The 55961-nt window shown below is 65.2% G+C and carries 51 protein-coding genes and 1 riboswitch (1 of these 52 only partly in view); of the genes, 33 read left to right on the top strand and 18 right to left on the bottom strand.

Annotated features, from left to right (window positions below; all coding sequences use genetic code 11):
* The 20 genes from PHD22_RS00210 to PHD22_RS00305 all read left to right on the top strand — a co-directional run.
* On the top strand, positions 1–195 hold the end of the coding sequence (locus tag PHD22_RS00210; protein ID WP_299860511.1) for an NAD(P)-dependent alcohol dehydrogenase. Its footprint begins 855 nt before the window's first position; the window shows 195 of its 1050 coding nt (coding positions 856–1050); its start codon lies off the left edge, out of view; its stop codon occupies positions 193–195.
* Positions 196–226: 31 nt separating this feature from the next.
* The gene (locus tag PHD22_RS00215) at positions 227–1054 is read left to right on the top strand and encodes a cache domain-containing protein (protein WP_299860514.1); all 828 of its coding nucleotides are present in this window, start codon (positions 227–229) and stop codon (positions 1052–1054) included.
* The gene (locus PHD22_RS00220; RefSeq protein WP_299860517.1) at positions 1051–1911 is read left to right on the top strand and encodes a TIM barrel protein; all 861 of its coding nucleotides are present in this window, start codon (positions 1051–1053) and stop codon (positions 1909–1911) included. Before PHD22_RS00215 ends, PHD22_RS00220 begins: the two co-directional genes overlap by 4 nt.
* A 478-nt stretch (positions 1912–2389) precedes the next feature.
* Complete coding sequence (locus PHD22_RS00225; protein ID WP_299860519.1) at positions 2390–4015, top strand: DUF1302 family protein; 1626 nt, start codon at positions 2390–2392, stop codon at positions 4013–4015.
* A gap of 47 nt (positions 4016–4062) precedes the next feature.
* Positions 4063–5448: a DUF1329 domain-containing protein gene (locus PHD22_RS00230; protein ID WP_299860522.1), complete on the top strand. Its 1386-nt coding sequence runs from the start codon at positions 4063–4065 to the stop codon at positions 5446–5448.
* 65 nt (positions 5449–5513) lie between these two features.
* Positions 5514–6026 (top strand): nuclear transport factor 2 family protein, encoded by a 513-nt coding sequence (locus tag PHD22_RS00235; RefSeq protein ID WP_299860525.1) that lies wholly within the window; start codon positions 5514–5516, stop codon positions 6024–6026.
* A 139-nt stretch (positions 6027–6165) separates the two neighbouring features.
* Positions 6166–7587, top strand: a complete 1422-nt coding sequence (locus PHD22_RS00240; protein ID WP_299860527.1) for an aromatic ring-hydroxylating dioxygenase subunit alpha — start codon at positions 6166–6168, stop codon at positions 7585–7587.
* Positions 7584–8369, top strand: coding sequence for a glucose 1-dehydrogenase (locus PHD22_RS00245; RefSeq protein ID WP_299860531.1), 786 nt, complete (start codon positions 7584–7586; stop codon positions 8367–8369). The genes PHD22_RS00240 and PHD22_RS00245 overlap by 4 nt, the downstream gene beginning before the upstream one ends.
* A complete protein-coding gene (locus tag PHD22_RS00250; protein WP_299860534.1) occupies positions 8366–8899 on the top strand; it encodes a nuclear transport factor 2 family protein in 534 nt (177 codons plus the stop codon). The genes PHD22_RS00245 and PHD22_RS00250 overlap by 4 nt, the downstream gene beginning before the upstream one ends.
* Positions 8900–8916: 17 nt before the next feature.
* Positions 8917–9246: a Rieske 2Fe-2S domain-containing protein gene (locus PHD22_RS00255; RefSeq protein WP_299860537.1), complete on the top strand. Its 330-nt coding sequence runs from the start codon at positions 8917–8919 to the stop codon at positions 9244–9246.
* A 10-nt stretch (positions 9247–9256) separates the two neighbouring features.
* Entirely contained in the window at positions 9257–10690 is a 1434-nt protein-coding gene (locus PHD22_RS00260; RefSeq protein ID WP_299860540.1) for an aromatic ring-hydroxylating dioxygenase subunit alpha, read from the top strand.
* Positions 10687–12111 (top strand): aromatic ring-hydroxylating dioxygenase subunit alpha, encoded by a 1425-nt coding sequence (locus tag PHD22_RS00265; RefSeq protein ID WP_299860543.1) that lies wholly within the window; start codon positions 10687–10689, stop codon positions 12109–12111. Before PHD22_RS00260 ends, PHD22_RS00265 begins: the two co-directional genes overlap by 4 nt.
* 4 nt (positions 12112–12115) lie before the next feature.
* A complete protein-coding gene (locus tag PHD22_RS00270) occupies positions 12116–12802 on the top strand; it encodes an EthD domain-containing protein (protein ID WP_299860546.1) in 687 nt (228 codons plus the stop codon).
* Positions 12803–12835: 33 nt separating this feature from the next.
* Positions 12836–13606, top strand: coding sequence for a glucose 1-dehydrogenase (locus PHD22_RS00275; protein WP_299860549.1), 771 nt, complete (start codon positions 12836–12838; stop codon positions 13604–13606).
* Positions 13607–13660: 54 nt separating this feature from the next.
* Positions 13661–14188 (top strand): nuclear transport factor 2 family protein, encoded by a 528-nt coding sequence (locus PHD22_RS00280; RefSeq protein ID WP_299860552.1) that lies wholly within the window; start codon positions 13661–13663, stop codon positions 14186–14188.
* Positions 14188–14712 (top strand): nuclear transport factor 2 family protein, encoded by a 525-nt coding sequence (locus PHD22_RS00285; protein ID WP_299860555.1) that lies wholly within the window; start codon positions 14188–14190, stop codon positions 14710–14712. Before PHD22_RS00280 ends, PHD22_RS00285 begins: the two co-directional genes overlap by 1 nt.
* A 14-nt stretch (positions 14713–14726) precedes the next feature.
* Positions 14727–15179, top strand: coding sequence for a nuclear transport factor 2 family protein (locus PHD22_RS00290; protein ID WP_299860558.1), 453 nt, complete (start codon positions 14727–14729; stop codon positions 15177–15179).
* Between the two features lie 25 nt (positions 15180–15204).
* Entirely contained in the window at positions 15205–15984 is a 780-nt protein-coding gene (locus tag PHD22_RS00295; protein ID WP_299860561.1) for an SDR family oxidoreductase, read from the top strand.
* A gap of 11 nt (positions 15985–15995) precedes the next feature.
* Positions 15996–16433, top strand: a complete 438-nt coding sequence (locus tag PHD22_RS00300; protein WP_299860565.1) for a VOC family protein — start codon at positions 15996–15998, stop codon at positions 16431–16433.
* Between the two features lie 54 nt (positions 16434–16487).
* Positions 16488–17171: a TetR/AcrR family transcriptional regulator gene (locus tag PHD22_RS00305; protein ID WP_299860568.1), complete on the top strand. Its 684-nt coding sequence runs from the start codon at positions 16488–16490 to the stop codon at positions 17169–17171.
* 59 nt (positions 17172–17230) lie between these two features.
* Here PHD22_RS00305 and PHD22_RS00310 read toward each other — a convergent pair whose 3' ends face one another.
* The 11 genes from PHD22_RS00310 to PHD22_RS00360 form a co-directional block, all read right to left on the bottom strand.
* Positions 17231–17983, bottom strand: coding sequence for an SDR family oxidoreductase (locus PHD22_RS00310; RefSeq protein WP_299860571.1), 753 nt, complete (start codon positions 17981–17983; stop codon positions 17231–17233).
* Between the two features lie 100 nt (positions 17984–18083).
* Positions 18084–19460, bottom strand: a complete 1377-nt coding sequence (locus PHD22_RS00315; RefSeq protein WP_299860574.1) for a DUF1329 domain-containing protein — start codon at positions 19458–19460, stop codon at positions 18084–18086.
* A 26-nt stretch (positions 19461–19486) separates the two neighbouring features.
* A complete protein-coding gene (locus PHD22_RS00320) occupies positions 19487–21142 on the bottom strand; it encodes a DUF1302 family protein (protein ID WP_299860577.1) in 1656 nt (551 codons plus the stop codon).
* 146 nt (positions 21143–21288) lie between these two features.
* Positions 21289–22326 (bottom strand): NADP-dependent oxidoreductase, encoded by a 1038-nt coding sequence (locus PHD22_RS00325; protein WP_299860579.1) that lies wholly within the window; start codon positions 22324–22326, stop codon positions 21289–21291.
* A gap of 19 nt (positions 22327–22345) precedes the next feature.
* Positions 22346–23104 carry a glucose 1-dehydrogenase gene (locus tag PHD22_RS00330; RefSeq protein ID WP_299860582.1) on the bottom strand — a complete coding sequence of 253 codons (759 nt, stop codon included), beginning with the start codon at positions 23102–23104 and terminating at the stop codon, positions 22346–22348.
* A 67-nt stretch (positions 23105–23171) separates the two neighbouring features.
* Complete coding sequence (locus tag PHD22_RS00335) at positions 23172–24482, bottom strand: aromatic ring-hydroxylating dioxygenase subunit alpha (protein ID WP_299860585.1); 1311 nt, start codon at positions 24480–24482, stop codon at positions 23172–23174.
* Between the two features lie 160 nt (positions 24483–24642).
* Positions 24643–26616: an FAD-dependent oxidoreductase gene (locus PHD22_RS00340; protein ID WP_299860588.1), complete on the bottom strand. Its 1974-nt coding sequence runs from the start codon at positions 26614–26616 to the stop codon at positions 24643–24645.
* A 7-nt stretch (positions 26617–26623) separates the two neighbouring features.
* Positions 26624–27400, bottom strand: a complete 777-nt coding sequence (locus PHD22_RS00345) for a LuxR family transcriptional regulator (protein ID WP_299860591.1) — start codon at positions 27398–27400, stop codon at positions 26624–26626.
* A gap of 20 nt (positions 27401–27420) precedes the next feature.
* Entirely contained in the window at positions 27421–28878 is a 1458-nt protein-coding gene (locus tag PHD22_RS00350) for an FAD-binding protein (protein WP_299860594.1), read from the bottom strand.
* A gap of 33 nt (positions 28879–28911) precedes the next feature.
* Positions 28912–29310: a hypothetical protein gene (locus PHD22_RS00355; RefSeq protein WP_299860597.1), complete on the bottom strand. Its 399-nt coding sequence runs from the start codon at positions 29308–29310 to the stop codon at positions 28912–28914.
* Positions 29307–31043 (bottom strand): FAD-binding protein, encoded by a 1737-nt coding sequence (locus PHD22_RS00360; protein WP_299860600.1) that lies wholly within the window; start codon positions 31041–31043, stop codon positions 29307–29309. Before PHD22_RS00360 ends, PHD22_RS00355 begins: the two co-directional genes overlap by 4 nt.
* Positions 31044–31194: 151 nt before the next feature.
* Here PHD22_RS00360 and PHD22_RS00365 point away from each other — a divergent pair, with 151 nt between their 5' ends.
* On the top strand, positions 31195–31782 hold the full coding sequence (locus tag PHD22_RS00365; RefSeq protein WP_299860603.1) for a TetR/AcrR family transcriptional regulator: 588 nt from the start codon (positions 31195–31197) through the stop codon (positions 31780–31782).
* A gap of 27 nt (positions 31783–31809) precedes the next feature.
* Positions 31810–32253 (top strand): hemerythrin domain-containing protein, encoded by a 444-nt coding sequence (locus tag PHD22_RS00370; RefSeq protein WP_299860606.1) that lies wholly within the window; start codon positions 31810–31812, stop codon positions 32251–32253.
* Here PHD22_RS00370 and PHD22_RS00375 read toward each other — a convergent pair.
* The 6 genes from PHD22_RS00375 to PHD22_RS00400 all read right to left on the bottom strand — a co-directional run bounded on the left by PHD22_RS00375 (position 32250) and on the right by PHD22_RS00400 (position 40664).
* Entirely contained in the window at positions 32250–34367 is a 2118-nt protein-coding gene (locus PHD22_RS00375; RefSeq protein WP_299860609.1) for a TonB-dependent receptor, read from the bottom strand. The two genes, PHD22_RS00370 and PHD22_RS00375, sit on opposite strands and share 4 nt — an antisense overlap.
* Positions 34368–34422: 55 nt before the next feature.
* The gene (locus PHD22_RS00380; RefSeq protein WP_148579789.1) at positions 34423–34755 is read right to left on the bottom strand and encodes a hypothetical protein; all 333 of its coding nucleotides are present in this window, start codon (positions 34753–34755) and stop codon (positions 34423–34425) included.
* Positions 34752–35189 (bottom strand): MotA/TolQ/ExbB proton channel family protein, encoded by a 438-nt coding sequence (locus tag PHD22_RS00385; protein ID WP_299860625.1) that lies wholly within the window; start codon positions 35187–35189, stop codon positions 34752–34754. Before PHD22_RS00385 ends, PHD22_RS00380 begins: the two co-directional genes overlap by 4 nt.
* On the bottom strand, positions 35186–39571 hold the full coding sequence (locus PHD22_RS00390; protein WP_299860627.1) for a cobaltochelatase subunit CobN: 4386 nt from the start codon (positions 39569–39571) through the stop codon (positions 35186–35188). The genes PHD22_RS00385 and PHD22_RS00390 overlap by 4 nt, the downstream gene beginning before the upstream one ends.
* Before the next feature lie 147 nt (positions 39572–39718).
* A riboswitch (cobalamin riboswitch) is annotated at positions 39719–39943 on the bottom strand.
* Positions 39944–40131: 188 nt separating this feature from the next.
* Positions 40132–40419 (bottom strand): type II toxin-antitoxin system RelE/ParE family toxin, encoded by a 288-nt coding sequence (locus tag PHD22_RS00395; protein WP_299860629.1) that lies wholly within the window; start codon positions 40417–40419, stop codon positions 40132–40134.
* Positions 40416–40664, bottom strand: coding sequence for a hypothetical protein (locus PHD22_RS00400; protein ID WP_299860631.1), 249 nt, complete (start codon positions 40662–40664; stop codon positions 40416–40418). Before PHD22_RS00400 ends, PHD22_RS00395 begins: the two co-directional genes overlap by 4 nt.
* Positions 40665–41020: 356 nt before the next feature.
* Here PHD22_RS00400 and PHD22_RS00405 point away from each other — a divergent pair, with 356 nt between their 5' ends.
* The 9 genes from PHD22_RS00405 (at position 41021) to PHD22_RS00445 (ending at position 50743) form a co-directional block, all read left to right on the top strand.
* The gene (locus PHD22_RS00405) at positions 41021–42640 is read left to right on the top strand and encodes a GMC family oxidoreductase N-terminal domain-containing protein (protein WP_299860633.1); all 1620 of its coding nucleotides are present in this window, start codon (positions 41021–41023) and stop codon (positions 42638–42640) included.
* A gap of 3 nt (positions 42641–42643) precedes the next feature.
* Positions 42644–43642 carry an NADP-dependent oxidoreductase gene (locus PHD22_RS00410; RefSeq protein ID WP_299860636.1) on the top strand — a complete coding sequence of 333 codons (999 nt, stop codon included), beginning with the start codon at positions 42644–42646 and terminating at the stop codon, positions 43640–43642.
* Positions 43643–43664: 22 nt separating this feature from the next.
* Positions 43665–44813 (top strand): alkene reductase, encoded by a 1149-nt coding sequence (locus tag PHD22_RS00415; RefSeq protein WP_299860639.1) that lies wholly within the window; start codon positions 43665–43667, stop codon positions 44811–44813.
* A 10-nt stretch (positions 44814–44823) separates the two neighbouring features.
* Positions 44824–45387, top strand: coding sequence for a nuclear transport factor 2 family protein (locus PHD22_RS00420; protein ID WP_299860641.1), 564 nt, complete (start codon positions 44824–44826; stop codon positions 45385–45387).
* Between the two features lie 26 nt (positions 45388–45413).
* Positions 45414–46673, top strand: coding sequence for a cytochrome P450 (locus tag PHD22_RS00425; RefSeq protein ID WP_299860644.1), 1260 nt, complete (start codon positions 45414–45416; stop codon positions 46671–46673).
* Positions 46670–47137: a nuclear transport factor 2 family protein gene (locus PHD22_RS00430; RefSeq protein ID WP_299860647.1), complete on the top strand. Its 468-nt coding sequence runs from the start codon at positions 46670–46672 to the stop codon at positions 47135–47137. Before PHD22_RS00425 ends, PHD22_RS00430 begins: the two co-directional genes overlap by 4 nt.
* A 94-nt stretch (positions 47138–47231) precedes the next feature.
* Positions 47232–48665: an FAD-dependent oxidoreductase gene (locus tag PHD22_RS00435; RefSeq protein WP_299860650.1), complete on the top strand. Its 1434-nt coding sequence runs from the start codon at positions 47232–47234 to the stop codon at positions 48663–48665.
* Entirely contained in the window at positions 48662–49441 is a 780-nt protein-coding gene (locus PHD22_RS00440) for a glucose 1-dehydrogenase (RefSeq protein ID WP_299860653.1), read from the top strand. The genes PHD22_RS00435 and PHD22_RS00440 overlap by 4 nt, the downstream gene beginning before the upstream one ends.
* A 96-nt stretch (positions 49442–49537) precedes the next feature.
* Positions 49538–50743: an SRPBCC family protein gene (locus PHD22_RS00445; protein ID WP_299860656.1), complete on the top strand. Its 1206-nt coding sequence runs from the start codon at positions 49538–49540 to the stop codon at positions 50741–50743.
* A 109-nt stretch (positions 50744–50852) separates the two neighbouring features.
* On the opposite strand, the gene PHD22_RS00450 is transcribed toward PHD22_RS00445, so the two are convergent.
* Positions 50853–53759 (bottom strand): transporter substrate-binding domain-containing protein, encoded by a 2907-nt coding sequence (locus tag PHD22_RS00450; RefSeq protein WP_299860659.1) that lies wholly within the window; start codon positions 53757–53759, stop codon positions 50853–50855.
* A 233-nt stretch (positions 53760–53992) separates the two neighbouring features.
* Here PHD22_RS00450 and PHD22_RS00455 point away from each other — a divergent pair, with 233 nt between their 5' ends.
* Together PHD22_RS00455 and PHD22_RS00460 are read left to right on the top strand one after the other, a co-directional pair.
* The gene (locus tag PHD22_RS00455; protein WP_299860662.1) at positions 53993–55381 is read left to right on the top strand and encodes an aromatic ring-hydroxylating dioxygenase subunit alpha; all 1389 of its coding nucleotides are present in this window, start codon (positions 53993–53995) and stop codon (positions 55379–55381) included.
* Between the two features lie 186 nt (positions 55382–55567).
* Positions 55568–55961: thiamine pyrophosphate-dependent enzyme (locus tag PHD22_RS00460; RefSeq protein WP_299860665.1), on the top strand; the 394-nt coding region annotated here is incomplete at its 3' end.

The following is a 55961-nucleotide window of genomic DNA, read 5'->3' on the forward strand; positions in this document are numbered from 1 at the left end:
CCCTTCGGCTGTTCGGTGTGCACGCCCCTGTGGGGCTCCCGGGCCGAACTGATGGAGGTGATTGCCCTGGCCCAAAGCGGGCGGATCCATGTGGATGCCAGCTATTTCAGCATTGAGCAGGGCCCCCAGGTGCTGCAGGATCTGCGTGAAGGGAAGGTGGTCGGGCGGGGTGTGCTGGTCCCGGACCTGGTTTGAGACGTTTTACCGGACGAATAAAGGAATAATGATGTTGAGCAAACTTCTCATCCCCCTGCTGCTTTCTGCACTGCTGCTCTCGCCTGCGGCCCATGCCGGCCGCGATGACGACGCCAGGGCCCTGCTTGCCAAGGCCGTGACCCATTACAAGGACAAGAAGGATCTGGCCCTGGCCGCCTTCAGCCGCCAGGGGGAGTTCATCAAAGGCGAGCTGTATGTGTACGCCCTCGACAGCAAGGGGGTCGTGCTGGCCAGTGGCGGCTCCTCGTCCACCCTGATTGATCGTAACGTGATCGATTTCAAGGATGCCGATGGGAAAGCCTTCTTCCGGGAAATGCTCGAAACAGCCCAGGCGAAGGGGGCGGGCTCGGTGGAATACCGCTGGCTGAACCGCAAGGACGGCAAGATCGAGCGCAAGGTGGCCTTCTTCGAGAAGGTGGGGGACCGGGTGCTGGCGGTGGGGTACTACCTGCCCCATGGTTCGCCGGCCCAGGCGAGCGCCCTGGCCGACAAGGCTGCTGCCGCCGTGAAGGAAGATCCGTCCAAGGCCTTCGCCGCCTTCAACGACCTCAACGGCCGCTTCGTCGAGGATGATCTGTATGTATTTGCGATTGGCCTGGACGATGGCCGCTTCCGGGCCCACGGTGGCCTGCCGCGTCTGGTCGGCACCGGGGCTCTGACCCTCAAGGACGCGGACGGCAAGGAGTTCATCCGGGACATGCTGGCCCGGGTCAAGGACAAGGAACAGGGCGAGATCGAGTATGCCTGGCGCAATACGGTGACTGGCAAGGTGTTCAAGAAGCACACCTACCTGCGCCGGGTGGGCAATGTGGTGGTGGGTGTGGGTTATTACCAGTGAGTCTGGCGCTCCCGTTGCTGGGGTGTTACTGGACCCTCGCCGGCAATTATGTATTCGGCGAGGCTGACCACAGCCCCTGGGATTTCCGCCTGCGGGCCGAGGCGGCCGCCCGGGCGGGTTATACCGGGATCGGCATCAAGCAGGCGGACCTGCGCCGGACCCTGGCCAGCCATGGCATCCAGGGCCTGCGGGCGATCCTGGCGGGTAACGGCCTGTGCCACCTGGAGCTGGAGGCACTTTTCGATTGGTGTGCCGACGGGGAGGCCCGCCAGCGCTCTGACATGGACCGGCACCTGCTGCTGGCCACCGCCGCCGAGCTGGGTGCTCACCGGATCAAGGCGGCGGGGGATTTTGGCGGGGCGGACTGGTCTGTCGAGCGGATGCACGACGCCTTCCAGGTGCTTGCCCGGCAGGCGCGGGAGGTGGGGACCACGGTGACTCTGGAGCCGATTCCCTTTTCCAACATTCCCGATCTGGAAACCGCCCTGGCCATTCTGGGCACCAGTGCCGGCCAGGGGGGCGGCTTGATGCTCGACAGCTGGCATGTGACCCGGGGGCAGATGGACTTTGCCCGGATTGCCGCGCTGCCTCCCGGAACAATCGGTGGGGCGGAGTTGGATGACGGAACCCTCGAGACGGTCGGTTCGCCCATTGCAGACACCCTGGATCGCCGGCGGTTGTGTGGTGAGGGGGAGTTCGACCTGGCCGGCTTCATCGCGGCCGTGCGGGCCAGCGGTTACCAGGGGCCGTGGGGGGTGGAGATCATCTCCGTCGAACAGCGTGCCCGGCCCTTGCAGGAGGCTGCCGATGCGAGCTGGCGCGGTGCGGGGGCATGCCTGCGGAGCTGCTCCGGCTAGCGTGCGGCGAGGACTGGGAAAAGCGGCTCTCATCCCGCTGAAAAATATTGGCAAGCAAATTGTTCATTGGTAATATAAAAACGAACAAGGCTGTTTTATTTATTTTGCGGTGCAAGGCCAAGCAGGCGTCAGTGTCCCGCCCGGGGCAGATCCTCAACTTCAGTGGAGCCGGGGTAAAACCCCGGTCCCTTCCGGTCTGGGAGTACGTCGGATGTATCAGCAAGCCCTTTTCCTGTCCGTCCTGCGGTCTGCTGGCCGGATTTCCTCCTGATTCTTTCTGCGAGTCTGCGTTCTGCCATATGCGCCCTGCAGGGGTGGATCCGTGTGGCTGCAGCGCCAAAAACCCCCGCTGATCCGATGGGATCGATTTGCCCTGGAAGGGAGAAAGGATGACAAACCAACTTAAATAAAAATAGGTTTGATTGTTTTGTTTCGGGGCTTCAGAGAGTGCCGATCCACACATCAGGAGGAGAAAATAGTGAACAAGAACAAGGGCAAGCACCCCATCAACACACGCGGTACCTGGCGCCTGCTGGCGGGCGCAGCCTTGGTGCTGGCGGCCTTTCCAGCCAGTGCCTTCGAAATAGAGACTGGCAATCCGGACGTCAAGATCCGCTGGGACAACACCCTCAAGTACAACGCCGGCTGGCGTGCCGAGGGGCGCGACGACAAGCTCGGCGACGCCTGGATTGGCCAGGCCACCAACCATGGCTGGGATACCGGGGATCTGGTCACCAACCGTTTTGACCTGCTCTCCGAATTCGACTTCGTTTACAAGGAAAAACACGGCTTCCGCATCTCGGCAGCCGCCTGGAACGATTTCGCCTATACCGACCGGGTCACGCCCAATCCCAAGCTCGGGGGCACCACGGCCTATCCGAACAACCGCTTCACCAAGCACGTGGAGCGCTGGTACAAGGGTTCGGGCGAACTGCTGGACGCCTTCGTCTTCACTCGGCTGGACATCGGTGCGATGCCGGTGAACGTCCGGGTCGGGCGCCACAACGTGTACTGGGGCGAGTCCCTGTTCACCTTTGCCAATAGCATTGCCTACGGGCAGGGGCCCCTCGACTTGCGCAAGGCCACCTCCACCCCGGGGGTTGAGGCCAAGGAGCTGTTCCTGCCCCAGAACCAGGTTTCCCTGGGTGCCAAGCTCAACGATCAGATCAGCGTGGCGGCCAACTACTACATGGAGTGGGATCCCCACCGCTTTCCTGAAGGGGGTACCTACCTGGGCGGTTCAGACCTGAGCTACCTGGGCGGCACCAACGCCCAGGGCTACCCGGTGCTGGGTGACCTGTCCTCCGGCCCCTACCGCAAGCCGGGTAATACCGGCAGCTGGGGCGTGATGACCAAGATCCGTTCGGAGCTGGTCGGCGGGGATGTGGGTCTCTACTACCGCAATTTCGATGACCGTTACCCGACGATGATCAACGGGGGTAATTTCAGCTATCTGCAGAACGCCTATGCCAAAGACGTGAAGCTCTACGGCGTCAGTCTCTCCAAGCTGGTGGGATCGGTGTCCGTGGGTGCTGAGCTGTCCCGCCGGGAAGGTACCGCCCTGGCCACCAAGGGCTCGGCCGACCAGCTGGCCACCGGCAACACCTGGCACGCGCTGGTCAATGCGATCGCTTACATCGGCAAGACGCCCCTGTTCCATTCGGCACCCCTGTCGGTGGAGCTCAACTACGTGCGCCTGGATGGCGTGGACCGTCAGTCCAGACCCTACGTCAATCACGAGGACTATGGCTGCACCACCGGGAAGAAGACTGGCTGTGCCACCGACGATGCCTTCGGCCTGAACGTGGCCTTCACGCCGACCTGGTTCCAGGTCGTGCCGGGGATCGACGTGACCATGCCCATCAACTACGGTCGGGGCCTCAAGGGCAACACCGTGACCCCCATGGGGCCCGGTGAGAACGCCGGTTCCTGGAGCGTGGGTGTGGGTCTCGACGTATTCGCCAAGTACCTGGTCAACCTCTCCTACAACGATTACTTCGGCGGTTACGGGGTAACCAACGGTGTATGGAACGGGACCGCCAACGGCAGTGGCGTCTATCGCGACCGTGGCTGGGTGTCCCTGACCCTCAAGGCCACCTTCTGATTCCGGAGTCCGCTCCGAAACGATCCGACGAAGAAAAGGTTATCTCCATGAACATGCAAGTCAAAACCCTGACCCTGATGATTGCCGTGGGTCTGTCTGGCCTTGCCTCCGCGGCGGCCACCCCCGAAGAGATCAAGCAGCTCGGCACTACCCTGACCCCCTGGGGGGCGATCAAGGCAGGCAATGCCGATGGCAGCATCCCGGCCTACACCGGTGGCATCGAGCCCCCGGCCAGCTACGACCCCAAGAAGCCCCAGTTCCGCCCGGATCCCTTTGCCAGCGAGAAGCCCCTGTTCTCCATCACGGCCGCCAACATGGCCAAATACGAGGACAAGCTGAGTGCCGGCCAGAAGGAGATGCTCAAGAAGTACTCCACCTACCGGATTGACGTTTATCCCAGCCACCGGACGGCCAAGTATCCCAAGTACGTCATCGACAACACCCTGAAGAATGCGGCTTCCTGCCAGCTGGCCCCCAGCCTGCTGCAACTGGCCGGCACCTGCTTCGGGGGGGTGCCCTTCCCGATTCCCAAGAACGGTTCCGAGGTGATGTGGAACCGGACGATGAAGTACGACCAGTACGCCTACCAGTCCCCGGGGCAGACCTCCACCCTGGTGGACCGCAGCGGCCGGCGCATCGAGACCGGCGCGTTCGCCTACTGGCAGACCTTCCCGACCTATGAGCCGGGCCGGACCAAACCGATTGCCGCCGACGAGATGCTGGAGTACGGCCGGGTGGACTGGACCGGGCCGACCCGCAAGGCTGGCGAGAAGCTGGTCCTGCACGACTCCGTCGACATGCAGAACGTCGGCCGCCGTTCCTGGAGCTATCTGCCGGGTCAGCGCCGGGTCAAGCTGTCCCCGGACGTGGCCTATGACACCCCCAGCCCGGCCGGTGGCGGCATCGGCACCGTGGATGACACCCAGGTCTTCTACGGCGCCCAGGACCGCTACAACTACAAGCTGGTCGGCAAGAAGGAGATGTTCATTCCCTACAACACCTTCAAGCTCCACGACGAAAAGCAGTGCTCGGCCGACAAGGTGTTCACCCCCAACCACCTCAACCCGGACTGCGTCCGTTGGGAGCTGCACCGGGTGTGGGTGGTGGAAGCCACCCTCAAGGAAGGCAAGCGCCACATCTACCCGCGCCGCACCTTCTACTGGGATGAGGACATCCCTGCCGTGGGCATGGCCGACAACTATGACGATGCCGGCAAGGTGTATCGGGTCACCCAGGGGCATTACTACCCCTTCTATGAAACCACGGGCCACAACACCCATGAGTTCGTGGTCCATGACCTGAACAGCGGTGGCTATGTGCGCCAGGCCTACACGGTGGCTGGCGCCGGCATGATGACGGTGACCAAGCCGTCCGATGCCAAACCGGCGGGTTTCTATGATTCTGCCGCGCTGAGCCAGGAAGGCGTGCGCTAAGACGGTCAGGGGCCGGACGGCAAGCGCCGTTGCGGCCCCGATCTTTTCACGGAAAGGAATGTTCCATGACGAGTACTACCGTCGACCTGGCGCGCCTCCAGGCCGAGGTGGCTGATCTGGCCGCCCGGCGTGACATCCATGCGGCCCTCAACCACTACATGCGTGGCCAGGACCGCCTGCTGCCGGACACCCAGCGCCTGGCTTTTCATCCGGATGCCTGGGTGGATTGTGGCCTCTTTGCCGGGCCCGCCGCCGACTTCATCGATTTCGCCCAGGGCTTTCTGGCCGCCTGCGATGCCAGCCAGCACCTGATCGGGCAGGTCAGCCTCCACATCGAGGGTTCGCGGGCCACCGGGGAAGTCTATTTCCTGGCCCAGCACCGGATTACCGAGAACGGCGAAAAAAAGGACCTCTTCGTGGCAGGCCGCTACCAGGACGAGTACGAGGACCGGGGTGAGGGCTGGAAGATCGCGCGGCGCAAGGAGATCGTGGACTGGGCCCGCACCGACCCGGCCGCCGACAGTTTCCTGAAGGAGCAGACCGCCCTGCACCTGGCCGCCCGGGGCGAGCGGGGCTGAGCAGTCGGGTGCTGCATTGCAATATAAAAAATACAAACAAATCTGTTTGTAATGCGGTAGTCTTCACTTCGTACCGCGACAAGAGATGAATGGGCTGGCCTGGTCAGACCCGTCACATGAAGCACCAAGGAGGAAGGACATGAATCATCCCGCCGAGCACATCGCTCCCGGCGCAGCCCGCTGCCCCGGCCCGAGCACTGCGGAGATCATCCGTGCCGATGGCGATCAGCCACCGGCCCATCTGACGGTTCCCAGTTACGAATTCATCGGTGACCGGGACATTCCCTTTGCCCGCTACACCTCCCGCCAGTTTCATGAGCTGGAAAAAGAGCGGCTGTGGACCCGGGTCTGGCAATGGGCGTGCCGGGAAGACGACATTCCCGGGCCGGGCGATTACTTCGTTTACGAAATCACCGACAAGTCGGTGCTCATCGTCCGCACCGAGAGCGGTGCCATAAAGGCCTACCCCAACGCCTGCCTGCACCGGGGCACCCAGCTCAAGCCCGCCGGCTCGGCCGGTCGTTCGAAGAACCTGCGCTGTCCCTTCCACGGCTTCACCTGGAGCCTCGAGGGCGCCCTGGAGGACGTGCCCTGCCGCTGGGATTTCCCCCATGTTCAGGATGAAACCTTCCGTCTGCCCGAGCTGAAGGTGGACACCTGGGGTGGTTTCGTCTTCATCAACTTCGACCAGGATGCCCCGCCGCTCGCCGAACATCTGGGTGTGCTGCCCGAGCATTTTGCCAAATGGGACCTGGCGGCCAAGTTCACCGCCCGCCACGTGCGCAAGCTGCTGCCGGCCAACTGGAAGGCCTGCCTGGAAGCATTCCTGGAGTCCTACCACGTGCTTGAGACCCATCCTCAAGGTGTGCTCACCGTGGGGGATGCCAACAGCCAGTACGACATCTACGGGGATAACTTGTCCCGCTTCGTTCATCTGGTGGGCTATCCCAGCCCCCACCTCAAGGAGAGCTTCAGCCAGCAGCAGATCCTCGATGCCCTGCTGGGCGAGGGAGTGGTGGAAGGCGTCGCTGAAGGGGCCGACAAGCTGCGGGTGCCGGAGGGTCAGACTGCCCGGCAGGTGTTCGCCACACACCTCCAGGGGATGTTCGGCCAGGCCTACGGCAGGGATTTCTCCCATCTGAGCATCTCCGAGACCATCGACGCCATCGAATACTGCCTGTTTCCGAACACCTGCCTGTTCCCGTCCCTGTTGTTCCCCATGGTCTATCGCTTCCGTCCCAATGGGGATGATCCGGACTCCTGCATCTTCGACCTGCTGTTCCTGCAGCCGGTGCCGGACTCGGGCGTTCGTCCCGATCCGGCGGAGGTCATCGAGCTCGGTTTCGAGCAGTCCTTCCACGAGGTGCCGGGCTTCGATCCGGGCTTGGCCACCATCTACGACCAGGACACCGGCAACCTGATCGGCCAGCAGCGGGGCTTCAAGTCCAGCACCAAGCCGGGCCAGACCCTCGGCAATTACCAGGAAGTGCGGATCCGCCAGCTTCACCAGACCCTCGACAAATACCTGAATGCCCCCATCCGGCAGGGAGAACGTGCATGAGCAAACTGCAAGACAAGGTTGCGCTGGTGACCGGTGCCGCCTCGGGCATCGGCGCCGGCATCGCCCGCCGCTTCATCGCCGACGGTGCGAAGGTGCTGCTGACCGACATCAATGACACCGCCGGCGCTGCCCTGGCCGACGAACTCGGCCCGAACGCGGCCTACCTGAGCCTCGATGTCCGCGAGGAGGCTGCCTGGCAGCAGGCCGTCGCCCACGTGGAGCAGCGCTGGGGCCGGCTCGACATCCTGGTGAACAATGCCGGCATCTCCTTCCCGGCCCACATCGAGGCGGCGACTCTGGAGGACTGGCGCAATCACATGCGGGTCCATGGGGAAGGCACCTTCCTGGGCTGCAAGTACGGCGTTGGCAGCATGAAGACGACCGGCGGCGGCGCGATCATCAACATCTCCTCGGTGGAGAGCATCCGCCCAGGCCCCTTGTTCACCGCTTACGGTGCGGCCAAGGCAGCCCAGGACGCGGTCACCAAGACAGTGGCCCTGTATTGTGGCGAACAGCATTACAACATCCGCTGCAACTCGGTGCACCCGGCGGCCACCCGCACCCCCAACCTGCAGCAGTATCTCGATGCCTCCGACGATCCAGCCCGCCTGGAGGCGATCTACGCCGGCATGCAGCCCCTCGACCGGATCGCCGAGGTGAGCGAGATCGCCGCGGCGGTGGCCTTCCTGGCCAGTGACGAGGCCAGTTTCATGACCGGTCACCAGATGTACGTGGATGGCGGCGTGCTGGCGAAGCCCTATCCGGCGGGGGAAGGCGCATGAGCATGGACCTCGCCCAACTGGAACAGGCTTTCGCCGAGATGCAGGCCAAGCAGGACCTGCATGAGCTCAACGTGCGCTACGCCAACGGTGTGGACCGGCGTGACCGGGCCCTGCTGGAGACCCTGTGGTGGCCGGATTCGGTGATCGACTTCGGCCTCTTCGTGGGCAGCGGTGAACAGTTTGCCGAGATCATCAGTGCGCCTAACCCAGCCGTGGAGATCACCTACCACTTCGCCTCCAACGAGCTTTTCGAGGTGGACGGTGACCGGGCCACCGGCCGCAGCTACGTCCTCGGCATGAGCGTGGTGCTCGCCGAGGATGGCAGCAAGAGCGACCAACTGGTCGGTGGCCGTTACCTGGACAAGTACGAGCGGCGGGGCGGCGTCTGGAAATTCACCCATCGCCTCTTCGTGGTGGACTGGATGAACAGCCAGCCCGACAACGCCGTCTGGGATGCGGGCATCGGAGCGGCGGCCCAGCGCGGTCGTGCCGGCCTCGATGACGTGTCTTATACCTTCTTCAAATCCTGATGCGGCAGGAGCACACCATGAGCCATTCCTTCCATACCGTCTTTCCGGTGGCGGACCTGCCGCCCGGAGCCAGCAAGGCCGTCCAGATCGATGGCCACAACATTCTTGTCGGCAACTCCGCCGGGGAGTTCTTTGCGGTGCAGAACCGCTGCACCCACCAGGACTCCCCGCTCGAAGGCGGCCGGATCCGCAACGGCCTGATTGCCTGTCCCCTCCACGGGGTGATGTTCGACGTCAAGACCGGCTGCGGCCGGGGCCAGATGGGACGGGTGCCCCTGCGCACCTACGCGCTGCAGGTGTCGGACGGGCAGATCCAGGTGTCCGTGGACGCCCCGGTGGCCGCCTGAGGGTAAGCACATGAACGAGCGCATTCCGATGCCCCTGATCCCCGGCGACTATGCCGGGCTGCCCCCGGGGGCAGCCCGCTGTCCCGGGCCCAGTGTTCAGGACATCGTGGCCCGGGACGCGGTGCCTGCGCCGCAGATCCTCCGCGAGTCCCACTACGAGTTCCTTGGCGAGACAGACATCGATTACCGCCGCTACACCTCCCGGGAGCACTACGAGCAGGAGATGACCCATCTCTGGGCGAAGACCTGGCAATGGGCCTGCCGTGAGGAGCACATCCCCCAGGTGGGCGACTACTACGTGTATGAGATCGGCCATCATTCGGTGCTGGTGGTGCGCACCGGGGAGGGCATCAAGGCCTATTACAACTCCTGCCTGCACCGGGGCACCAAGCTGCGCCCGGAGGAGGGGATGGGTTCGGCCCAGGAGCTGCGCTGTCCCTTCCACGGCTGGACGTGGACCCTGGAGGGCGCCCTCAAGAGCGTGCCCTGCGCTTGGGATTTCCCTCACGTAAAGCCGGAGACCTATCGTCTGCCGGAGTTGCGGGTGGGCCTGTGGGGGGGCTTCGTGTTCATCAATCTGGACGAAAACGCGCCGTCCCTGGAAAGCTATCTGGAGGTGCTGCCCGAGCACTTCCGTGACTGGGACCTGGGCCAGCGCTACACCGAACTGCACATGGGCAAGATCCTGCCGTGCAACTGGAAGACCGGGCTGGAGGCCTTCATTGAGTCCTACCACGTCCTCGAGACCCATCCCCAGCTACTCCATGGTACCGGCGACGCCAACGTCCAGTACGACGTGTATGGCGACCACGTGACCCGCTTCTATGCCGTGGGTGGGGTTAACAGCCCCCATCTGGATGAGCCTCTCAGCGAGCAGGCGTTGGTGGACAGCATGCTGATCGGTGACCGCTCGGTAGTGAATGACGCGCTGGTGGTGGGCGAGGGGGAGACCGCCCGCACCGTGATGGCCCGCTTCCTCCGCAAGGTGCTGGGTGACAAGTACGGTAGCGACCTCTCCGGGGTGTCCGATGCGGAGATGATCGACACCATCGAATACCACCTGTTTCCCAACATGGTGCTGTTCCCGGGGGTGTCCCTGCCGATGGTCTACCGCTTCCGTCCCCTCAAGGACGACCCGGAGCGCTGCCTGTTCGAAATCCTGTTCCTGCGTCCGCTGCCGGAGCAGGGCCTGCCTCCCGATCCTCCCGAGATGGTGCTGGTGGGAGAAGAGGAATCCTACTCGGTGGTCAAGGCCCTGGACCCGGTGCTGGCCCGGGTCTACGACCAGGACACCGCCAACCTGCGGGCCCAGCAGCAGGGTTTCCGGGCCTCGAAGAAGCCTGGCCAGACCCTCGGCAACTACCAGGAAGTCCGCATCCGCCATTTTGAACGGGCTGTGGACCGCTATCTGGCCCGTGGCTTCAGCAAGGAAGAAAACCGATGAACGACCGTGTTCCCATGTCCCTGATTCCCGGCGATGAGGCCGGCCTCCCCCCGGGCGCTGCCCGCTGCCCCGGTCCCAGCGCCCGGGATATCGTCGCCCGGGACGTGAACCCGCCGCCCCAGGTGTTGCGGGAGACCCGCTACGAGTTCCTCGGCGACGAGGACATCGACTACCGCCGCTACACCTCCCGGGAGCACTACGAGCAGGAGATGACCCATCTCTGGGCGAAGACCTGGCAATGGGCCTGCCGCGAGGAGCACATCCCCCAGGTGGGCGACTACTACGTGTATGAGATCGGCCATCATTCGGTGCTGGTGGTGCGCACCGGAGAGGGCATCAAGGCCTATTACAACTCTTGCCTGCACCGGGGCACCAAGCTGCGCCCGGAGGAGGGGATGGGTTCGGCCCAGGAGCTGCGCTGTCCCTTCCACGGCTGGACGTGGACCCTGGAGGGCGCCCTCAAGAGCGTGCCCTGCGCCTGGGATTTCCCCCACGTGAAGCCGGAGGCCTACCGTCTGCCGGAGTTGCGGGTGGGCCTGTGGGGCGGCTTCGTGTTCATCAATCTGGACGAAAACGCGCCGTCCCTGGAAAGCTATCTGGAGGTGCTGCCCGAGCATTTCCGCAACTGGGATCTGGGCCAGCGCTATACCGAGGTGCATCTGGGCAAGATCCTGCCGTGCAACTGGAAGACCGGAATGGAGGCCTTCATCGAGGCTTACCATGTCTTCGAGACCCATCCCCAGCTGCTCCAGGGCACCGGCGATGCCAACGTCCAGTACGACGTGTACGGTGATCACGTAGCCCGTTTCTACGTGGCGCTCGGCGTCGCCAGCCCCCATCTGGACAAGCCTCTCAGCGAGCAGGCGTTGGTGGACGCCATGCTGATTGGTGACCGCTCGGTGGTGGGGGACGAACTGGTGGTGGGCGAGGGCGAGAGCGCCCGTACCGTGATGGCCCGTGTCCTCCGCAAGGTACTGGGCGAGAAGTACGGCAGGGATCTGTCGGGGGTGTCCGATACGGAAATCATCGACACCATCGAATACCACCTGTTTCCCAACATGGTGCTGTTCCCGGGGGTGTCCCTGCCGATGGTCTACCGCTTCCGTCCCCTCAAGGACGACCCGGAGCGCTGCCTGTTCGAAATCCTGTTCCTGCGTCCGCTGCCGGCCCAGGGCCTGCCCCCCGACCCCCCCGAGATGGTGCTGGTCAGCGAGGAAGAGTCCTATGCGGTGGTCAAGGGGCTGGACCCGCTGCTGGCGAAGGTCTACGACCAGGACACCGCCAACCTGCGGGCCCAGCAGCAGGGTTTCCGGGCCTCGAAGAAGCCTGGCCAGACCCTCGGCAACTACCAGGAAATCCTCGTCCGCCACTTCGAGCGTACCGCGGACCGCTATCTGGCCCGTGGTCAGGCGGACAGCTGAGACCATGGATGCGCTCAAGGTGGTGAGTTTTATCCGGCGGCGGGCGGACTTCGGTCTGGCCGAGTTCAGCCAGTACTGGCGGACCACCCACAAGGATCACGCGCTGGCCCTGGCGGAGGCCGGCTTCTTTCAGGGCTACATCCAGAACCACGCCGTGGAGCCCCAGCCCGATGGCCTGACGCGGATCGCCGACGGCGCGCCGGAGCTGTGGATCCGTGACCTGGCGGATCTCCAGCGTCTGGTGGACAGCCGGGAGTACCGGGAAGGCGCCGGCCCGGACGAGGCCCGTTTCATGACTCCACCCGCGGTTTCCTGCGTGGTCCGGGAACGGCTGGTTGCCGGACGCTCCCGGGGGCCGGCCCTGGCTGGGGCCGTCAAGCTGATGCTGGTGGTGGACCGGGATCCGGGACTGAGCCGGGAGGCCTTCCAGCGTTGCTGGCTGGCTGACGATGGTCCTCTGGGGCGGCCGGCAGTGAGTCCCCTGCGGCTGACCCGCCAGGCTGTCCAGGCGGGTCCCGAAGACACCCCCTTCGATGGGGTCGAGTGCAGCTGGTGGCCTGACACCGCTGCTGCCCGGCAGGCCTGGAGTTCCCGGGACAACCAGGCCGGCCAGGGGCTGGTGGACCGGCGCAGTCTGCGCGGTCTGCTGGTGCGGGAGGAGATCGTCCTGGCTCCCCCGGAGCCGGCCTGAGTTTCAAATCAATACGTTGACAAGGAATACCCAATGATCGGACAGATTCTGCAGGACAAGGTAGCCATCGTCACCGGTGGCGCCCAGGGCATGGGCGCCGCGACAGCGATCCTGTTTGCCGAGGCCGGCGCCCGCGTGGTGGTGGCCGACATGAATGAAGCCGAGGGCCGGGCCGTGGTGGCCTCGATCGAGAAAGCCGGTGGTGTGGCCATGTTCCACAAGGTGAATGTGGCCATTGCTGCCGAGGTGGAGGGGCTCGTCCGGGCCACCGTGGAATGCTTCGGCCGCCTCGATGCGGCTGTCAATAACGCGGCCGTGACCCCTGACACCCATGTGCTGTCGGAAATGGACGAGAGTCAGTTCGACCGGGTGATCGCGGTGGATCTGAAGGGCGTGGCCCTGTGCCTCAAGTATCAGCTGGCCCAGATGATCCGCCAGGGTCAGGGAGGCTCCATCGTCAATATCGGTTCAGTCAGCTCCTTCCGTCCGCAGCCCACCAATGGGGCCTATGTGGCCGCCAAGCATGGGGTGATCGGCCTGACCAAGGTTGCCGCCCTGGAAAACGGCGAGCACAACATCCGCGTCAATGCGGTGGCGCCGGGTGCCATCGATACCCCCATGCTGCGCAATGCCCTGGCGGCGATGAAGGTCACCGAGGCGGACTTCGCGCCGGCCTTGAGCCTGCTGGGCCGCTTTGGCGAGGCCCGGGAAGTGGCCCAGGCCAGCCTGTGGCTGGCATCGGATCTGGCCTCCTACGTGACCGGCACCACCATCAACGTGGATGCCGGTTACGCCAACCGTTGAACCATCCAAACCATCACAACAACACGTAGTACCACCACCCAGAAGGAGACAAGCATGAGCGATGTGAATGAACTGGCCCTGTTGCAGGAACTGGAAGACAAGGAAGCGCTGCGCACCCTGAATGCCCGCTTTGCCCGCGCCCTCGACCGGGCCGACCGGGATCTGCTGGCGGGCCTGTGGGCCGCCGGCGCTCAGGTCGAGGACGGCGCCTTTGCTGGCCCGGCGAGCGAATACGTGGCCGCTGCGGTGAATCCGGCCGGCCTGGAGCGGAGTTTCCACTCCATTTCCAACGAGTTCTTCCTGATCGAAGGAGACAAGGCCCGGGGCGAGGTGTACGTGATCAACGTGGCCACCTGGAACAAGGAGGGGGGCAAGACCGACACCCTGATCGGTGGCCGCTACGTGGATGAATATGCCCGTGTGGAGGGCGCCTGGAAGTTTGCCCGCCGTACCTTCATCCATGAGTGGAACATGAGCTTCCCGACCACCGCCGTGTGGGACGAGGGCCTGTTCGGCATGATCAAGCTGCGTGGCCTGCGCAGCAAGGATGACCCCATCTACACCGTCCTCGGAGAGCGCTGATGAGCACCGCTGCCCGCATCCGCGCCCTGGCGGACAAGCAGGCCATCTACGACCAGATGTGCCGCTACATCCAGGCCGTGGACCGTTGTGACCTCGACCTGCTGAAGTCCACCTTCCACCATGACGGTTCGGTGGTTTTCGGCATCTTCGACGGCAACGCCCACGATTTCTGCGAATACGACATTCCCTTCATCAAGGACAACCTGGTGTGGGCCTTTCACCGGATCGCCAACGTGGACATCCAGCTCGATGGCAATCGCGCGGTGGCCGAGTCCTACATGCTGGGCAATGCGGCCGCGGCCCTGCCCGACGGGGCCCTGATCAACTGCCCCGACAACATGCGCTACCGGGATGTCTGGGAAAAGCGTGATGGGGTCTGGCGCATGTGGAAGCGCGACCTGGTGATGGACTGGAACGCCTGCTGGCCCTATGCCGGGCGCACTGACGGCGAGTTTGCGGCGTTCCGGGTCCAGGGCACCCGGGGCCGCGAGGACCGGGTCTACCAGCTTGGGCTGGTGGCTTGAGGGTGGCGGGCGTAATGGACGAGGTCACACTCGATACCTTGCTCGATGAGGCGCGCATCGGGAAAGTCCTGATGGGCTATGCCGAAGCCCTGGACCGGCGGGACTGGCCAGCGCTGGAGCAGGTGTTTACCGCCGATGCCACCGCCCATTACACCTCCATCGGCCATTTCGAGGGCCGGGAGGCGATCATCGAGGTGGTTCGCCAGGCCCTGTCAGTCTGTGGCCCGACCCAGCACCTGATCGGCACCGTGCGCATCGCCGTGCATGGGGATGGCGCCACGGCCCGGTGTTACCTGCAGGCCATCCACGCCGGGCTGGGTGACTACCGCGACCGGACGCTGACCGTCTGGGGGGAGTACCGGGATCGTCTGGTACGCCGTCCGGAAGGCTGGCGCATTGCCCATCGGGAACTGGCCCTGATCCACATGAGCGGCGACATTGGCGCCACGGCCCTGAGTGCCGGGTGAAACCCGGATTGAACAAGGATATGACATGCGTTTTTCCAGCAAGACTGTATTGATCACGGGTGCCGGTTCCGGCCTGGGTCAGGCGACGACCCTGCGACTGGCCGCCGAAGGCGCCCGCCTGTCCCTGGTGGATGTGGGGGCGGGAGCCCTGGAGCAGACCCGGCGTCTGATCGCCGAGGCCCATCCCCAGACGGAACTGCTGCTGACCGTGGCGGACGTGACCGACGAGCAGGCGGTCCAGGCCTTCGTCCAGGCAACCGTGGACCGCTTCGGTGCCATCGATGGCTTCTTCAACAATGCGGGGGTCGAGGGCAAACAGAACCTCACCGAAGACTACGGCATCGACGAATTCCTGCGGGTGGTTAATGTGAACCTCAACGGAGTCTTCTATGGCCTCAAGCACGTGCTGGCGGTGATGCACCGCCAGGGTCACGGCGCCATCGTCAATATGGCCTCCGTGGGCGGTTTGCGCGGGGTGGGCAGCCAGTCTGGGTACTCGGCCAGCAAGCACGGCGTCGTCGGCCTGACCCGTAACTCCGGAGTCGAGTACGGTCAGTTCGGCGTCCGCGTCAATGCGGTGGCGCCGGGAGCCATCATGACCCCGATGGTCGAGGGATCCCTGAAGCAGATGGGGGGCGACAACTGGGAGGCGGTGGGACGGGAATTCGTCAGTGTCAATCCCATGAAACGCTTCGGCAGGCCGGCGGAAGTGGCGGGCACGGTTGCCTTCCTGCTCTCCGACGATGCCAGCTTCATCAACGCCACGGTCGTCCCGATCGATGGCGGTCAGTCCTACAAATATTGAGGGAAGTACCGATGATCAGTGGAATCCACCATGTGGCCATTTCAACGCCGGACCTGCCCCGGGCGCTGGCCTTCTACCGGGACCTGCTGGGTTTCCGGGAGGTGTCCCGCACGACCTGGGGCTCCGACCAGCCCAAGATTGACCAGGTGATGGCGCTCGAAGGAACCGCCGCCACCACCGTGATGCTCCAGTTGGGTGCCATCTGTGTGGAGCTGTTCCAGTTCGAGGCACCTCCTCAGCCCGAGGCTGCGGCCACGGGTGAGCGCAAGGTGCACAAGCATGGCATCACCCACCTGTGCTTCGACGTGGACGATGCGGAAGCGGAATACCAGCGTCTGCGGGCTGCCGGGGTCCGCTTCCACGTGCCGCCCCAGGATTTCGGGGTGGTACGGGCGACCTACGGCCGCGACCCCGACGGCAACGTGTTCGAACTCCAGCAGATCCTTTGATCTCCTCCGGGCCGCCTTGTCCAGGGTGGCCCGGGTCTTTTTCCGTCCCAGCCCATGACCGGTTCGAAGCCCATTGCCGAGGCGGGAGGGCGGCTGCGGCTCAGCCAGCCCCTCAAGAGCCTGCGCACTCGCCAGCAGATCCTTGATGCCACCCTCCACTGCCTGGTGGACTGGGGCTACGCCCATACCACCAATGAGGCGATTGCCATGCGCGCCGGTCTGTCCCGGGGTGCGGTAACCCACCATTTCCCGTCCCGGGAGGTACTCTTCCGGGCCTTTGCCGACTATCTGATGGATGTGCGGCTGGTGGAGTACCGGGCCATGGTCCGGGCCGTGGTGGCCAGTCTCGAGGGCAGCTCCGGCTTCGAGGCGATGCGCCTGACCCTGGATCTGATGGATGAGGACTACGTCACCAGTCCTGGATTTCACGCCCTTCAGGAGCTCCTGCAGGGCGCCCGGGGCGAGCGCTTTCTCGGCCGGCTGGTGGCCCGTCTGGCCCAGGAGATCGATGTCCGGGAAACCCAGGTACGGGCCGAGCTGCTGCCTGTCTGGCAGAATCTGCCGGAAATCAGTGAAATGCTGCGGGATCTGACCGTCTACGTGCTGGTCAGCCTGACCATCAGCCCGGAGGCCTGTAGCGATGCAGCCCGGCGCAGCCGCCTGCTGGACGTGGTTGCTGAAGCCGCCGCCCGGGAACTGGAGCAGGCCCTGATACGGCAGGCCAGCGCACAGCCCTGAAGCGCTGGCCGGTCCACGTCCGGCAGCCCGCCTCCACAAGGGGAGGCGGGTCCGGGCGATCAGCGGATCGTTTCACCCCCGTCGATGACGAATTCGGCGCCCGTCACGTGCCGGGATTCGTCGGAAGCCAGGAAGACCACCATGGCGGCAACCCCTTCCGGACTGCCCTGGCCGTGGTTGTTCAGCTGGTCCAGGGCTCCGCTGGTGGCATCTGACAGCGCCACTCCTGCGCTGGCGGTCATGGGGGTCTCGTGGGCGCCGGGCAGGATCACGTTGCAGCGGATCCCGTCCCGTTTGTTGTAGCAGTGGATGGCCACGCTCCGGGTCAGGGAGCGGATGGCCCCCTTGGCCGCCGTATATGAGGCGATTTCCCCGATTCCCATGATCGCGGCGATCGACGAGATGTTGATGATCGAGCCGCCCCGGCCGGTCTTGCGCATGGCCGGAATGGCATGCTTGCAACCCAGGAAGGTGCCCTCGGACATCACCGCATTGACGAAGCGGTATTGCTCCAGCGGGGTGTCCTCCACCGAAGTGAATTGCACCAGGCCTGCATTGTTGACCAGCACATCCAGTCCGCCAAAGTGCTCTACTGTGGCGGCGATGACCGATTGCCACTGGGCTTCGTCGCGGACGTCATGGCGCAGAAAGAGCGCGCCGGGGATGCTCGCCGCAGTCTGCCGTCCCAGTTCCTCATTGACGTCCGTCAGGACCACCCTGGCACCTTCCCGGGCCAGCATGCGGGCATCGGCAGCGCCCAGACCGGAAGCCGCGCCGGTGATCAGTGCAACTTTTCCTTCAACACGTCCCATGTTTTTCTACTCCAGTGATATCAGGTCAGGTGCTCCGGCACCAGGCCGGAGCGGGGTGAGGCGCGCCTCTCCCAAGGGGAGAGGCGCGGGCTGAGCAGGCTTACTTGACGCCGCTACCGGCCAGGGCTTCGGGGGTGTACCAGGCGGAAGGCATGGGCTTGGTCACCACCCAGCCGGTCTTGTTGAGAGAGTAGGCCTGGCGGACGTAGGAGCCGGTCTGCAGGTCATACACGGTGAACTCCTCGCTCTGACCACCCTCGGCCTCATAGAAAGAGGTCGGATGCATCTGGACGAAGCGATAGATCGCCCCGGATGCGTCATAGGATTCGGCAACGCCGGCCCCGCCGAGCAGATCCTCGTCGAAGTAGAAGGTCCGGCGCGGGTAGATGTGACGCTTGCCTTCCTTCAGGGTGGCCTCCACGACCCAGACCCGGTGCAGCTCCCAGCGTACGCAATCCGGGTTCAGGTGCTGCTTGGTGAGGACGACGTCACGTCCGCAGACGGTCTGGTCCTGGATCTTGTACATGTTGTAAGGAATGTAGAGCTCCTTCTTGCCGACCAGCTTGAAGTTGTAGCGGTCGAGCTGCCCAAAGAAGAGCGAGGAGTCATCCACGGTGCCGATGCCGGCACCGGTCGGCGAGGGCGTGTCATAGCCGACGTCGGGGGAGAGTTTGATCCGGCGCTGGCCGGCCAGGTAGGTCCAGGCTTTGCGACCCACGTTGTTCATGTCGAGGGAGTCATGAATGACCAGTTTCTCGCCGGCCTTGCGTACGGGAGAGTGGTAGTCCATGCGCCGCAGATCCCACATTTCGTCACTGCCCAGAGGCGTGCTGCGCTTGGGGTCGAAGGGCGTGTTCAGGGTCCGGGTGGACCAGCCTGAGGTGTCGATCTTGTTGCCGGAGACATCCACCACGGTGGATTGAGCGTCATCGATACCGAAAGAATAGGCCTGGAACTTGAGGATCCGGTTCCACATCATTTCGCTGCCGTTCTTGGGGATCGGGAAGGGGGTGCCGCCCCAGCAGTTCTCGAGCCCCAGCCCGTCAGCCGTCAGCTTGCAGCTCGTCGCGTTCTTGATGGAGTTGTCCAGGAAGGCCTTGGGGTACTTGAAGGTCCGGTGGCTCGGAAAGACATCCATCCGGAAGGTCGCGTACTTCTTGAACATCGCCTTCTGGCCTTCGCTCAGCTTGTCGGCGTGCTGGGTGTAGTTGGCGGGCGTGATGCTCAGGAGCGGCTTCTCGTTGGCGAAGGGGTCAGGACGGATACCGGGTTTGGCCGGGTCGTAACTGGGGGGGGGATTCTTCAGGCCACCGGTATACGCCGGGATGGTGCCATCCTTGTTGCCAGCGATTTCCGCTCCCCAGGGCGTCAGGGTAGTGCCCAGTTTTTTCGCTTCTTCGGCGGTCACGGCCGCGCTGGCCGTACCGGCAATGGTCAATCCGACGAGGACGGCCAAGGTTTTGAGGCGTGCATGCATGAATGATTTCCTTGTTCTGCGGGATGTCAGAAATTGGTCTTGAAGGTGATCGACAGCCAGCCGCGGTCATGGGTCAGGCCACTGCCGTTGGAACTCGCCATTCCACGGGGACCGATACCCGGTACGACACCGTAGTAGGAGTTGGGGCCGGCGGTGTAGTTGCCATAGGCATCGTTGTAGGCGATGTCCAGCTTGTATTTCTGCTGATAGTCGAAGCCGACGCCGATGCTGTAGGTGCCTGATCCTTCATTGCCGCCGAAGGGGACGGGGGAGTTGCCGAAGAGGCCGATGCCGGCGCTGATCGGCAGGGAGATGTCGACACTGGGAAAGACCTGATACCAGACCGGCGCAAAAGACATCTGGAAGCCCAGGGCATCATCGGTGGCGCAGCCGTTGCGCACGCCGCAGGTGGCTGTGGTGCGGTTGAAGAAGGCCTCGCTGCCGCTATTGATGCTCTGCAGCTTGCTGTACGTCAGCTCCATGGTCAGTGGCGCAGAGTCGAACAGAGCGGTCTTGCCGAAGTAGGTCACCGAGTTCAGGACCCCGTGCCAGGTGCTGCCGGTGGGCAGGCCGCCGCCGTTGGTGGCGAGGGCGGTGTCCTGGCGATGGACGAGTTCCATACCGACGGAGGTGGAGCCCACCAGGGTGGAAAAGCTGATGCCGGCGAGCTTCACGTCCTTGGCGTAGGCGTTCTGGAGGGCTCCAGCCTGGGCGTTGAACACGATGTTGGGCAGCTTGTCGTCGAACTTGCGGTAATACACGCCCAGGGTGCCCCCGAGGGTACTGCTCTTGATCCGCGTATTGATACCCCAGCTGCCGGTATTGCCCGGCTTCTTGTAGGGACCGCTGCTCATGTCACCCAGGAAGGCCGGACCCTGGGGGCCGGAAAGGGTGCCGCCCAGGAAGAAGGGGTCCACCGCAGACTGGAAGGTGCCGCCCTCTGAGATGCGGTAGGGGGCCCATTCCATCTGGTACTGGCCGGCAATGCTGATGTCGTTGGTCAGCTGGGCCTGCATGGACAGCTGGTTGAGGGGAAGGAACATCTCCTTGGCTTCAATGCCCGGCGTGGCTGCAGCCTTGCGGAAATCAGCCGCACTCTGGGAATAGGAGACGCCGTGGATGGGTGAGAACAGTGATTCGCCCCAATAGACCGTATGGCGACCCAGGCGCATGGAGATGGGCACTTCACCCACATCCACCTTGCCGAACACAAAGGCATCCAGCAGTTCGCCCGATTTTGTGTAATAGCGTTTGGCGGTACTTCCCATCCGGTAGTTGGGATAGGCATTGCCCTGGCCGAAGCCGGGGTTGGCCTGGGCATAGGCCTTATAAGCCGGATTCCCGTCCACGTCACCGTTGTAGGCAGCGTCGTACCAGGCCATCCCGGAAACGCGGGCGCCGAAGTTTTTCTTGTAGATCAGGTCGACTTCCGAAATCAGGTCGATCCGGTTGGTGACAACGTCACCCCGGTCGAACTGATGGTTGCCGCCCTGCAGCATCCAGGTGTCTCCAAGCGTCTGGTCCCGCTGATTCATGCGGAAGCCGAGGTTGTATTTGACCGTATTGTCCCAGCGCAACTCGAGGTCCGGATTGCCTGTGTCGATCTCCATGGCAGAGGCGTGGCCGGCCATGATTGCAAGAGCAGCGGCCACGGCGACATGCAGGGAGCTGACCGCAGTCATTCTGGGGTAATCGTTGTTCCTCAAAGCGTTTCCTCCTTATGGTTTTCATGGTTGTGGCAGCCGATCCCGCCACCACACTGTGCTGCATCCAGCTGTTAAAACAGCTTTATTTGTTTTTATTCGGGTTGTAAAACAGAGCCGGGGGATTACGCGCGGTCTTGTTGCAGCCTGACCAGCAGCTTGCCCCGGTTCTCACCGGTGAACAGCTTGGCAAAGCTGGGGATGGTGCTCTCCAGGCCGACCGAGATGTCCTCGCTGAACTTCAGCTGGCCACTCTTCAGCCAGCCTTCCATCTCGTCGATGGCGGCGGGGAACTGATCCTTGTAGTACAAGGTCAGGAAACCCCGCACGGTGGCGCAGCGGGCCAGGATCTGCCAGTAGTGGTAAGGCCCGGGGATCGGGCCGCTCCTGGTGTAGTCGCCGATGGCGCCGCAGAAGGCGACCCGCGCGAACATGGCCAGGTTGAGGAGAGCCGCGTCGAGGATCTCTCCGCCCACGTTGTCGAAGAAGATGTCCACGCCCCTGGGGCACAGTTCGGCGATGTCGCGGGAGAGCTGCTCGGTGTTCTTGCCCTTGTAATTGAAGGCGGCATCGAAGCCGAGCTCCTCCACCAGCATCCGGCATTTCTCGTCGCTGCCGGCAATGCCCACCACCCGGCAGCCCTTGATCCTGGCGATCTGCCCGGCAATGGAGCCTACCGCGCCGGCAGCAGCGCTGATCAGGGCGGTCTCGCCGGGCTTGGGCTGGCCGATGTCGAGCAAGCCGAAATAGGGGGTGAGCCCCATCGCACTGAAGATGCTCAGGTGGTAGTGAAGGGGAAAGCCCGGGCGTTTCTCGACTCGGTGGAGGCTTTCACCGGCCACCACCGAATAGTCTTCCCAGCCGCCGCAGGCGTAGGCCACGCCGTGGTCGCCAGGCTTGAAATCCGGGTGCCGGCTTGCCACCACCCGGCCGAGGGTGGTGCTGCGCACGGGCTCGCCCAGGGCAATGGGCGGAAAATAGCTGCAGTCCGGCTTCATCCAGCTACGGATGGCCGCGTCCAGGGACAGGTAGAGGTTTTCGATCAGGACCTGCCCTTCGGCAGGCTCCGGCATGGGGACTTCGCGCAGGGCGAAGTCGTCCGGACCGGGGATGCCGTCGGGGCGGCGGGCGAGGGTAATCCGGCGGTTGGAGCGCGGCGGCATGGCGATGTCCTGACAGGGCTTACATTGCGGTCCAGCCGCCGTCTACGGTGATCAGCGCACCGTGGACGAAGGAGGCCTTGTCGGAGGCCAGCCACAGCACGGTGTTGGCCACTTCTTCCGGCTGGCCGAGGCGACCGATGGGGTGCAGGGGGATCAGGCCCTTTTCCATCTCGGCCAGGTTCGGGTGGTTTTCCAGCAAGGGGGTGCGGATCACGCCGGGGCAGATGGCGTTGATGCGGATGTTTTTGGCACCGTACTCCACCGCGCAGGTCTTGGTCAGGCCGGCCACGGCGTGCTTGCTGGCGTTGTAGGGAGAGGCGCCGGGCAGCACGGTGATGCTGAGGGCCGAGGCGGTGTTGATGACCACCCCGCCGCCCTGCTTTTCCATCTGGGCGATGGCGTACTTCATGCACAGCCACACGCCCTTGAGGTTCACCCCGATCACCTTGTCGAAATCGGCTTCGGAGGTCTCGGTGATGGGCGCCATGTCGTTGTCGACGCCGGCGTTGTTGAGGGTGATGTCGAGGCGGCCCCAGGTCTCGACGATCTGGCGGATCAGGCTGGCCACCTCGGATGACTGGGTCACGTTGACCTGGAAGAAGCGCGCGGAGCCGCCGGCGGCCTCGATCAGGGCGACGGTCTCGCGGCCGCCGGCCTCGGTGATGTCGGCGACTGCCACATGGGCGCCCTCCCGGGCAAAGGCCAGGGCACTGGCTCGGCCGATGCCGGAGCCGGCTCCCGTGATGAGGACAACTTTGCCGGAAAATTCTTTTGTCATGACGTTCCTTTGGTTTTGGATGCAGCAAGGGCCAGCCCTGGTGGGCTGGCCCCCGGTTGGCCTGCGCTTAGCGACGGCCTGCGATGTAGTCGTTGATCACATCATGAAGGCGGCGGACCCGGTCTTCCTGGCCGGACAGGTAGGCGTCCTGGTAGCCCCGGGAGTGCAGCCCCTTCTGCTGGGCAATGGCCACGCTCAGGTCCTGGTCGGCCACGAAGCCGATGGAGGCCTCCCCGTGCATGAAGCTCTCGTGGGGAGCGGCCTCGAACTTGCGCCGGCCGACAGGGGTGTCCACCTCGTCACGTCCCGCGACCGGCGGCATCATGTACCAGTGGTCGAACAGGCACTTCTCAGGGTCGCTCGGATGGGGCATCGGACGCAGCACCTGGAAGAAGTCCGACGACATGGTCAGGGTGGTGTTGGGGAAGAGGGTCAGGTGGTGATAGTCGGTGAGCTGCTCGTCGGCGAGGCCGTCATAGTGGGTGTGACCGCGGGCCGGGCCGAGGGTGCGCTTTTGCTGCTGGATGGCAACCCGCGTGTCGCGGGGGCGCCCGTTGAAGGCCGCCGGGTCGAGATCCCATTCTTGCAGGATGGCATCCAGGGGCGCCTGGACGACGGTGGCACGGGCATTGGCTGACGGCTGGTGGCCCTTCATCTTCATCAGGTTGTGACCGTTTTCGTACAACTCGAACTCGGTGTTCTGGTGGGCGTCGTCGATGAAGGTGCCCAGTTCCCGGTGCAGGCTGAGGATGTGGTAAGCCTCATTGAAATTGTCGTGGATGATCTTCCAGTTGCAGTCCACCAGACCCGTCAGCCAGTTCACCCGGACCCAGTTGCCGGTCTGATAGCGGTCGAAGAGTTCGCCCGCCACCCCCAGGTAGTCCCGCAGGGAAGGGGCGTCCGGGTCCATGTTGAACCACACCAGGCCACCCAGGGTCTCGCAGCGGATCTCCTTGAGCTTCATCTTGCCAATGGGGTTGCCCTGGGGGTAATCGTCGGCATCGCGGACGTGGCGGACCACCCCGTCCATGCTGAAGGTCCAGCTGTGGTAAGCGCACACCAGGCGCTTGACCCCACTCTTCTGCTCGTCCGCCACCAGACGGTTACCCCGGTGCGGGCACGCGTTGTAGAAGGCACGGAGGGTACCGTCCTCGTCGCAGGTCATCAGGATGGATTCGGCACCGATCGCCTGGGTGATCACGTCACCGGGCTTGGCCAGCTGGGCCGCCATGCCGCCGATCTGCCACGTGCGGGTGAACACGTGGTCCCACTCCTTCTGGGCGAACTCCTTGGAATAGTATCGATCGCCGGTAATCGGGTCGCCGCGCAGGGCGTCCCGGGTGATCTTCGCGTTTTCGATACGTTGTTCTAGGCTCATGGTTTCTATCTCCTGGTATGGTTTTGCGTGCTCCACTGGGGGGCAGGGTCCCGACCGTCTTGTTGCGGTCATGGGTTCAAGGCATGGCTCAGCTTAGCTGAGATTTTAAAAAAACAAAATAATCGGTTTTATTTGGCGTCAATGGGGTTTTTCCTTCCGTTCATACCTCCATGCCGGCCAGACGTCCTTCCCGGATGGCTGCCGGGAGGAAGCGCGGGGTGCTGGCGTCGCCGATCAGGCGCAGGGGGAGGCCGCTGCCGGCCAGTTCGTCCGCCAGGCTGCGGTTGGGCGCGTTGTGGGAAACCAGCACGACCCGTTCCGCTGGCACCTGGAACAGATGCGGATCGGTGGCGGGCAGGAAGGTCGGCACCAGGGTCACGCTGTCGGGACCGATGGACAGGGCGCGGGTGCGCAGGTGCAGGTGAAAGCGGCCGCGGGCCAGGCGCTGAAGGGCGGGTTCACTACTCAGGGCCGCCTCCATCTGGTGGGCGAAGGCCGTATGGCGGGTCACGAAATGCACCTCGGCGCCCAGGGTGATCAGGTGTTCGGCAGCGGCGATCCCCTCGTAGTGACCCACATCGTCGACGACGACTGCATGGCTTACCCGCCGGGGCGGGCGTTCCAGCAGCAGGTCCCAGCTGGAGAGCACATGGGGGCGGTCGATCCCCGCGATGGGTTCGCCCGGGTGGGAGAGCTGGATGCCGTCCATGCGGGGCAGGGCGCCGGTGGCCAGGATCACGGCGTCCGGCGCCTCGGCCCGGATGTCGTCGGCGCTCAGGTAGCTGGACAGGCGGACCTCGACACCCAGCCGGTAAATCTCCTGCTCCAGCCACACTGCGATGTCGGCGATGCCGTGGCGTTGGGGGGCTCGGGCGGCAATCCGCAGGGCGCCGCCCAGGTCGTCGGCGGCCTCGGCCAGCACGACCCGGTGGCCGCGCAAGGCCGCTACCCGGGCGGCCTCCATGCCGGCGGGGCCGCCCCCTACGACCAGTATCTTCCGCGGGCTTGGGGCGGGCGTCAGGGCCCGGTCTTCCAGGCTGTCTTCGGCACCGACCGCCGGATTGACCGTACAGCCCATGCGCGCGGCGGGCCCCAGCAGACCGCCGACGCAGCCCTGGTTGCAGGCGATGCAGGGACGGACCTGTTCCGGATGGCCGGCGAGGGTTTTCCGCACCAGGTCCGGGTCGGCGATGTGGGCGCGAGTCAGGGCCACCAGGTCGGCGTCGCCAGCCCGGATCACCTGGTCCGCCTCTTCCAGGGTGCGGAAGCGCCCGGTGACGATGGCTGGTGTCCGGGCGGCCCGGGCCACCGGTGCGCTGGTCGGCATCTCGTAGCCCAGGGGCTCGTGCATCGCGCCGATGAGCTTGGGAAAGGCGTGGTAGTCCCCGAGGGAGACATCCACGAAGTCGATCAGGCGGGCCTCTTCCAGAATCGCCACGGCCCGCATCACCTCTTCGACTCCCACGCCGTTGGCGGACAGGTCCGGGGCCATCCGGACGCCTACGGCAAAGCCGGGGGACACGGCGGCCCGCACCGCTTCCACCACCTCGCGCATGAAGCGCATCCGCCCGTCGAAGCTGCCTCCGTAGGCGTCCGTACGCCGGTTGGCGTTGGGGGAGAGGAACTGGGCGGGGAGATAACCGTGAGCGCAGTGAATCTCCACCCCGTCCAGGCCCCATTCCTCGCAGCGGCGGGCAGTGTCCGCGTAGGCGGCGACGATTTCGTCGATCATCGCCTGGGTCATCGGAACCGGGGTCACGCCGATGGTCGGGCTGGGAACGTCGGAGGCGGACCAGGGGGGGGAGCCGTCCAGGGGGAGGGCGTTGTGGCCGCCGTGCCACAACTGCTGGAAGAGCTTCATGCCGTGGGGCCGGACGGCATCCACCAGCTTGCGGTAACCCTCCTCGATGCCGGGCATGAACACGTTGAGGGTGGCCGGGGTGGTGGGATGCACCGACAGGATCTCGACGATGGACAGGCCGGCGCCACCCTCGGCCCGGGCCCGGTGGTAGCCGATCAGCGCATCATTCATGGTGCCGCCCCCCAGGTTGGTGGCGTGGGCGGTGCGCACCACCCGGTTCTTCACCTCGACGGGGCCCAGGCGGATGGGGGTGTGGATGTGGGTCAGGGACATGGCGGGATCAGAACAGGTGGATCAAGCCGAGGCTGCAGGCGATGGCCACAGCGTGGGTACGGTTGCTGGCGGACAGCTTCTTCATGGCCTTGCCCAGGTGAAAATGCACGGTCTCGCGGGAACGGCCGAGGATCAGGCCGATGTCCTCGTCGGTCTTGCCGCGGGCCACCCAGGACAGGCACTCCAGCTCCCGGGCCGTCAGGGTGTCTGCTGCGGCCCGGGCACTCTTGCGGCGCAGTGCGCTCTCGAGGCCATCCGCGTGAGCGATGAAGGCATGGGAGATCAGCTGGATCTCCCGCCAGGTCGCCTGATGGCGGGTACGCAGGCGGGCTTCCCCGTGGCTGAACCAGGAGACGAAGCCGGTCTTGCCCCCCGGACGATGGACCGGCACCGTGACGGCGCCGTCAGCGCAGGCCTTGTAACTGGCGAGGGTGCTGCGCTGGTCCTGGCCCAGCTTTTCTCCCTCCCAGGTGGTGCTGTCCGGATCGCTGTCCCACAGGAAGGCGTCCATGCTGCGACCGCAGCGCCGGGTGACCGGGCAGGTCAGGGCGAGGCGGTCGTCCTGCCAGTGGCGCAGGGTAGCCACCGGCCAGCCCATGGCGATGGCGACGAACTCGCCGCTTTCGGCCACCGGCAGGCGGGTCTGGCCCAGGTCCGCGTGGAAGGCCGCCCGTTCCCAGCCCAGGCTGTCGGCACACTCCGCCAGCAGGCGACTGGAGGCCGCCAGGGTGGAGGCCCCGGCGAGGCGTTCCCGAAAGCGGGTGTCGGCATTGCTGATGAACATGGCACTTTCCTCGTGGTTGATCAGGCCGTGGCGGCCAGTCGGCCGGCAACCCGGCCGAAGAAGGAGCCGGGGCCCAGGGACAGGCCGGAGGCATAGTCCCGGCCGTCCCGGGATACGCTGGAGGCACAGGCGCCGGCGGCATACAGGCCGGGAATCAAGGCGCCGTCGATGCCGACCACTTCGGTCCGGGCATTGGTCTTGAGACCGCCGAGGGTGATGTAGAGATACACCGACTTGTTGAAGGAAACGTCAAAGGCGGCGTAGGGGCCGGCAGTGAGCGGCTTGAGCCATTCCGGGTGCTTGTGGAGGAGGGGGTCTTCGCCCTTCTCCGCATGGCGGTTGTACTCGGCCAGGGTACGCTGGAGGGCGCCGGGGGGCAGTTGCAGGCCGGCTTCCATCTCCTCGACGGTCTCCCATCCGTCCACCAGGGTGTGGTGGGAGAAGTCGGTGAGTTCCGGATAGGCGAAGATCTCCGAATCAAGGATCAGGTAGGCCTTGTGGCCGGGCTGCTCGATGATGAAGCTGGCGGTGCGGCCGTGGTAGGAGTCCTCGGCGACGAAGCGCTCGCCCCGGGTGTTCACCAGGATGCCCTTGATCAACTGGCTGGGCGGGTAAAAGGAGGCGGTGGCAATCACGCCGCTCATGGACTGGGTGTCTGCCCCGGCCGACTGGCCGAGGAGGATGCCTGCGCCGTCGTTGTAGGGCATGCCCAGGGGCTCTGCGTTGCCCAGCATGTGGGGCATGTGCTCGGCCAGCATCTCCCGGTTCATGTTGTAGCCGCCGGTGGCCAGGATCACCCCCTTGCGGGCACGCGCGTGGTGCTCCTCGCCGCTCCGGCGGTAGCGTACCCCGGTGACCCGGCCCGTGTCGTCAATGACCAGTGCCGTCACCTGACTGTCGTAGCGGGTCTGCAGGCCGGCTTCCTCGCAACGGGCCAGCAGCGCCCCCATGGCCAGGGAGCCGGCGTTCTCGCCTTCCCGGGCCACCTTGTGGCCGCGGGGCGCGGGCTTGGCCACGTCCCGGTAGGGCCATACCTTTTCGTTGCCGGTGCTCATCAGGCAGGTGGTGGTGGTCAGGAAGACCGCCTTGCCCGGAAAGTAGCTGCGTTCGAAGGGCACACCCTGGGCTTCCAGCCAGTCGAAGTGCTCCACACAGCCGTCGCAGAAGGCCCGGATGATTTCGGCATCCGGAGCGACGCCGTTGGCCATCAGGAAGTCGTACATGGCGCCGGGGGTGTCCTCGTAGCCGGCGGCCTGCTGCACGGCCGTGCCGCCCCCCAGGTAGAAGATTCCGGAGGACAGGGCGCTGGCGCCGCCACCGCCGCTGGCCCGTTCGATCACCAGTACCTCTGCACCGGCCCGACGGGCTTCCAGCGCGGCGCAGGCACCGGCAATGCCCATGCCGACCACGATCACGTCGGTTTCGTCGGTCCACCGGGAAATGTCTTTGGAATGAATGATCTCGGGAATCTGGGCCATGGGGTGTCTCCGGGTGTTTTTGTTGTGGATGAATCAGTTGTTGGGGGCGCCGGCGGAAATCCAGCGGCGGATCAGGTTGCGGGTGCCTTCGTCGAGGGGATCGGCGCCGAAGGGCATCTGGTCGCCCATCCCGCCCGCATCCAGGTGGGTGCCATCGAGCTTGTGCATCAGGTAACTCCGCTCGGGCGCACCGGGTTCGATGCGCTTGAGGGGGCTCTCCACCGAGGCCACCTTGACCAGGGAGGCGTAGGCGGCCCCCGGATGCAGTTTCAGGTTGCCCGCTTCCTGGCCGGTGAGGTGACAGGTCGCGCAGTTGGCACGGAGCACCGGGACGATGTCCTTGGTAAAGCTGACCTTGCCGGCGGCCCCGGCGCCCAGGGGCGCCAGGAGCAGCAGGCCGGCCAGCCCGATCAGGCTGGCCACGGGTTTCACACCCGGGCTCCGGTGGCGTGGAGGGCGGCGATGTAGCCGAAGGTCAGGGCGATGCCGATGGTCCCGCCGGCGCCGTAGTAGGCACCCCGGGCGGGGCTGGCCACGCAGTTGCCGGCGCCGTAGAGACCCGGGATGGGCTTGCCGGCGCCATCCAGGACCTGGGCCTTTTCGTTGATGGCCGGGCCGCCGTTGGTGTCCAGCGCACCCGGGGCGAGGATGAAGGCGTAGAAGGGGCCGTTCTCGTCGAGGGGGTGCATGGTCACGTTGGGCATCGGGTTGGCCGGCTGGGTGCTGCCCTTGCGCACCGGCGAGAACAGGGCCTGCCAGTCCTTGTCGTAGTCATGCACGCCCCGGTCGAATTCCGGATCCTTGCCCGCGCGGGCGTAACCGTTGAAACGGCTCACCGTTTCCGCCAGACGCTCGGCGAAGTTCGGGGTGAGGGTGAAGCCGGCGGTCTTGTCCTTGAGCTTTTCCAGGCGGGTGGCGATGTTGGCGGACAACTCGGCCAGGGTGGCACCCTCGATCATGAAGCGCGAGGCGCGCTTGTCTGCGGGAATCGGGAAGGCCCCGCCGAAAGCATCCAGGCTGCGCCCATCGAAGATCATGAACTGGAACTGGTTGGGGTATTCCTTGCGCTGGGTGTCGAAGACGAAGTGCGTGTTGGTGCGGTCGTTGTAGTTGATTTTTTCGTTGCAGATGCGCTGGCCGTACTTGTTCACCACGATCATCGAATCGCCGGGCAGCACGAAGGCACCCAGGCCGACGGCCCGGTTTTCCAGGGCTTCTTCCAGTACCACCTGGGTCCGCCAGGCGGTGCCCAGGGCACCCATCCGGGCGCCCGCGGTCGCGGCGATGGGGATGAAGTCGCCGGTGGAGCCGGGCATGGCACAGGCGCCGTAGATGCCCGGCTGATGCTGGCCGATCAGCTCGGTGTTGTGAGCATAGCCACCGGTGCCGAAGACCACACCCTTGCGGGCCTTGATGCGCACCCGCTTGCCGTTGTGATCGGCTTCGATGCCGACCACCCGTTCACCCTCCTTGATGACCCGGGTGACCCGGTGTTCCAGCAGGATCGGTGTGCCGCGGGCCGTCAGCCATTGTTCCATCTGGCTGGCGAGGCTCTTGCCACCACCGGCGGAGCTGGCGCCGACCGAGGGCTCCAGGGCGCGGCCGCGGGGGACCTTGTTCTCGGGCAGGTGGTCGGCGTAGTCCGGGGCGTAGGTGTCCACAAACCACATCTTGAATTCGCGGAAATTGAGGGCCCCCAGCTTGGCCATGTGCTCGACCATCACCGAGCCGTTGTCGTAGAAGGCCTCGATGAGCTTGTAATCACCCGGAGTCAGGCCCAGGGTCGGGCTGTTCGGCGTGTATTCCCGCGGGAAGGCATAGCGGGCCAGGTAGCGCAGGCAGTCCGCCTTTTCATCCTGGATGCCCCGGGCCTTCAGGAACGGGTTGTTGGGAATCCAGGTGACCCCGCCGGACTTGCCGGTGGTGCCGCCCGGAAGGGGCATCTTTTCCACCAGGATGACCTTGGCGCCCTGGCCCACGGCGGTGACGGCCGCCGCACAGGCCGCAGCGCCGGAGCCGACACAGACCAGATCGGTTTCGTGGTCCCACTTGATTGGGGCAGCCTGGACCGTGGTGGACAGACCGAGGGTGGCGAGGCCACCGGCAGCGGCGGCACCACGTTTGAGCAGGTCGCGACGGGCCTGCAGCTTGGGGCTGGAAGTCATTGATTCTCCTTTGGTACTGCCAAGGGGCCAGGGGCCCGAGTCTCCGGTTGGCGCGCTGTCCAGTGTTACCGGATCGGTGTGCTGCGCGTTCCCTTTTTTTATTTACAACACGTGTTGTAAACTAGATCAAACCTTGTTCAAGAGTCAACCCATGCCTGCCCTTGTGGATCACGAAAGTCGTCGTCAGCAGATTGCCCGAATTGCCACCACGATCATCTGCCGGGTGGGGCTGGATGCGGTGACCATGCGGCAGATTGCTGCTGAGGCTGGTTTCAGCACGACCATCGTCACCCACTACTTCGCCAACAAGAAGGAACTGCTGCTCTACACTTACCGTTCATCGGCGCTGGATGCCCAGGCCCGGATGGGTGAGGTGCTGGCGCTGGACCCCTGTGACCTGCAGGGCAGCGTGGAGGCCCTGCTGCCCCTGGATCCGGTGCGCCAGGGGGAGTGGAAGGTGTATTTCGCCTTCTGGCAGATGGCGCTGGTGGACCCGGATTTCGCCGCCGAGCAGCGGGCCCAGGCGGAGAATGCCCGGGCCATCCTGCGCCGGGTGCTGGAGGCCAGGGTACGGGCCGGCTGCTCGCCGATTGCCCTGGAGGCGGTGGACACGGTGGCCCGACGTCTGCTGGTACAGATCCTCGGTATCGCCATTCACTCCCTGTTCGACAGTCGCGACTGGGCGGAAAACGGACAAAAGGCCTACCTGGCCGAAGAACTCGCAGCCCTCGGCTGCTGAACAACACCACACGTATGGAGACAGATCATGACTGACAAGACCGGGATGCCCTGGACCGACAACTACCTGCTGGGCTACACCGCCATGGACGATACCCATCGGGAGTTCGTCGAGGTGGTGGACCGCATGCTGACCTGCCCCGATGCCGACCTGGCTGGCGCTCTGCGGGCGTTCATCGTTCATGCAGAGAAGCACTTTGCCGACGAGAAGGCCTGGATGGAGGCCAGCGAATTCCCGTCCACCGACTGCCACGTGGATGACCACACCGCTGTGCTGTCCTCCGCCTGGGAGGTGGAGCCCCTGGTGCAGGCCGGCAATTGCGCCATCGGCCGCGAATTTGCCATGGAGCTGGCCCGCTGGTTCCCCGGTCACGCGGATTACCTGGATTCGGCCCTGGCCCACTGGCTGGTCAAGAAGAAGGCCGGCGGCAAACCGGTGGTGCTGCGCCGGAACGTGACCCTGGCGGATTAAAAACTGGCCCGCACGCTCAGGCGCAGGGTCCGTGGTTCCAGCGGGTGGACCAGCCGGCCGTCGATACCGCCGCCACAGCTGCCCGACAGGGTTTCGCTGCGGGTACAGGCGCCGCCCCAATACTCGATGTCGTTGGCCTTGCGGTCGAACAGATTGAGCACGTCCAGCGTCAGCTGAAGCCTGGGATCGATGCGATAGCCCAGTTTCAGGTTGGTCAGCAGGAAGGCCGAGGATTTTTCCTGGCCGGTTTCCTCCAGCGGATAGGCGCCCAGGTAGCGCAGGCGCACTCCGCCAAACCACTTGCCGCCGGGGTCGAGCGTGCCGCCAAGAGAGGCGCTCAGGGGAATGGCGTTGGGCACACGGGTGCCGCCCGTGTTGGCGCTGGCCTGCTTGAAGCGGGCGTAGGAAAGGGCGACATCCGCGTCGATGATCAGGCTCTGGGCGGCGGTGATGTAGTTGGACCATTCGAGGCCGTGGCGACGTGAGGCGCCTTTGGGCTCGGTGACCCCCTCGTCGCCGATGAAGACCAGCTCCGAGGCGAGGTCCATCTGCCACAGCGACAGGCCACTGCTCCAGCCCGGCAGCGGCATGGTGCGCATGCCGATTTCCGATCCCCGGGCCTTGACCAGCAGCGGAACCCGGCTGATCGCGCCGCCATCGACCGGGTTGACGGTGCTGGTCGCCCCGCGCGCATCGTTGCTGTGAAAGCCGTGCCCCCAGTTGGCGTAAAACTCGGTAGCGCCGAGCAGCGGAAAGGGGCCGAGCACAATGCCGAGCTTGGGGCTGGTCTGGCCGGCGCGTGTCTTGCCGCCGTTGCCCAGGTTGAATTCGCCGCCGGTAGCCGTGACCCTGGCGTCCACTTCGTCGTGCCGCAAGCCGACCGTGCTGCGCAGCCACGGTTGCCATTCGGTGCGGGCTTCGAGGAGAAGGCTGGCCGCTGTCTCGGTGATCTTGTCCTGCCGCACCGTGTCTGTGCGCAGCCTGTCCTCGGTGCGGTAAAGGCCGACCGAACGGATGCGGTCCTGGCGCAACTGAATGCCGGCGGTCAGCTCCGAATCCCTGAAAACCGGCCCGAGAAACCAGCTGCGACTGGCCTGGCCGCCCCAGACGGTGCGCGCATCCGCCTGTTCGTGCTGATCACCCTGTAGGCCGTTGATGAAGCCCGAGGGGGCCGAAAACAGGTTCAGGCCGTAGTTGATGACGTAAAAGCCGGCCCTGCTTGCGCCGTCCTGGTCCGGGCGTGCCCATTCACCCGACAGGCTGTAACGATGGGTCTTGCCGCCGTCCCTGGGCGAGAGGGCGCCGTAGCGGCCGATTTCTCCGCTGTTGATGGCTCGCTGCGGCACATGCTCGGTGGCCGTCCAACTGGCCTCGTAGGCCATGGCGGTGAGGGAGAAACCCTTGGCTGCGGTGCCGTCGGAGAGGCGCAGCACGGCGTTGTGCTTTTTCAGGTTTTCCGGCTGCTGCCACGGGCCGTCGTTGCCGGCAAGCTCGAGCGCGCCGAGAAGTTGCAGGCCGCCACCGACTTCCCCGCTGCCTGCCGCCAGCGCACGGCGGTAGCCGTTCTGGCCGAGGCTGATGTCGACAAAGGGGCTGGCCAGCTGGCGTTGATAATCGATACGCGCGGCGCCGGTGGTGGCGAAATCCCCGTCCTCGGCGGCATAGACGCCCTTGCGGTATCTGAGGCTGCCAAGCAGTTCGGGGATCAGGAAATTCAGATCCATGTAGCCCTGCCCGTGAGCGTGGCTGACCATGTTCACGGGCATTCCCATGACCTGGGTGGAAAAGTCGCTGCCATGGTCGAGGTTGAAACCGCGCAGGAAATACTGGTTGGCCTTGCCGTCGCCCGAATGCTGGGTGACCACCATGCCGGGGATGGTTTCCATGACTTCAGCCGGCCGCAGCAGCGGGCGATTGGCCAGCTGTCTGGCGGTGACGGTGCCTTCGGTGGCCGAATCGGCAACGCCGATCAGATCCTGGCTGCGGGTGCTGACCGTGACCTCCTGCAGCGTCGGAACGCCCGCAGCTTGGGCGATGCCCGAGAGCGCACTGGCCACCAGGGCGGCAATGGCGGATGCGTTGCCGCGGGAAAGAGTAAGGACGGTGGCGGGCAAGGCGATTCTCCGTAGATGCAGTGCTTTGGCGTTGATCGTGCAGTGGCGGTTGGCTTTACGGTTTGTGCGCCTTGCCGGGTTCAACCAGGATCAGCTGGCCGGTCTTCGGGTCGCGAAAGACTTCGCCGACCCGATCGAAGCCGGCGCCGGCCTGGCCCATGCCGTCGGCGGGGCGTTCGATGGACTGGCCCTTATCTACGGGTTTCGGCGGGGCCAGCGCGCCCTGGGTGCTGGCCGCAAGCGCGGCGAGCAGGCCGCAGGCGAACACCAGCATCACGTCCACCAGATTGACCAGGCTGGCGCGGGGGTCTTCATCCCGGTCGTCGAAGCGGGCGTCGAGGCGCGAATACAGGCGCAGGCGCTTGCGCGGTGGCTGGGCGGATTTCATTCGTCACCCTCCAGGGCTTCAAGCATTTCTTCGTACCAGCGCCGCCGCAGCTTGCCGACCACGAGGCCACCGATGCCGGCGACGAGGCCCAGTACGGTGGCGTCGAAGGCGACCGTCACGGCGCTGGCAAGCTCGGACGGATTGCCCTGTCCCAGGGCGGCAAGGCCCGGTCCGAGGGGAATGATGGTGGCCATCAGGCCAAGCATCGGCGGGATGCGGGCGAGCAGGTCGGCACGTTCAAGACGGTGGCGCGCAACACGCTGGATGAGCTGCAGATCGCCCGTTGCGGCGAGCCGCCTGAGGCCCCAGAAGCGCTCGCCGAAGGCCAGGCCGGCTTCGGCCAGGGCAATGGCGCAGGCCACGATGAGTGCGAAAAGAGCAGGGGTGAGCAGCCAGGTAACGGCCTGGTGCAGCCAGGAGAGAGCATCGTTCATCGGGGTTTTACCGGGTTGTTGCGGGTGGAGGAAAAGCGCCGGCCACTCCAGGCGAGGCCGAGCAGGAAAATCAGCGGGGCCAGCGACACTGCGGCCGGCGGGATGCCTGTCGCGGCGGGCGCCAGGCGGGGCTTGAGTTCGTAGTAGCGGTCGGGCGCGGGCGGCGGGGTGTCCGCGGGCGCTTCAGCGGGCGTGTCGACTTTTGCGCCGCCCTGCGCCGGGGCGGGGGCCGCCGGCGTGCGGCCCGATGCCGGCGTTATCAAAGGGGAGGCGGCCACCGGGGCCGCCGGTGCCAGGTTCGCTCCTTGGGCGCGGGCGAGGGTGACGCCCAGGGCTTCGGCATCGGCTGCATCGATCTGCGGTTTGAGCCAGTTCCACATGGGGTGATTGGGCGCTGCGTGACCACTGCCGGGCAGGCCGTTCCTGGCCACCAGCCGGGCCAGCTCGCCCCCCATCTGGCGGATGGTGGCTTCGTCGGCCTTCCAGAAACCCTTTTCGGCGGCGACCATGAAGATGGCCAGCATGTGGGCCTTCACGTGGGCGTTCTGGCCTTGCTCGAGAAAGCGCGGCAGACCGAGCTTCTGCTTGTCGTCGAAGTAGGTTTCCTTGACCTCGTCCCAGGCCCATTGCTTGATCAGGTCGGGTCGGGTGACCTGCCAGCCCCACAGGTTTTCGAGAAACTCCTGGCCCATCGTGCGAGCGCCGGCGTAGCCGTGCTTCATCAGCGGCTTGAGCCAGGCCGGGTTGAGGTAGCGGCCGCGGAGCTCGGACAGCAGCGCGGTGGCCAGCGGTTCAACCTCCGGGTGCGCCGCATCGGCGTGCTGCAGGATCAGGGCTTCCGGCAGCCGGCCGGTGAGGGTTTCGATGCCGACCGACATGCCACCGAGGTAGTCGAAGGCGTCGTTGTTGTCGAGCAGGCCATAGAGGTTGCTGGCCCGCCCGTGATAGCTGCGGGTGACGCCGGCCAGGGCCGTCTCGAAGGCCTGATGCGCTGCGTCGCCGCTGGCGTCGAGTCCATAGGCGTGGCCCATGCGCTTGAGGTAGATGCGGCCGAGTTCGTCGCGCTCTTTCCAGGCGCCGGATCTTTCGGCAAGGCGATTGACACCGGTGCTGTAGGCGCCCGGCGGGTCACCAAAAATACGTGTGGCCGCCGCACGTCCGGCTTCGGGCAGGCTGAGGCCGGCCTTGGCAAGGAGGTCGATGCGCTTCAGCCAGGCCGCGGCAACAAGGTTGTCAGCGAGGGGCTGACGGCCGTGCTCGATGCCCTTGCCAGCCGGGGCGAGGGCGGCGGCGAGCGCGTCCGTGAGGTCCGGGCGGATGTCGAGCAGGAGGTCGGCGGAGGCGGCAAGGGCCAGTAGGCCGGCGCGGTCCACTTGGCGGAGCAGGTTGGGGTAAAGGTCGCGGAACAGGCCCGAGGTGGTGACGATCACGTCGCGCCGGGGCTTGCCGTCCAGCACGCGCACGTCGGTGACGATGCCGCGGGCGTTCCATACCGGCTCGGTGCCCAGCAGCGAGAGGCAGAAGGCGACCATCGCGCCTTCGTCGCGCACCGCGTCGGAGGCCCACAGGATCACCGCGTCGCTGTCGACGCCGGCGTCTTTCCTGCGCGGGCGGGCCGTGGCCTTGTCGGCCAGTGTGGCCCCCAGGGCATAGCCGAGGCGGGTGGGCAGCAGGTCGCCATCCACCGCATGAAAGTTGCGCCCGGTGGGCAGGGCGTCGGGTGAACGCAGTGGGTCGTTGCCCTTGCCCGGTGCCACGAAGCGTCCGGCAAGGCCAGCCAGCAGGCCTTCCATTTCGAGGCGCGGCGAGATCGCCAGCTTTTCGGCGATGGCCGCATCAAAGCCGTCGGCCACCTGGCTCATGGAGTCGGCCATCAGCTTGAGGGATTCGGCACTCCAGTCCTGCCCGAAAACATGCAGGCCATGGGGCATGAATTTTTCCTGGAGCTTGGTGAGGTAGTGCCCGATCTCGTGGGCGAGGAGATCGTCGTCGGCGTCCTCGAAACCGATGCCGCGCACTTCGAGGACGTCGGCCATCGAGGCTTCCAGCTCGGCCTTCAGGTTGAGCGCGATGACCTGCGTCCGCATGGTTGCGGCGGCCTGGGCCTTGAGGCTTTCGCTGTTGGCGGCTTCAAAACTTTCCACCACCTGACGCAGCTCCAGCAGCTTGTCGTAGAGGGGCGTGGCCGACAGCGGCGGGGTGAGGTGATCGACGATCACGGCGAGCCCCCGGCGCTTGGCCTGAATGCCTTCGCCCACGCCGTCCACGATGTAGGGGTAGACCCCGGGCAGGTCGGCGGCAATCAGGCTGGGGTAGTCGTCGGCAGTGAGTCCGACGGCTTTACCGGGCAGGAACTCGTAGGTGGAATGGCGGCCCAGATGGACCACGGCATCGGCACGAAAGCGGTCGCGAATCCAGTGATAGAAGGCCAGGTATTGATGCGGTGGCGCCACGCTGGTGTTGGCGTGCAGCAGCTCTTCATCCACCTCCCAGCCCCGTGGCGGCTGCGGGCCGACGAAGATCTTGCCAAACACGAGGCCCGGCACCAGCAGCTTGCCGTCGGCCACCATCACCTTGCCCGGGGTGTGTCCCCAGCCCCGCAGGCCTTCAACGCCATGGCCGGCGAGGCGCCAGGCCAGGGACGACAGGCTGGAGCAGCGACGCCGGGGCTGATCCGCCAGACAGTCCCGGTAGCCGGCTTCCAGCTCCTTCAGACCCGTGATGGTCTCCTGGCGCTTCGGGTGGTCGGCGCCTTCGGCGAGGTGGTGGAGCTCCTTCATGACCGATTCGACCCGCTTGCGGCCGACGCTGCGCTCCGCAACCTGCTCGGCTTCCAGCACTTCGGCGTGCAGCCGGCCCAGCGGGCCGGACACCATCTCGCCCTGCACCCGCTCGGGCAGGGCGGCAAACCAGTGGCGGTAGTCGGCGGCGCTCACGCTGTTCACGTCCCGCGCCAGCTCGTGCAGGGCGGTCTTGTCTTCCGGCAGGTTCACGCCCCGGGCCATGATCCGGTCGAGCAGGGCTTCCGGCGAGGCCGGCAGCTCGCCGGTGTCGTAGCCCTCTGCCTTGAGACGCTGCAGTACGGCGAACAGGGATGCAGGCACGTCCAGGTTGTCGGCGCCGATGTTCTGCCGGCCCGGCGGGTGGTTGTAGTAGATGATCGCCAACCGCTTGTTGGCATTGGCTTTGGCGCGCAAGGCCTGCCAGCGGGCGGCGCGGGCCACGAGGCGCTGGATTTCGACCCCGATGGCTTCGGTGCGGCGCAGCTCGAGGCCGGTCAGGGGGTCGATGCGACTGGCGCCGACGGCCGACACGACGATGGGCTGGCCGATGCCCTGGAGTTCCGGCAGGGCCACCCGGTATTGCACCGAATCCACCGGGAGCCCTTCCGGCGACAGGCGCCATTGGGTTGCGCTGCGGTCGGTCAGGCGGATGGCCTTGAGAATGGGGATGTCCAGCTTCTTGAACGCTTCGGTAACGGCCTCCCGGTTTTCGGCCGCACCGACGACGAAATCCTGCACCACCACCAGCGCGGCCGGTTTGGCCGGGGCCAGCAGTTCGGGCAGGCGCTCGATGGCCTCCCGCGAGACGCTGCCCCAGCGGGTCAGCACTTCGGCGCAGGGCAAACCCTGGCGGCGGGATTCGCCACAGATCGCGGCGGCGGTGGCGGATTCGGTGTTGGACAGGTCGAGCACCGCCAGGGCCGGGCCGGCGGGCAGCAGGCGGGCATTCCAGGCGGCCTCGTCGCGACGTTCGGCACCCTCGACCCGCAGACGCAGCACGCTCTCCCGCTGCGCCGGGGGCAGCGGCTTGCCGTCGAGCAGGTGGCCGAACAGACGCGCCACGTTGTCGGCGCCGTCCGCCTGCCACACCCGACGTGCGGCGAGCCACGCGGCTGCGGCCGGGTGCTGTGCGGCGGCTTCGAGGGCGTCGGCCGGGGGCTGCTCGGCCGTCAGTTGGCGCAGGGTTTCGGCGGGAAAGCCCTCGAGCCGGCCCAGCCGGCTGCGGCTTTGCAGGTTGAGGCGCTGTTCGCCGTTCAAGGCCAGCACCGTGGCAGCGCGACTGGCGGGCAGGGCGTTGATCAGCCGGCGTGCCGGGTCGCCGAAGGCCGAGGCGATGAATACCGAATCTGCATCCAGCCACTGGCGCAGCTGTGCATCGCTGGCCACCATGATCTGGTTGGGCGTGCGCAGGACGATGCGGTCGCGCGGATGGCTGGCCAGATGCTGACGTGCCGCTTCGACGGCGGCTGGAGCGGCACGATCGGTGACGACACCGAAGAGTGTTGCCGCATGGGCCGGCAGACTGCCCAGCAGTGCAAACGCCAGCAGCAGCCCCGCGCAAAGGACTGCCTTACGAGCCGTTGATTCTTGTCCTGCCATTCTGCCTCCACGTGCGGGAACATCGGCCGTGGCGCCAGGGCAGGGGGACAAGACGGAACGAAAGGACATGCCGGAATCATGAGAACCGGCAATACGGCGGACAGAAGTCGGACGTTTTCGCTCGCCACGCCCACACCCCGGGGCACAGCCAAACTCATGTCCTCGGGCCGGTCTTCTGGCTCGCCGTCGTTCTTCCCTATCCGCCTTCCCGGGCAAAAATGGCCCAGTGGCATGTATGGATGGAGTCGTCAGGCTTACAGCAGCGGGGGCTGCGCCGGAATGGTCGGAGAGAAACAACTCGCCAACGTCACCGGACTTCCCGTTTAGCCCTTCCGCGAAAGCGGATCGGGCACCCGGAGGATCAAGGGCGCGAGGTTACGGGGAAACGGGTGATGACGGCAAGTCGTCGTGAGATCGGGCTGCCCGCTTGCGCCGTCTGGCCCGTGATCACGGAGGCCTGCCAGAAAGCTTGGTGGCTTGTGAGCAGCTCGAGCACTCGACCTGCCGATTGAGGCAAGCGCTTGGTAAGACACTGGTATAGGGCTTCCAGTCAGTTGCCGTTAAAGAGTGCTGGGCCAGTTGCGCGCCGTATGAACCACGGCAAGAACCGTCACGGTCCCTTCTTGCTGTTGATAGACAACCAAGTACGGTAGCCGGCTTATTACCAGTTCACGGGTGTCTTCGATGATGCCCTTGCGGCCAGCCTCCGCATGTTGTGCAAGAAGTTTGACCTGCTCCCGAATGGCCTTCACCACGCGGCTTGCTGCGGCAGGGCTGTCCTGGCTGATGTGTGCTCGAATCTCTTTCAGGTGCTCAACGGCCGGAAGCGCCCAGAGAATCCGGCTCAAGGCGTCAAGCCTTCCTCACGGTCTAGCCGGTCGAACAGTGCGTCAAGCTCGTCGTCGGTCACGACCTGGCCTTGCCTTGCTGCCTCAAGCCCGGCTTTCACCCGCCGCAGGTACTCGGCTTGCCAATGGACGTAACTGCTCAAAGCGGCCGCGGCGAGGTCTTCGTCAGTGCGGCGCGTTTCGGTGGCGATACTGTGCAGCAGGGCTTTGTCCTGCTCGCTGAGGGTGACTGTCAGGTGTGCCATGGTTGCTCCCGGCGTGGCGTTCCCTGAATGATAACGCGTCGGGCGCCTGGCTCCATTTTTGGCAGCTTTCCGGCTCGGGCTGGGGCGGATGGCGCCCTGGTGGGAGGACTTCAAGCCTTCTAAAAATCAGAAAGGCGTCCAGCAGTGAAGCGGGTTTTCAAAGGGGTCGGCGGAAGCGTTTGTAGAAGGATTTTCGCCTAAGCGCCTGTTTTGGTGGAAAGAGCGCCAGATTGAGGCAACACACCCCGGCGAGGGGAGTGCTTGGCTTTTTTACGCGAGCGGAGTAGGCTTCAAACAAACAATCAAATTTGTTTGTAAAACAAACTACCTGGCAGCGCTGGAGGAGAAACGTATTCATGGATAGCTACGACTACATCGTCGTTGGTGCCGGCTCGGCCGGCTGTGTGCTGGCCAACCGCTTGTCGGAGGATGGCCGGAGCCGGGTCCTGCTGCTGGAGGCGGGAGGCGACAACCGCAGCCCACTCGTTTCCATGCCCAAGGGGTTTGCCAAGCTGGTGGCCATGCCGGCCCATGCCTGGCATTTTCCGGTCCAGCAGCCACGCCTGCCGGGCCAGCCAGCGGGCGAGATGTGGGTGCGCGGCAAGGGGCTGGGCGGCTCGAGCGCGATCAACGGCATGATCTATGTCCGTGGCCAGCCCGAGGACTACGAGGACTGGGCGGCTGCGGCGGGTTCTGACTGGAGCTGGGCCAGCATGAAGCAGGTGTTCCGCACCCTCGAAGATCACGAGTTGGGGGCGGATGAGCTGCGCGGTGTAGGTGGGCCGGTCAAGGTCAGCCCTGGCAAGTTCCGCTACCCGGTGAGCGAAGCCCTGGTCAAGGCGGGTGAAGAGATGGGCCTGCCCCGCAAGGAGGATTTCAACCGGGAGGATCAGGAAGGGGTGGGTTATTACGCCCACACCATCCACAAGGGACGTCGCTGGAGTTCGGCCAAGGCCTTCCTCGAGCCGGCCATGGGCCGGCCCAACCTGACCGTGCTGACCGGTGTTCAGGTGGATCGGGTTCTTTTCGAGGCAGGCCAGGCAGTCGGCGTTGCAGCCCGCCGCTCGGGTGAGTCCGTTCGTTTCCGCTGTCATGGAGAGGTGATCCTGTCCGGCGGTGCGATGTTGTCCCCCAAGATCCTGCAGCTGTCGGGCATCGGCCCTGGTGCGGTCCTGCAGCAGGCGGGCATTCCAGTACTTGCCCATTCCCCCGACGTGGGCCGGCGGATGCGCGAGCATCTGGGCTTCCTGCTGCCCTTCCGGCTCCGCAACGACAAGGGACTCAACCATCGTTTCCGGGGCCTCGGCCTGGTCAGGAGCGTGCTGGAGTATTACCTGACGGGCGGTGGCCCGATGGCCAGCGGACCTTTTGAGGTGGGGGCCTTCGTGAAGACCTCTCCCGGGGTGGATCGCCCCGATGCCCAGCTGTACCTGTCCGCGTTCACCTATCCCCGCAGCGATGACAATTTCCCCGTGCCCGATGGCGTCGAGGACCAGCCCGGCATCACGGCCTACGGCCAGCTCCTGCGCCTGACCAGCGAAGGGGAGATGAAGGTGACCGGTGCCGATCCGGAGCGCCCCATGGATGTCGCCCCCAACTGGCTGTCCACTGAAGAAGACTGCCGCGCAGCCATCGACATGTTCCGCTACATGCGCGAGTACATGCGCCGTCCGGCGCTGTCCCGTTACGTGGGTGAGGAGCTGGGGCCGGGGGTGAAGTGCGAGAGCGACGAGGACATCCTCCACCTGTTCCGCCAGGCGTCCTTGTGCGGTACCCATGCGGTGGCCTCCTGCCGGATGGGCCGGGATGCGGACGCGGTTGTGGACGAGCGCCTGCGGGTGCGTGGAGTTCGGGGTTTGCGGGTGGCCGACTGCTCGGTGATGCCCGCCCCCATCTCCGGTAACACCAACGGTCCGGCCATGGCCCTGGGCTGGCAGGCGTCCAGCCTGATCCTTGCCGATCGTGGGCAGGGCTGAATCATGACTGAACGTAACTTGAAGGTCGTACTGGGCAGCCGTCCTGAAGGAAAGCCCACGGTGGACAACTTCCGCGTGGAGGAGGGGCCCTTGCCGGTCGCTGCCGAGGGTCAGGTGCTGGTGCGCAACCAGTGGCTGTCCATCGATCCCTACATGCGTGGCCGGATGATGGACATCCGCACCTATGCCGAGCCGGTGGCCCTGGGGGATGTGATGGTGGGGGATACGGCCGGTGTGGTTGTCGCGTCCCGCCATCCGGACTTTGCGCCGGGTGATCCGGTGGCGGCCTACCTGGGCTGGCAGCGCTTCGGGGTGGCCGAGGGGGGCGCCCTGCGCCGGGTGGATCCCCGCATTCCCTTGTCGGTGAGCCTGGGCGCCGCGGGCATGCCCGGCGTGACCGCCTGGGTCGGTCTGCTTGACCTGTGCCAGCCGAAGGCCGGTGAGACGGTGGTGGTCAGCGCTGCGTCGGGGGGCGTTGGCAGCGTGGCAGGACAGCTGGCCCGCATCGCTGGCTGCCGGGTCGTCGGTATTGCCGGCGGCGCGGACAAGTGTCGTCATGTCACGGAAGCGCTGGGCTTCGATGCCTGTCTGGACTACCGGGCCGAGGATTTCCGCCAGCAGCTCAAGGCGGCGGTGCCCAAGGGTATCGACTGCATCTTCGACAACGTGGGCGGCCCGGTGCTGGAAGCCCTGATCGGACGCATCAATCCCTTTGCCCGGGTGACCCTGTGCGGAGCCATCTCCGAGGTGGACAACCCCAGCCCGACGGGCCTGCGCCGCCTGCTGCCGCTGATTGTCAATCGGGTCAAGCTGCAGGGCTTCATCGTCGGTGATCACCTGGAGCGCTGGCCGGTGGCCATCGCCGACCTCTCCGGTCACGTCGCCGCCGGTCGTATCCGATATCACGAAACCCTTGCCGAGGGGCTGGAAGCCGCGCCCCAGGCCCTGCTGGATCTGCTGGCCGGGCGCAGCCTGGGCAAGCAGCTGGTCCGCATCCCCTGAACCTTCACCGGGAAAACTCTCCATGACCACTCCGTTCGACGTCCTGTTCAAGCCCCTCCCCATCGGCAATGTCACCTTGAAGAACCGTCTGGTCATGGCTCCCATGACCCGTAACCGCTCCGGCCTGGATGGGGTGCCGACCGACCTCAACGTGCTGCATTACCAGCAGCGCGCCAGCGCCGGACTGATCGTCAGCGAGGGCGTCTATCCCAGCGAGCTCGGCAAGGGCTACCTGTTCTCGCCAGGCCTGTGCACTGCCGCTCACGTGGCCGGCTGGCGCAAGGTCACCGATGCAGTGCATGGGGCCGGCGGAGCGATTTTTGCCCAGATCATGCACGTGGGCCGCCTGTCCGATCCGCTGCTGCTGAACGGCGCCCAGCCGGTGGCACCGTCGGCCGTGCAGCCCGACCCGACGGCCCGCCACTATACGGTCACCTGCCCGCGCCCCAAGCGCGCCTACCCGCTGCCCCGTGCGCTGGCCACTGACGAGGTCTACGGGGTGATCGAGGACTACCGGCGCAGTGCCGCGCTGGCAAGGGAGGCCGGTTTCGACGGAGTCGAAATCCATGCCGCCAGCGGCTATCTGCCGATGCAGTTCCTGTCCACCAACACCAATCTGCGCAGCGACGAGTTCGGCGGCAGTCTGGAAAACCGTGCCCGCTTCCTGCTGGCCATCGTGGATGCGATTGCCGCCGATCAGGGCGCCGGTTTCGTGGCGGTGAAGCTGTCGCCGGGGTGGACTTTCCACAACGTCTTCGATGACGACGCGCCGGCCACCTATTCGCATGTGACCCGGGAGCTCTCGAAGCGCCACATCGCCTACCTTCAGGTAGGCAACTACGGCATGGACTGGGATGTGTACGGCACCCTGCGCCCGCTCTTCGACGGCCCCTTCATGACCGTCGCCAGCTTCACCCGCCAGAGCGCCGCCGACCTGATCGCCCGCGGGGGCGCCGACCTGGTGGGCTTCGGCCAGGCTTTCATCGCCAATCCGGATCTGGTGGAGCGCTTCCGCAACGGCTGGCCCATCAACCGCCCCGACATTGCCACCTATTACAGCCAGGGGGCAGAGGGTTACACCGACTACCCCTTCCACGGCCACAGCACCCGCGACGACCTGCTGCCGACCGACGCGCCGCTGGTGCCGGTGTCTGCCGACGTGACCGGTTGAGGAGGCAGCCATGAGCGTGCGCGCCCCGACTCACGAGGAACTGGCCGCCAAGTGGGCCATCACCGAAGTCATCCACCGCTACTGCCGCGGCCTCGACCGGATGGACAAGGCCCTGGCCCTGTCGTGCTGGCACCCCGGGGGCACCGACGACCACGCGCCCCTCTATGCCGGCAGCGCCGAGGGCTTCATCGACTGGCTGTGGCCGGTGCATGCCGCCATGAACGTCACCCGCCACGTGGTCAGCAATACCCTGATCGACCTGCGCGGCCAGGAGGCAGGGGCCGAGACCTACTGGTCCCTGGTGCTGCAGGTGGCGCGGGGCGGTGAGACCCACGACATCGTCGCCGGCGGCCGCTATCTGGACCGCTTCGAGTGCATTGACGGGGTGTGGGCGATCCGCCACCGCCAGTCGGTGGTGGACTGGAACCGGGTTGAGCCGGTACGCAGCACCCTGGCCGACTTTGCCGCCACGCCACTGCTCGACGTGAATAACCCGGAAGTGCCGGCCACGCTGCCGCGGCGCGATGCGGACGATTTCTCGTATTCCGTGCTCGGGCATATCGAACGGCACTGAGCTCCACTGCACAGGGTAACCGCACCATGACGACAGCCGCTCCCATCAGTTTTGCCGACCCGGAAATCCGCCGCTGCCCTCACGCCGCCTACGCGCAGCTGCAGGCTGAGAGCCCGGTGTATTTCGACGCGGGCACCGGCTTTCATGTGGTGACCCGCTACGCCGACATCGCCTGGGTCAATGCCCACCCGGAACTGTTTTCCAACATGACCAGCCAGGTGTTCGACCGGAGTCATTCACCGGTGGCCGCCGAGGTGGCCCGGCGCTATGCGGAGCGGGGCTTTCCGCCCCGGCACACCCTGGTCTCCAACGATCCGCCCTCCCACGGCCAGTATCGGGCGCTGGTGGACCAGGCCTTCGCCCGCAAGAACGTGATCGGCCTGGAGCCGTCCATCCGGGCGGTGGTGGATGAACTGATCGACGAGCTTGCCGGGCGCGGACGCATCGAGTTCTTCCAGGATTTTGCCGTGCGCCTGCCCATGTACGTGATCACCCAGGAACTTGGGCTGCCGCGGGAAGACTGGCCGCAGCTCAAGCTCTGGTCCGATGCGGCCATCGAACAGATCAACCCCAACCTGGCCCCGGCGCGGGAGCTGGAGCTGACCGACCTGCTCATCGACATGCAGTGTTACCTGCACCGCCATGCCATGGCCTACCGGGCTGCGCCGGGGCCGGGCCTGCTGTCGGCGGTGGCCAATGCGCGCATCGATGGGCGCCTGCTCGAGGACGGCGAGCTCGTCAACATCGCCACCCAGCTGATGGTGGCCGGCAATGAGACCACCACCACCGCCCTTGGCTCGGCCCTGTGGTCCCTGCTGGAGGCGCCGGCCCTGCATGCGCAGCTGCGCGCCGATCCGTCACGCATTTCCGGTTTCGTCGAGGAGGTGCTGCGCCTGCACTCCCCGGTGCCCTACATCTACCGGCTGGTGAAGGCGGATACCGAGCTGGCCGGTGTCCCGCTTGCAGCCGGGGCCGTACTGATGCTGGCCTACGGCGCCGGTAACGTGGACCCGGGCAAGTTCGAATGCCCCGAGCGCCTTGACCCCGAACGCCGTAATGCCCGCGAGCACATGACCTTCGGCAAGGGCATCCACTTCTGCATCGGGCACATGCTGGCCCGCACCGAGCTGCGCATCGCCCTCGAGCGGCTGCTGTGCCGCCTGCCGGATCTGGCCCTCGACCCCACAGCCCCGCCGCCCCGCTGGTCGTCCAGCTTCCAGGCCCACACCCTGGAGCGCCTCGACCTCGTATTCACACCGGTTTCCGCCGGCAAGGAGCCGTCATGAGCGCCACCCCCGAGTTGATTGCCGATCGTCTGGCCATCAGCGACGTCATCATCAACTACGCCACCGCGCTGGATACCCGCGACTGGGGCTTGCTGCGCTCGATCCTGACCGACCGGGTGGCCATCGACTACACCAGCTTCGATCCGGACCTGGATCTGGAGATGGATGCCAGCGAGTGGGTTCATCGGGTCCGCGGGCTGGCCGGTTTCGACGCCACCCAGCATCTGAGTACCAATCACCGTCACGTCATCGACGGTGATCAAGCAACCTGCATTTCCTACATGCATGCCAGCCATTTCCTGACCCACGCCGGGGCCGACCACGTCTGCGTCCTGTATGGCTACTACACCAGCCAGCTGCTGCGCACTGCCGCCGGCTGGAAGCTGCGTAAGGTCAAGCTGACCATCACTGCCCGCCACGGCGACGCCCGGGTGTTCGAATGGGCCTTCAGCAAGATTCCCTGAGGGCGCCCGCGCAGGAGGCGCCGGCATGCCGATGATTCACTCTACAGAAGGGCGATGTTCTTCGCCCCTGGACAACACAAGAAGGAGACACAACATGGAATGGGATTACGACGTAATCATTGTGGGCGGCGGCGGTGCCGGCCTGGCGGCGGCATTGATGGCCCACCAGCAAGGCGCCCGCTGCATGGTCATCGAGGCGGATGGCAGGCTGGGCGGCGCCACGGCCCAGTCGGGCGGGGTGTTCTACGCCTGCGGGACCAGCGTGCAGCGGGCCGCGGGCATCGCCGACGATACCCCGGACGATCTCTACGACTACCTGATGACCCTCAACCGCTGGAAGCTGCGGCCCGACCTGATCCGTTACTACGCCGATCATTGCGGGCCGGCGCTGGAGTGGCTGATTGAACTGGGCAGCGAGTTTCCCAAGGAATGGCTGGTCAAGTCCGGCGTGGATAGCGTGGCCCGGGGCCATTCGAGCCAGGGGGCGGGTTCCGGCATCGCCGATGCGCTGATCAACGCGGCCGGCGCCAAGGGCATCGACACCGCCCTGGGAACCCGGGTGGAGGCGCTGTTGTTCGAGGACGGCCGGGTCGTCGGTGTCAGGGCCCTGGGGACCGAGCTGCGTGCCCCGGTGGTGGTGGTCACCACCGGTGGTTTCGGCAACAATCCGGAGATGCTCCAGCGACTTTACCCATCCTCCTGGCATGAGGGCTGGACCTGGGCCGTGCACAAGGACGTGCCCTTTGTGCAGGGCGACGGCATCACCCTGGCCGAGCAGGTGGGTGCCGGCGTGGTCGGCCACGACACCGGCCTGGTGCTGCCCACCTCGGGTTTCAGCCGCTCACTGGAGGCCTTCCTGCCGCCCTGGATCATCGCGGTCAACAAGGAGGGCCGCCGCTTCATGTCGGAGCTGTCGCCCTACAGCGTGTGCGGTTACCTGCTCAACGAGCAGACCGAGCGGCGCGCCTGGGCCATCTTCGACGAGAAGGCCCTGGTGGAAGCCAGCACCAACACCAAGTACCTGGACCCCTACAACGCGGGTATCAGCATTCCCACCTGGGAAGAGCCCACCCTGCGCGCCCAAGTGAAGACCGGCCGGGTCAAGGTGGCCGACAGCCTGCAGGCCCTGGCGGCGCAGGTAGGCATTGATGGTCTGGCTCTGGAAGAGACCGTGGCCCGCTACAACGCCGATTGCGATGCCGGCGGCGATTTCCAGTTTTTCAAGCAGGCCCCGGCCTATTTCCCGATCCGCCAGGGGCCCTACTACGCGGTGGAGATCCGTTCCGCGATCATTGGCCTGACGGCGGCAGGGCTGGACATCGACAAGCAGGCCCGGGTGCTCGATGTCCACCAGCGTCCGATCCCTGGTCTGTACGCCGCAGGCGAGGTGCTCGGCTGCTTCCACGGGGAGCGCTATGGCGGCGGCGGCCTCTCCATCGGTAATGCAGTGGTCTTCGGTCGTCTTGCCGGCATCGAGGCCGGCCGGGCGGCCCTGGCCCTGCGGGCACAGGATGAGGTGGTGGCATGAAGTGCCTTGCCGGCCGGGTGGTCCTGGTGACTGGCGCGGCGCGGGGCATGGGCGCTGCCATGGTCCGCCTGTTCCATGCCGAAGGGGCCCGCGTGGTGATTGCCGACCTGCTCGATGGGGAAGGTCAGGCGCTGGCCACCGAGCTGGGCGACGGCGCCCTTTTCCAGCATCTGGATGTGACCCTTGAAGCCGACTGGCAGCGGGTGGTGGCCGCGGTGCTGGAATGCTGGGGGAGCATCGACGGACTTGTGAACAATGCGGGAATCAATTTCTCCGAGACGATCGCCCAGACCGGACTGGCAGACTTCCGCAGGGTCATCGATGTGAACCTGATGGGGCCCTTTCTCGGAATGAAGTACGTGGGGCAGGCCATGAGCGCCCGCGGGCGGGGCAGCATCGTCAACATCTCGTCCATCGGCGGCATGACCGCCTGGAATTCCATGAGCGCCTATTGCGCCAGCAAATGGGGCCTGCGGGGCTTGAGCCGGGTGGCCGCCCTGGAACTGGGTCATCGGGGCGTACGGGTCAATTCGATTCACCCGGGCGGGGTGGATACGAGCATGGGCAGCATGTTCGACGGGGACACCGAGGCCCTCAACCGGGCTTATCAGGGGCAGCCGGTCCAGCGCATCGGCCGACCGGCGGAAATCGCCAGCATGGCGCTCTTCCTGCTTGGAGACGAGGCAAGCTATGTCTGCGGCGCCGAGCTGGTGGTGGACGGCGGCAATCTGGCCGGGCGCTATTTTGAGGGGCTGCCCGGCGCCCCGGGCGCCTGACTACCTGATCCGGTAGTTGTGGGCAGCGCTGCGTGCATGGATACTGGCGGCGTATAAAAAACAAACCATCCTGACCACAGGAATAGGAGCGAGACAATGGAAAACGTACAAGTTTATCGAGACTTGGCCAAGCGCATGCTGGCCCTGGTGGATGCCGGCACCACTGACAGCGCCTCCAGCGCCTACCGTCAGCCCTCATCGGTTTATACCGATCCGGCGCTGTTCGCCCGGGAAAAAGCCACCATCTTCAAGGATGAGCCCCAGCTGGTGTGCTTCTCCAGCGACCTGCCGGAAAAGGGCAGCTATTTCACCTACGATGACCTGGGGGTGCCGGTGTTGCTGACCCGGGACAACGAAGGCAAAGTGAATGCATTCCTCAATGCCTGCACCCACCGGGCGGCCCGCCTGAAAGATGGCTGTGGCAAGAGCGCTTCCCTGGCCTGCCCCTACCACAACTGGGGTTTCGACCTGAAAGGCAAGCTGCGGGGGGTCTGGCAGGAGCAGAGCTTCGGTGCCATCGACAAGTCCCTCTACGACCTGGTCCGCCTGCCGGTGGAAGAGAAGTACGGGATGATCTTCGTTGGCCTGCATCAGGATGTGAAGGTCTCGGTCGATGAGATCCTCGGTGATCTGGCGCCCGTCTTCGAGATGTGGGACCTGGGTTCCACCTCCTACGTGAACCAGCATGTCTGGAAGCTCAATACCAATTGGAAGCTGGCCCTGGACACCTTCTGTGAGGGCTACCACTTCCTGGCCCTGCACAAGAATACCCTCGGGGGTATCTCCATCGGCAACACTTCGGCCTTTGACACCTTCGGTCCGGATGGGCGCAACCATCGCCTCGCCTTCCCGAATGAGAGCCTGCTGCGGCTGAAGAGTCTCCCCGAGTCCGAATGGGGTATGGACATCTTCAACGATTTTCAGCTGGTGCATTTCATTTACCCCAACATTTCCCTGCTGGTCTCCCCGGTGTCGGTGGAGTTCTTCAAGCTCTATCCCGGCGACAACCCCGGTGAGCACCGCACGGTCTTCCGCAGCTACATCCGCAAGGGGGGTGAGAAGGGCTGGGACGGCAACGACCCCCAGGCGCACTTCGAATTCATCCGCAAGGTGGTGGACGAGGAGGACTACTGGGTATCGGCCAACGTGATGAAGAACCTCAACGCCGGCATGATCCAGTTCAGCACCTTCGGTGCCAACGAGCCGGCCCTGCAGAACATGCACAAGGCCTTCCTGCGTGGGATCGGGGAAGAGCCTGTAGAGGCCCCGGTGGGTAAGGTGGGGGTGGCCGCCGCCGCCTGATCATCTTGTAAGTCATCACCGGAATGTCTGGCGGGCCGAGAGGCCCGCCACTTTTTTTGGGCATCCGGCAGGCCGCACTCACCTGGAGGGGCCCGGATCGGGCAGCTTCTTATGGATCCGGTACCGGGGCCAGATGGGTCCGGTGTCCGGCGGGCAGACCGTCCCGGCGGTCAAGCCAGTGGAGCAGGGTTGCGTGGAGGATTTCGGGCGCGACGGGTTTGGAGATGAAGTCGTTCATGCCGGCCGCCAGGCATCGCTCCCGGTCTTCGTCGAAGGCATTGGCGGTCATGGCGATGATGGGGATGCCGGAGTGCTCCGGTAGCTCCCGGATCTTCCGGGTGGCTTCCACACCCCCCATTTCCGGCATCTGCATATCCATCAGCACCAGTGCATAGGGTCTCTGCTGGACCTGTTCCAGTGCCTCCCGGCCATTGTTGGCCACATCGATCAGCAGGCCACTGTCGGTCAGCAGCTCGATGGCCACGGCCTGGTTGACCAGGTCATCCTCCACCAGCAGGATCCGCCGCCCCGCGTGGCGCTGGAAGATCGCCTGCAGGCTGGCCTGGTCCCCGGCCGAGGGCGCCTGGCCGGCGGCTTCGGCCGGCTCCAGCCAGGCGGTGAACCAGAAGGTGCTGCCTGTGCCAGGGGCGCTGTCCACCCCGGCGGAACCCCCCATCAGCCCGGCCAGGCGCAGGGTGATGGCCAGGCCCAGGCCGGTGCCGCCATGGCGGCGGGTGGTGGAGACATCCAGCTGACGGAAAGGCTGGAACAGTTTCGGCAGGTCTGCCGGTTCGATGCCGACGCCCGTGTCCTCCACTTCAAAGCGCACCAGGATCTGCGCCCCCCGTTTTTCCTGCAGGCGGGCTCGCAGGGCGATGTGGCCCTGTTCGGTGAATTTGAGGGCGTTGGTGACGTAGTTGAGCAGGCACTGCCGCAGGCGGGTGGCATCCCCCTTGAGAAACTCGGGCACGCCGCCCTTGTCGAGTGTCATGCGGAGGCCCTTGGCGGCAGCCCCCTCGGCGCTCAGGGAGTGGACATAATCCATGACGCTACTCAAGGCAAAGACCGACTGTTCCAGCTGCAGATTCCCCGACTCGATTTTCGAGATGTCGAGCACATCATTGAGGATTGCCAGCAGGTGCTTGCTGGCCCCTTCGATCTTCGTGAGCCGTTCCTGCTGCTCGGGGGCGAGGGGACTTCTGCGCAGGGTGTGGGTATAGCCAAGGATCGCATTCATCGGCGTGCGGATCTCGTGGCTCATGTTGGCGAGGAAGCTGCTTTTGGCCTGGCTGGCCGCATCTGCGGCATCCCGGGCGGCCTTCATGGCGCTTTCGGCTGCCTTCAGGGGCGTCACGTCGCTGAACGTGGCAATCCAGCCGTCATCCAGAAGCTGGCCGCCGGTGTGGATGTCCCGCCGCTGCCCGTTCTTGCAGCAGATCTCGTACTCGAGCCCTTCCAGGCGGCCATCCGTCTTGCGGGCCTGTGCGATGGCCGACTGCCAGAGGGCCTGTGCCTGGTGGCGGTAAGCGGGGTCGGGGTAGGCCCGCTGCCACCAGTCCTCCAGTGTGCGGACTTCCTCCGGACGGTATCCGAACAGTTCGACGAAGCGCTGATTCACCGCATCGATGGCGCCATCCCGTACATGGAACAGGGCAATCGGTGCCGCCTCGAACAGGGCCCGGGAGTGTTTGTCCTGCTCGGCCACCCGGCGCTGGGTGATGTCCCGGGACAGGATCAGCACCTGAGGGGCGTCGGCCTTGCGGGTGGCCGAGAGTTCGAACCAGCGGGTCTGACTGTTCATCTCCAGGCAGATGCTGCGGCCGTAGTCGTGCCCGTTGGCGAGGGCGCCCTGCACGGCCGCCTGGACTGTCCGGGCCGCGTCATCGGGCAGTATGTCGTCCACCCGATGTCCGATCAGTTTTTCCCGGTCGGCGACCAGGGACTGCTCATCGCCAGCGAAAACGTTCAGATAGCGCCCCTCCTGATCAAATTCGAACAGCAGGTCCGGAATCGCCTGGAGGATGGCGGCTTGCCTTTCCTGCACATCCTGGGTGACCCGGTGGGCCTGCTGGAGCGCTTTGAGGGTATGGTTCAGGGCCGCCGTCTGCCGCGCCACCCGGCGCCGCAGGGTGAGGTTCCAGGCGAGGAGCAGGGCACCCACGGCCAGCAGCGCGAGGGCGCTCCAGCCCAGATAGACGCCGAAGCGCTCCAGGCTCATGGAGCGCTCCCCCATCCATTTGCGTCGCAGCGCCGCCTCTTCTTCCGGGCTGATCGCCTTGAAGCCGGCCTCCACCCGCTGCAGGGTGTCCGTGTGCCCCTGGAGGACCGCCCGGCGCAGATGACCCGTGTAGAGGGCGAAGGCCTTGCTGAAATCTTTCTGGGCGCCGGCCTTGTAGAGGTAGAAGTTGGCGGGATGTTCGTCCAGGCAGAAAACCTTGATCTCCTCCCTGCGGGCGGCTTCGATGAGATCCGTGTAGTTGGTATACAAGGCGAGATTGGTCAAGCCCTTGCCGGTCAGGAAATCGACGCATGCATCTCCCTTCTGCACGCCGACCACAAAACCCTTGAGCGTACCGATGCGATCAATACCGCTGATGGAGGAGTGGCGGTAGATGGCTACCGGCATTTCCGCATAGGGTGCCGAAAAATCGTAGAGGCTCTCCCGGGGAGGTGTCCGGTAGATGACGTCGATCACGTCTGCCTGGCCTTCCTGGATCAGGCGCTGGGCGTTGGCCCAGTTGGTGGCCGTCAGTTCGACCCGGATGCCGGTTTTCTTTTCCCAGAGCGCCCAGAGGTCTGCGGTGTAACCGACGACCTCACCTTCCTCGTTGCGGAAGAGCAGGGGAGGGAAATTGTCGTCACTGACGACTTTCAGTACCTGCCGGGAGGGGATCCGCGCTGCCGCCCCGGTGAGCTCCTGCAGACGCTCGGGGTCGACTGCCTGTGCATCGGCCGGAGAGCCCGGCAGGCCGAGTGTCAATAGAACGAGGGAAGTCAGCAGTCTGATGCGTCCCATGGGCGTGGGTCAGGGAGGGCACATGGTTTCACTATATCCCATCCCTGCCGGGGGCAGGGTGCGGGCACGAGGGTTGATTTTAAAAACAGATATGTTCGTTTTTTTGACCATGATCAAGTCAGGGGTATTCCCTGTCAGGGACAATCCTCGCCTGACCCCTGTCACGGGCATGGTCTCAGGCAGGGGCTGCCAACCCGAGGCGCTTCAAGCGCCCGATCCAGGAGGAGACAAACATGAATGCACCCATCACCCCCCATGCCTTGAACAACCCCGCCGAGCTGGGGGATCCCGCCACCTTTCAGCGCTTGCTGGCCGATGAAAAGGTGCCGGTGCCGGACTTTCTCAAGCCTGCAGAGCCGGCCCGGCTGGGTAATGCCGACCTGTCGGTGGCGCGCTGGTTCTCGGCAGATTTCCACCACCGGGAAATGGAAAGGATGTGGCCCCGCGCCTGGCAGTTCGTGGCCCGGGATGAGGCCATCCCGGAAGCGGGTGACCATCTTGTATATGACATTGGTGAGCGTTCGGTGATCGTCATGCGTGGGGAGGATGGTCAGGTGCGCGCCTTTGCCAACTCCTGCCTGCATCGCGGGATTGCGCTGCGCCCGGCAGGGGGCAAGGTGAAACAGTTGCGCTGCCCCTTCCACGGTTTCACCTGGGATCTCCAGGGGGCCATGCAGAGCTTGCCCTGTGCCTGGGACTTCACCCATCTGCCCCCCGAGCGCCAGGACCTGCCCCAACTCCGGGTGGAGTCCTGGGCTGGTTTTCATTTCATCTGTTTCGATCCGGCGGCACCGTCCCTGGCAGACTGGCTGGGGGTGCTTCCAGCCCATTGTGCTGACTACGACCTGGAGCATGCCACCACCCTGGTCCACATCCGGAAGCGCATTCCGTGCAACTGGAAGCTGGCCCAGGAGGCTTTCTTCGAATCCTTCCACGTGCGGGCGACCCATCCCCACATCCTCACCTTCACCGACGATGTGGACAGCCAGTACGATGTCTTCGGCGACAATGTGGCCCGCTGCATCACCCCCATGTCCATCCCCAGCCCGAATCTGGAAGGGGTTACCGAAGCGGAGGTGATGCACGACTGCATTGCTGCCTCCGGCCGGATGGCCGATGCCGACGGGGGCGCCCACCAGCTTCCCCAGGGCATGACCGCGCGGGCCTATGTGGGCGAGATGAACCGGGCGGTCTTTGCCGAAGCCACGGGCCGGGACTTGTCCCACGCCACCCTGGCTGAACTCCAGGACGCCATCCTCTATTCGGTCTTTCCCAACTTCCAGATCTGGGCCGGCTATTTTGGCAACATCGTCTATCGGGTGCTCCCGGATGGCAACAACCCGGAGAGTTGCATCTACGATGTGATGGTACTGGGGCGCCACAAGCATGGGGAGCCGAAGCCGGCAGCGGTGCCGGTGCATGAGCTGAGCGATGACCAGCCCTTCAGCAGCGCCCCCGAACTGGGCGCTCTCGGCCCGGTGCTGGATCAGGACATGCGCAACCTGCCCCACATGACCCGTGGCTTGAAGTCTTCCCTGAGCGGGGTCGTGACCCTGGCCAGCTATCAGGAGCTGCGGATCCGTCACCATCACCAGCGGCTGGACGTTTTTCTGGCGGACTGAGGGAGTCGCGCTTCTCCCCTTGTGCAGCCCCATCGCTGTAGATATACTTTAAAAAAACAAACGGGATTGTTGGTTTTGTTTTCGGGAGAGCCCTTCCGGGAAAAGATCACAGGACCGTTTTCCGGAGGCACCCGCGGCACCCGCAGTGCCCCGGTTCCCAACACCAACCCAGTCGAGAGGTAGGGCATGAGTGAGACGCAACAGCCCAGCAGGCAGGTTCTGCTGGATATTTACCGCATCGCGACGTTGATCAAGACCGCCGACGATCGCTTCATCGAATTGATCAAGGCCGGGCAGATTGCCTCGCCTTACTACTCGCCGCGGGGGCAGGAACTGATCCCGGCAGCGATCTCGGTGAGCCTGACACCGGCCGATTACGTGGTGACCACTTACCGTGGCATCCATGACCAGCTGGCCAAGGGCATTCCGCTCAAGCCCTTCGTGGCCGAATTGTTTGGCCGTGCCACCGGCAGCTGCAAGGGCAAGGGCGGGCCGATGCACGTGACCCACGTGGCCTCCGGCCTGCCGGTGACCACCGGCATCGTCGGCGCCGGCCTGCCCATCGCCAATGGCCTGGCCT

This window comes from Zoogloea sp. (assembly GCF_028693495.1).
Classification (GTDB): domain Bacteria; phylum Pseudomonadota; class Gammaproteobacteria; order Burkholderiales; family Rhodocyclaceae; genus Zoogloea.

Excerpts from the sequence above, each read along its gene's own strand:
- PHD22_RS00320 (WP_299860577.1), bottom strand. The coding sequence starts at position 21,142 with ATGACTGCGGTCAGCTCCCTGCATGTCGCCGTGGCCGCTGCTCTTGCA.
- PHD22_RS00265 (WP_299860543.1), top strand. The coding sequence starts at position 10,687 with ATGAACGACCGTGTTCCCATGTCCCTGATTCCCGGCGATGAGGCCGGC.
- PHD22_RS00360 (WP_299860600.1), bottom strand. The coding sequence starts at position 31,043 with ATGACTTCCAGCCCCAAGCTGCAGGCCCGTCGCGACCTGCTCAAACGT.
- PHD22_RS00435 (WP_299860650.1), top strand. The coding sequence starts at position 47,232 with ATGGAATGGGATTACGACGTAATCATTGTGGGCGGCGGCGGTGCCGGC.
- PHD22_RS00235 (WP_299860525.1), top strand. The coding sequence starts at position 5,514 with ATGACGAGTACTACCGTCGACCTGGCGCGCCTCCAGGCCGAGGTGGCT.
- PHD22_RS00440 (WP_299860653.1), top strand. The coding sequence starts at position 48,662 with ATGAAGTGCCTTGCCGGCCGGGTGGTCCTGGTGACTGGCGCGGCGCGG.
- PHD22_RS00260 (WP_299860540.1), top strand. The coding sequence starts at position 9,257 with ATGAACGAGCGCATTCCGATGCCCCTGATCCCCGGCGACTATGCCGGG.
- PHD22_RS00450 (WP_299860659.1), bottom strand. The coding sequence starts at position 53,759 with ATGGGACGCATCAGACTGCTGACTTCCCTCGTTCTATTGACACTCGGC.
- PHD22_RS00240 (WP_299860527.1), top strand. The coding sequence starts at position 6,166 with ATGAATCATCCCGCCGAGCACATCGCTCCCGGCGCAGCCCGCTGCCCC.
- PHD22_RS00335 (WP_299860585.1), bottom strand. The coding sequence starts at position 24,482 with ATGAGCCTAGAACAACGTATCGAAAACGCGAAGATCACCCGGGACGCC.
- PHD22_RS00250 (WP_299860534.1), top strand. The coding sequence starts at position 8,366 with ATGAGCATGGACCTCGCCCAACTGGAACAGGCTTTCGCCGAGATGCAG.
- PHD22_RS00295 (WP_299860561.1), top strand. The coding sequence starts at position 15,205 with ATGCGTTTTTCCAGCAAGACTGTATTGATCACGGGTGCCGGTTCCGGC.
- PHD22_RS00425 (WP_299860644.1), top strand. The coding sequence starts at position 45,414 with ATGACGACAGCCGCTCCCATCAGTTTTGCCGACCCGGAAATCCGCCGC.
- PHD22_RS00380 (WP_148579789.1), bottom strand. The coding sequence starts at position 34,755 with ATGAAATCCGCCCAGCCACCGCGCAAGCGCCTGCGCCTGTATTCGCGC.
- PHD22_RS00330 (WP_299860582.1), bottom strand. The coding sequence starts at position 23,104 with ATGACAAAAGAATTTTCCGGCAAAGTTGTCCTCATCACGGGAGCCGGC.
- PHD22_RS00420 (WP_299860641.1), top strand. The coding sequence starts at position 44,824 with ATGAGCGTGCGCGCCCCGACTCACGAGGAACTGGCCGCCAAGTGGGCC.
- PHD22_RS00245 (WP_299860531.1), top strand. The coding sequence starts at position 7,584 with ATGAGCAAACTGCAAGACAAGGTTGCGCTGGTGACCGGTGCCGCCTCG.
- PHD22_RS00410 (WP_299860636.1), top strand. The coding sequence starts at position 42,644 with ATGACTGAACGTAACTTGAAGGTCGTACTGGGCAGCCGTCCTGAAGGA.
- PHD22_RS00430 (WP_299860647.1), top strand. The coding sequence starts at position 46,670 with ATGAGCGCCACCCCCGAGTTGATTGCCGATCGTCTGGCCATCAGCGAC.
- PHD22_RS00365 (WP_299860603.1), top strand. The coding sequence starts at position 31,195 with ATGCCTGCCCTTGTGGATCACGAAAGTCGTCGTCAGCAGATTGCCCGA.
- PHD22_RS00390 (WP_299860627.1), bottom strand. The coding sequence starts at position 39,571 with ATGGCAGGACAAGAATCAACGGCTCGTAAGGCAGTCCTTTGCGCGGGG.
- PHD22_RS00455 (WP_299860662.1), top strand. The coding sequence starts at position 53,993 with ATGAATGCACCCATCACCCCCCATGCCTTGAACAACCCCGCCGAGCTG.
- PHD22_RS00280 (WP_299860552.1), top strand. The coding sequence starts at position 13,661 with ATGAGCGATGTGAATGAACTGGCCCTGTTGCAGGAACTGGAAGACAAG.
- PHD22_RS00290 (WP_299860558.1), top strand. The coding sequence starts at position 14,727 with ATGGACGAGGTCACACTCGATACCTTGCTCGATGAGGCGCGCATCGGG.
- PHD22_RS00310 (WP_299860571.1), bottom strand. The coding sequence starts at position 17,983 with ATGGGACGTGTTGAAGGAAAAGTTGCACTGATCACCGGCGCGGCTTCC.
- PHD22_RS00345 (WP_299860591.1), bottom strand. The coding sequence starts at position 27,400 with ATGTTCATCAGCAATGCCGACACCCGCTTTCGGGAACGCCTCGCCGGG.
- PHD22_RS00300 (WP_299860565.1), top strand. The coding sequence starts at position 15,996 with ATGATCAGTGGAATCCACCATGTGGCCATTTCAACGCCGGACCTGCCC.
- PHD22_RS00275 (WP_299860549.1), top strand. The coding sequence starts at position 12,836 with ATGATCGGACAGATTCTGCAGGACAAGGTAGCCATCGTCACCGGTGGC.
- PHD22_RS00315 (WP_299860574.1), bottom strand. The coding sequence starts at position 19,460 with ATGCATGCACGCCTCAAAACCTTGGCCGTCCTCGTCGGATTGACCATT.
- PHD22_RS00325 (WP_299860579.1), bottom strand. The coding sequence starts at position 22,326 with ATGCCGCCGCGCTCCAACCGCCGGATTACCCTCGCCCGCCGCCCCGAC.
- PHD22_RS00445 (WP_299860656.1), top strand. The coding sequence starts at position 49,538 with ATGGAAAACGTACAAGTTTATCGAGACTTGGCCAAGCGCATGCTGGCC.
- PHD22_RS00230 (WP_299860522.1), top strand. The coding sequence starts at position 4,063 with ATGAACATGCAAGTCAAAACCCTGACCCTGATGATTGCCGTGGGTCTG.
- PHD22_RS00215 (WP_299860514.1), top strand. The coding sequence starts at position 227 with ATGTTGAGCAAACTTCTCATCCCCCTGCTGCTTTCTGCACTGCTGCTC.
- PHD22_RS00415 (WP_299860639.1), top strand. The coding sequence starts at position 43,665 with ATGACCACTCCGTTCGACGTCCTGTTCAAGCCCCTCCCCATCGGCAAT.
- PHD22_RS00370 (WP_299860606.1), top strand. The coding sequence starts at position 31,810 with ATGACTGACAAGACCGGGATGCCCTGGACCGACAACTACCTGCTGGGC.
- PHD22_RS00285 (WP_299860555.1), top strand. The coding sequence starts at position 14,188 with ATGAGCACCGCTGCCCGCATCCGCGCCCTGGCGGACAAGCAGGCCATC.
- PHD22_RS00405 (WP_299860633.1), top strand. The coding sequence starts at position 41,021 with ATGGATAGCTACGACTACATCGTCGTTGGTGCCGGCTCGGCCGGCTGT.
- PHD22_RS00385 (WP_299860625.1), bottom strand. The coding sequence starts at position 35,189 with ATGAACGATGCTCTCTCCTGGCTGCACCAGGCCGTTACCTGGCTGCTC.
- PHD22_RS00340 (WP_299860588.1), bottom strand. The coding sequence starts at position 26,616 with ATGTCCCTGACCCACATCCACACCCCCATCCGCCTGGGCCCCGTCGAG.
- PHD22_RS00270 (WP_299860546.1), top strand. The coding sequence starts at position 12,116 with ATGGATGCGCTCAAGGTGGTGAGTTTTATCCGGCGGCGGGCGGACTTC.
- PHD22_RS00350 (WP_299860594.1), bottom strand. The coding sequence starts at position 28,878 with ATGGCCCAGATTCCCGAGATCATTCATTCCAAAGACATTTCCCGGTGG.
- PHD22_RS00305 (WP_299860568.1), top strand. The coding sequence starts at position 16,488 with ATGACCGGTTCGAAGCCCATTGCCGAGGCGGGAGGGCGGCTGCGGCTC.
- PHD22_RS00400 (WP_299860631.1), bottom strand. The coding sequence starts at position 40,664 with ATGGCACACCTGACAGTCACCCTCAGCGAGCAGGACAAAGCCCTGCTG.
- PHD22_RS00255 (WP_299860537.1), top strand. The coding sequence starts at position 8,917 with ATGAGCCATTCCTTCCATACCGTCTTTCCGGTGGCGGACCTGCCGCCC.